Genomic DNA, 57,671 nt, shown 5'->3' on the forward strand with positions numbered 1-57,671 from the left:
GTCGTGGTGCAGCTCGATGATCTCGGGGCTGATCACGGGCGCGAGCGCGGCGTAGTCGTAGGGCAGCTCGGGCAACGTGTAGACGGGCATGGGTGATCCCCTCCGGAACCTTATTGCAAGTTACTTGCAACTACACGCTAGCAACAAGAGCGTTGGAGCAACAGAAAGGCCCCCACGTGTCGTTCGTGGGGGCCTCGCCGGGTGCCGGTGGGCGGACGTCAGCGCCGGGCGCGCGCCCGTTGCCATGCGTAGCCGATCGCCGCCAGGGCCAGGGTCATGCCGCCCGTCGAGTACAGCTGGAGGCGGGTGTCCGGCTCGCGGGCCATGAGGACGAAGATCGCCGCCATGCCGGCCAGGGCGATCCAGGTCAGCCACGGGAAGGCCCACATGCGGACCACGAGCTTCTCGGGGGCCTCGCGCTCGATCCGGCGGCGCAGCAGCAGCTGGGAGACGGCGATGAAGATCCAGACGACCAGGATGACCGCGCCGATCATGTTCAGCAGCCAGGAGAAGACGTCGTTCGGACGCCAGTAGCTGAGCAGCACGCAGAGGAAGCCGAAGAAGCAGGAGGTGAGGACCGCGATCCGCGGGACCCCGCCGGAGAGCCTCGCCAGCGCCTTCGGGCCCTGGCCGCGCGCCACCAGCGAGTAGGCGATGCGCGAGGAGCCGTAGATGTTGGCGTTCATCGCGGACAGCAGCGCCACCAGCACGACCACGTTCATCACCTGGCCCGCGCCGGGGATGCCCAGGTGGTCGAGCGTGGCGACGTACGGGCCCTTCTCCACGACCTCCTCGGAGTCCCACGGGACCAGGGTGACCACGACCGCCATGGAGCCGATGTAGAAGAGGGCGATGCGCCACATCGCCGTGCGGACGGCGGACGCCACGCCCCGCACAGGGTCCTCCGACTCGGCCGCCGCGATGGTGACCGTCTCCAGGCCGCCGTAGGCGAAGACGGAGGCCAGCAGGCCGACGATCAGGCCGTTGCTGCCGTGCGGGAGGAAGTCCGTCAGGTTCGAGGCGCCGGGGGAGTCGGTGCCGGGCAGGACGCCGGCGACGGCCAGCCCGCCCAGGATCAGGAACAGGCTGATCGCGCCGACCTTCAGCGCGGCGAACCAGAACTCGAACTCGCCGAAGTTCTTCACGGCGGCCAGGTTCGTCCCGCAGAACACGACCATGAACAGCGCGACCCAGACCCACTCGGGTGTGCCGGGCAGCCAGCCGGAGACGATGTGCGCGGCGCCGATGCCCTCCAGCCCGACCGCCGTGCACAGCAGGACCCAGAAGGACCAGCCGGCCGCGAAGCCGGCCCAGGGGCCGATCGCCCGCTCGGCGTGGGCGGAGAAGGAGCCCGAGGACGGGTAGGCGGCGGACATCTCGCCGAGCATCCGCATCACCAGCATCACGAGGATGCCGGAGACGGTGTAGGCGACGACGATGGACGGACCGGCGGCGGCGATGCCCGCACCGGAACCGACGAACAGGCCCGCGCCGATCACGCCGCCGAGGGCGATCATCGACAGGTGACGCTGCTTGAGGCCGTGGGAGAGGGAGGCGCCGTCGCGCTGCTGCGGCGGCGCCCCGGTCTTCGTGCTGCTGGGCATAAGCGCGGCTCGTCCAGTGCAATAGAAGGGCAAAATCGCCCACAGTCTGGGCGGCCCGTCCGCTCTCGCGAAGGGGCCGCCCACCATCCGGACACCGGCTGTACGGAGGGTGAAGTTCCGGTTACGCGGCCGCGAGCACCGGTGTGTAGTGCGAGGCGTCCCCCTCGATCGAGTAGCTCTCCTTGCCCTCGATGCCGACCGGGACGTCACCGGCGACGGTCACCCGGTGCAGGCGGCGCGGCTGCCCGTCGTAGTTGTCGACGGCGTAGTGCTGGGTGATGCGGTTGTCGAAGAGGACCAGCTGATTCTCCGACCAGCGCCAGCGCAGCACGTTCTCCGGACGGGTGACGTACGCCTGGAACAGCTCGAGGACCTTGCGGGACTCGCCGGTCGACAGGCCCACGATCCGCTGCGCGAAACCGCCGATGAACAACCCGCGCTCGCCGGTCAGCGGGTGGACGCGGACCACCGGGTGGGCGGTGCGGTACGTGCGGGAGGTGAACTGGGCGCGCTGGGCGGCCCTCTCCTCGTCGATGTCCTCGTCCGGCACCGCGTAGTCGTAGTCGTTGGTGTGCTCGGCCCACAGGGTGTCGGCGAAGCGGCGCAACGGCTCGGGCAGGTCGCGGTAGGCGCCCGCCGCGTCGGCGATCAGGGTCTCGCCGCCGTACGGCGGGATCGTGATCGAGCGCAGGGTGCTGGCCTGCGGCGGGTTGAGGACGAAGGTGACGTCGGTGTGCCAGTGGTTGGCGCGGCCCCGCTCGCTGTCCACGGGCAGCACGTTCGGGGCGCCCTCGACGGCGCCGACCGTCGGGTGGGCGGTGGTCAGGTCGCCGAAGTGGCGGGCGAAGGCCTGCTGGCCCTCGTCGTCCAGGTTCACGTCGTCGAAGACGAGCGCCTTGTGGACGTTCAGGGCCTCGCGGATCGCGGTGACCTGCTTCTCGTCCAGCGGGCGGGAGATGTCGACGCCGGAGACCCGGGCGCCGATGCGTGCGGTGACCTTGGTGATCTCGAGGGACATGGGTGAGCGTCCTTTCACACGAGGGTGGGCGTGAGGTACTGGTTGGCGGGGCGGGGCAGCCCGTAGCGCTCCCGCAGGGTCTGGCGGGGGCCGTACGCGCTGCGGAGCAGGCCGCGGGCGCGCAGGAGCGGTACGACGTGCTCGACGAAGGCGTCCAGGCCGGAGGGCAGCACGGCGGGCATGATGTTGAAGCCGTCGGCGGCGCCCTGCGTGAACCACGCCTCGATCTGGCCGGCGACCTGCTCGGGCGTCCCGGCGAAGGTGAGGTGCCCGCGCCCGCCGCCGAGCCGGCCGATCAGCTGCCGGACGGTGAGCCGCTCGCGCCGGGCCAGCTCGACCACGAGGGTGTAGCGGCTCTTGGCGCCCTCGATGGCGGACTCGGGCGGGAGATCGTCGGGCAGTCGCCGGTCCAGGTCGAGGGTGCCGGGCTCCAGGTGCAGCAGGTTCTCCAGCCGGGCCCGGCCGTGCTCGTGGACGATGTGGTCCTCCAGCACCTGCTCGGCGGCCCGCGCCTCGGCCTGCGTCGACCCGAGGACCGGGACGATGCCGGGCAGCACCTTGATGTGCTCGGGGTCCCGTCCGGCCCGGGCGGTACGGGACTTGAGGTCGGCGTAGAAGGCCTGCGCGTCGGCGAGGGTCTGCTGGGCGGTGAACACCGCCTCCGCGTACCGGGCGGCGAACGCCTTGCCGTCCTCCGACGAACCGGCCTGGACCAGGAGCGGATAGCCCTGCGGGGTGCGGGGCACGTTGAGGGCTCCGGCGACGCTGAAGTACCTCCCCCGGTGCCGGGGCGGGTGGATCTTGCTGTCGTCGCCCCAGACGCCGGCCGCCTTGTCGGCGACGATCGCGTCGTCCTCCCAGCTGTCCCACAGCTTCAGGGCGACGTCGAGGAACTCGGCGGCACGCGCGTACCGCTCGGCGTGCGCGGGCTCGGCGTCCAGCCCGAAGTTGCGGGCGGCCTCGGCACCCGCGGTGGTGACGATGTTCCAGCCAGCCCGGCCGCCGCTGATGATGTCCAGCGAGGCGAACTTGCGGGCCAGGTTGTAGGGGGAGTTGTAGGAGGTGGAGGCGGTGGCGATCAGGCCGATGTGCTCGGTGGCCGTCGCCAGCGCGGTCAGCAGGGTGAGCGGTTCCAGGGCACCGGCCGGCCGCTGGGCGAGGTTGCTCCACAGCTGGGGGCCGTCGGCGAGGAAGAGCGAGTCGAACGTGCCGCGTTCGGCGATCCGCGCCAGGTTGACGTAGTGGGCCAGGTCGACGTGCGCGTACGGGTCGCTCTCCGGCAGCCGCCACGAGGCCTCGTGGTGACCGGTGTTCATCAGGAACGCGTTGAGGTGGAGCCTTCTGTGTGTCACTGGTCCTCCGTGACCCCGAGGGCGGCCAGCAGCCGCTCGCGGTACTCGCCCAGCAGCGACTCCCGGTAGGAGCGCGGGTGGGGATGGTCGATGGTCAGGTCGAGGCCGATCCGGCCCTGGTCCAGGACGAGGACCCGGTCGGCGAGCACGATCGCCTCGTCCACGTCGTGGGTGACCAGCAGCACGGACGGCCGGTGCCGCGTCCACAGCGCGCGCAGCAGGTGGTGCATCTTGATCCGGGTCAGCGCGTCCAGCGCGCCGAACGGCTCGTCGGCCAGCAGCAGTTCGGGCTCGCGGACCAGGGAGCGGGCCAGTGCCGCCCGCTGGGCCTCGCCACCGGACAGCTCGCCCGGCCAGGCCCGCTCGCGGCCGCCCAGGCCGACCTCCGCCAGCGCGGCCCGGCCGCGCTCCTCGGCGTCCTTGCCGTCCAGGCCGAGCAGGACGTTGTCCAGGACCCGGCGCCAGGGCAGCAGCCGGGAGTCCTGGAACACCACCGAGACCCGCTCGGGCGCGGTGAGCCGCCCGCTCCCGGCCACCCCGTGGTCCAGGCCTGCGACCGCGCGCAGCAGGGTGGACTTGCCGGAGCCGCTGTGCCCGAGCAGGGCCGTGAACTGTCCGGCGGGCAGATCGAGGTCGATGCCGTCGAGGACCGTACGGCCCTCGAAGGACCGGGTCAGGCCGCGGAGCCGGACGGCGGGCCGGGTCAGTTGCTCAGTGTGCGGCGCCACGACAGCACCCTCCGTTCGACGAGACGGACCACGCTGTCGGAGACCAGGCCGAAGACGCCGTAGATCAGCAGGCCGACCAGGATGACGTCGGTCTGGCCGTAGTTCTGCGCCTGGAACATCAGGTAGCCGAGGCCGCTGGTGGCGTTGATCTGTTCCAGGACCACCAGGCCCAGCCAGGAGCCGGTGACGCCGAGCCGGAGGCCCACGAAGAATCCGGGCAGCGCGCCGGGGATCACCACCTGGCGGATGAAGGTGAACCTCGACAGGCCCTGCACCTCGGCGAGTTCGACGAAGCGGCTGTCGATGCCGGACAGCGCGGCATGCGTGTTCAGGTAGATCGGGATGTAGACGACGATCGCGATGATGGCGACCTTGAAGGTCTCCCCGATGCCCAGCCAGAGGATGAACAGCGGGATCAGGCCGAGGGTGGGGATCGCCCGGTTGAGCTGCACGGTTCCGTCGATCAGGGCTTCCCCGGTCCGGCTGAGGCCGGAGGCGAGCGCGAGCAGCACCCCGGCGGTCAGGCCGATCGCGAAGCCGTAGCCGGCCCGCTCCAGGGAGGTCAGCACATCGGTGGGCAGGGTGCCGTCGGTCCACAGATGGCCGGCGGTCCGCAGGACCGTCCAGGGCGCCGGAACGGCAGCCGGGTCGAGCGCTCCGGCGGCCGAGGCGGCGGCCCACAGGGCGAACACCGCCAGCGGGCCGGCCAGCCGGGCGGCGGGTAGCCGCCGGCCGGGGGAGAGGCGGCGGCGCCTGCGGACCTGGGGGCGTTCCCCGGCCGCTGTCACCGCCACCGCGGTCGTCGTCGTGGTCACGGTGGTCACTTCCGGTACTCCTCGGGTACGGCCTGGGCGGCGAGGGACTCGAAGCGGTGATCGAAGAGGGAGGACACGTCGAACTTCTTCACGAAGCCGCCATGGGCGAGCAGATCGGCGGTCTCCTGCTCCCACGCGATCGCCTCGTCCCAGCGAGGCGGGAAGTACGGCTTGTTGGCGAGGGCGGTGATGGACTTCGCCTGCTCGAGGGTGAGGTTCTGCGTCTTGACGTAGAACTCCTCGTCCCACACGTCCGGGTGCTCGTACACCCACACCTGTCCCTTGGCCCACTGGGGGATGTAGGCGGCGATCGCGGCGGCCTTCGCCGGGTCGTTCAGCACGGACTGCGGCGCCCACAGCAGGTTGAGCAGGTCGACGACGTCCGTCTTGATGACATGGGCGCCCTTGCTCTCGTACTGCTTCAGGTACGCCGGCACCTGGCTGTTGGCGAGCGGGGCGATGTCCACCTGCCCGGACTGCAGGGCGGTCAGGAACTGGTTGCTGGTCAGCGGGACCAGCTTGACGTCGTCGTAGGCCAGGCCGGCCCGCTTCAGCGCCCGCAGCAGGACGACCCCCTGGGCCTGCCCCTGGGAGAAGGCGAGCCGCTTGCCCCGGAAGTCAGCGACCGTCCGGATGTCGCTGCCGGGCCGGGTGGCGAAGAGGTAGTTGGGCTTACGGGTGATGCCGATCGCGACGATCTTCGCGTCGAAGCCCTGGTAGTGCGCCTGGATCGGCGGGATGCCCGCGTTGTTGGCGAGGTCCAGGGACTGGGAGCGGAAGGCGTTGATCACGTCCGGGCCCGCCCCGATGTTCACCCAATCGGACACCGTGAAGGGCAGCTTGGGCAGTTTCGCCAGCTTGAGCTGCAGCTGCTGCGCGTTCTGGTACGAGGCGATCTTCAGACGCGTACCGGCCGGGACCTTGTCGGCGAGCGGTTTGCCGGCGGCGGCCCTGGTGTCGGCTGAGGCGTCGCCCTTGGCGCAGCCGCTGAGGCCCGCGACGGCGGCGGACGCGCCGGCCAGGGAGGTGAGAAAGGCACGACGGTGCATGGGAGAACTCCCAGGAGAAAAAGAGGGGAAAGGCAGGAAGAATTCCGGTCGGGCGGGCCGGACGAAGGGAAACTCACACAGCGGGAAACACGCGCTTCATGCGCGGCAATATGTCAGCAACAGAGGGTGCGACAGCTGGTGAGTGCGTCCATGACCAGGATGTTCCCGGTCATGGACGACCCCTGTCAACATTCCGAGTTTCTGAATTAAATAGCCTCAGGTGACGCACCCAGCGGATCCCGGAACAACACGTCGAGCACCACGGATCCGCCCGCCAGCGCCAGTACGGAATCCGGGAAACTCGTCGGTAGCACGGCCGCCGCACGGCGGTGTCCGGCCGCTTCCCGCAACGCGTTCAGGCAGTCCTCGAAGTGGAGGACGCCCAGCTCGGTCACCACGACGGTCTCCGGGTTCAGCACGTCCAGCAGCAGCCCGGCCGCCCTCCCGGTCATCCGGGCCCGGTCCACCAGCAGCCGCCGCGCCACCGTGTCCCCGGCCGCCGCGGCGGCCACCAGGTCCCTCGGATCCGCCGAGTCGATCACCCCGGCCGCCCGGGCCCGCCGGCCCAGCGTCCGCTCGCTCAACTCCACCTGGAGGCAGCCGGTACGGCCGCACGCGCACGGCTCGGTGCCGCCCGGCACCGGCAGATGGGCGATCGCCCCGGCCGCCGAACGCGGCCCGTGGTGCACCTCGTCATTGGTCGCGAAGGCCGCGTCGACCACGTTGCCCACGAACAGGTGCAGCACGCTGCGGCTGCCCCGGGCCCGCCCGAACAGCCGCTCCCCGTGCACCAACGCCCGTGCGTGGCCGTCCACATGGACCGGCAGACCCGTGCGGGCGCCGAGCAGCTCCCGCACCGGCACCTCCCGCCAGCCCAGCAACTCGTGCTCCACCACGGTGCCCGTCTCCCGGTCCACCCAGCCGCCGACCGCCACCCCGACCCCCAGCGGGCGACGGCCCGGCACCGCGGCGAACAGTCCCGCGAGCCCCTCGGCGGCCCGCGCCAGCACCCAGCCCGGATCGGTCCGCTCGTGCTTCAGCTCCCGCCGCGCCACCACCCGGCCCCGCAGATCCAGCAGCGCGACCGTGGTGTACGGCACGGCCACATGCACCCCGGCCACCAGGAACCGCGTGTCGTCCAGGTCGACGGGCACGTGCGGGCGGCCCACCCCGTTGGAGCGGCGGGGCGCGGCCGACTCCCGGATCAGGCCCAGGTCGGCGAGCCGGGCACAGTGCTCGGTCACCGACGCCGGGGACAGTCCGGTCAGCCGGGCGATGGTGCTGCGCGCCACCGGCCCGTGCTCCAGCACGGAGCGCAGCACGATGCTGGCACTGGTGCGCCGCCGGTCGCTGTCGGCGGCACGCGGAACGGGGGAGAGCAGGGTGGGGACCGCGGTACGGGGCATGGAGAACCGTCCTCGGGAACGGGGCCGACACGTCTCAAAGACTCGGAAAGGCGAGGCGTGCCGAGGGCCCGCCCCTACCCCGGGCGGCGACAGGTGGCCGTGCCCTGGCGTCGCAGGTCGACATAGCGACGCGACGTGAAGTACCGGGCCTGGGCAACCATGCGCTCGAAGCTAGCAAAGCGCCCCCGCGCTGCCCAGACGGCGACCGACGGGCGAGACGGGCACCCACGGGGCTTTGGCGGGACCCTACAGAGGTCTCCACGAACGCACGGGTATCCCCGACCACCCCACCTCAGTGACCGGTATCACGCCGATCCCGGTGTAACCCGCAGCCTTTGTGTGGAGCCCACCAAGCGCCGGTTCGAGCCTTTGTCGAGCGCTGACGGTGATCGGCGCGAGGGCGCCGGTATAGCGTCACGGTGTTCCCACCTGCCCAGACACCCGCGGAGTCCCCATGAGCACCGCCACCGCCACCGCTCGCCCCGGCGCCGTCCTCGCCGACCTGCTGCCCGCGTCCCGCGTCCGTGACGCCGCCCTCGTGCTCGGCGGTGCCGTGCTCACCGGCCTCGCGGCCCAGCTGTCGGTCCCGGTGCCCGGCTCCCCGGTGCCGGTGACCGGGCAGACCTTCGCCGCGCTGCTCGTCGGCACCTCGCTCGGTGCCCGCCGCGGCTTCCTCTCCCTCGCCCTGTACGCGATCGCCGGTGTGGCCGGCGTGCCGTGGTTCGCGCAGGGCGCCTCGGGAGCCGGGATGGTCTCCTTCGGCTATGTCCTCGGCATGCTGCTCGCTTCCGCGGCCGTGGGCGCCCTGGCCCGCCGCGGCGCCGACCGCTCCCCGCTGCGCATGGCCGGCACGATGATCCTCGGCGAGGCGATCGTCTACGCCATCGGCGTTCCCTACCTGGCCCTGGCCGCCCACCTGTCCGCGTCCCAGGCGATCGCGGCCGGTCTCACCCCGTTCCTGATCGGCGACGCCCTCAAGGCCGCCCTGGCGATGGGTGCGCTGCCCGCCGCCTGGAAGCTCGTCGGCAAGCGCTGAGGCGCGGCGCCTACGCGCCGACGCCGTAGTTCCTGCGGAAGAGGTTCGCCGGGTCGTAACGCTCCTTGAGCCCGGCGAGCCTCTTGCGCGTCTCCGGGTCGTACAGCCCCGCACCCCGGTCGCCCGCCCCGAAGGCGAAGTTGAGGGACCGGCCGAGCGTGTCGTCGGCCAGCAGCGCGAGCGCCGGGTCCAGCACGGCCCGCGCCCGCGCCCGGTCCCCGACGCCGAGCAGCCGCACCAGGAACCGCCCCTCGCGGTGGGGCACCGTGTTCGGCGCCGGCCGGGCCAGCGCCCCGCCCAGGTGATTGACCTGCACGACACACATCGGGTCCGCCTCCGGCCCGGTCCGCCTCAACAGCTCCCCGGCCCGCTCCACGTCCAGCTCCCGCAGCACCGCGCTGTCGCCGTAGTAGGCGTGCGGGAAGTCCGGGTCGCTGTGGATGGTGTGGCTCTCGGCGTACGGCATCACCCGCAGCGAGTCCGACAGCACCGGACCGATCTTCCGCAGCGGGGCGACGAGGTCCGCGCCGTCCGCACCCGTGTGGGCGACCCGGACCGAGAGCACGTACGTGCCGCGCAGACGCGGCGGCAGGGCGGGCAGGTCCGGGTAGGGAACGGCGGCGAAGGACGAGGTCAGCCCGTCCGGCACGGTCCGCGTCCACTCCTCGTACGCCCGTAGCGCCGCCGCCGGGTCCACCGTGCGCCCGTCGAAGGCGAGCGAGCCGCCGTACAGCGTCCGCACGGGTACGAGGTCCATCTCCAGTTCGGTGACAATGCCGAAGTTCTGCCCGGCGCCGAGCAGCGCCCCGTACAGGTCGGGGTCGGAGTCCGGGGTGACGTGCCGGAGTCCGCCGTCGGCGGTGACGACCTCCAGCCGACGCACATGATCGGCCGCGTAGCCGAACTCCCTCGCCAGGATGCCGAGCCCGCCGCCGAGCGTGTACGACACCGCGCCCACGCCCGGCGCCGAACCGTTCAGCGGCGCCAGCCCGTACGGCTCGGCCGCCGCGATCACCTGCCCCCAGCGCACCCCGGCCTGCACCCGCACGGTACGCGCCGCCGGATCGACGGTGATCCCGTCCAGCTGCCTCGTCGTCACCAGCAGCCCGCCCTCGTAGCCGTCCGGCAGTCCGTGCCCGGTGGCCTGCACCCCGACCGGCAGGCCTCCGGCCGCCGCATACCGTACGGCGGCCACCACGTCGTCCACCGAGCGGGCGGGCGCGATCACGGCGGGACGCTGGGCGAACCCGAGCTGGAAACCGGCGAGTTCGTCGTCGTAGCCCGGGTCGCCGGGGTGCAGGAGGGTCAGGTCCGCGCGGGGGTCCGAGGTGGTCATGGAAAGCAGCATGGCCGCATAACCTGACAGCTTCCGTCAGGTTATGCGGCCATGTCCCCGAGGGGTGGGGTCAGCCGACGGACACCTTGTCGGACGGTGCCTCGGCCGCGGGGGCCGGGCGGTTCGCCGCGAGCCGCTCCTTGACCACGGCGATCACCAGCACGATCGCCGCGACCAGCAGCGACAGCAGCACCGTCTCGCGGCCGTCGTGCTCCGTGTCGGTCAGCATGTAGCCGAGGACGAACACGATCAGCGCGGCCGTCGCCCAGGTCAGGTACGGGTACAGCCACATCTTCACGACCAGCTTCTCCGGCGCCTCCGCCTGGATGATCTTCCGCATCCGCAGCTGCGAGAAGCAGATGACCAGCCACACGAACAGGGCCACCGCGCCACTGGAGTTGACCAGGAAGAGGAAGACCGAGTCCGGGAACTTGTAGTTGAAGAAGACGGCGACGAAGCCGAAGACGACGGACGCGACGATCGCCGGCATCGGCACACCACGGGAGGTGGTGCGGGCGAACGCCTTCGGGGCGTCACCGCGCTGGCCGAGCGAGAAGGCCATCCGGGAGGCCGTGTACAGGCCGGAGTTCAGGCACGACAGCACCGAGGTCAGCACGATGACGTTCATGATCTCGCCGGCGTGCGCGATGCCGAGGGAGTTCAGGGCGGCGACGTAGGAGCCGTCCTTGGCGATGGACGGGTCGTTCCACGGCAGCAGCGAGACCACGACGAGGATCGAGCCCAGGTAGAAGACGCCGATCCGCCAGATGATGCTGTTGGTGGACTTGGTGACCGCGCGCTGCGGGTCCTCCGACTCGCCGGCCGCCAGGGTCGCGATCTCGCTTCCCATGAAGGAGAAGACGACCAGCAGCACACCGGTGAGGATCGATCCCGGACCGTGCGGCAGGAACCCGCCGTGCGAGGTCAGGTTGCCGAAGCTCGCCTTGTCGGCGTGCACGCCCGGCAGGACGCCGAAGATGGCCAGCAGGCCGACGACGATGAACGCGCCGATCGCCACCACCTTGATGCCGGCGAACCAGAACTCGAACTCGCCGTAGGAGCCGACGGAGACCAGGTTGGTCGCGGTCAGCACGATCATCACGATGAGTGCCCAGGCCCACTGCGGGACGGCCGGGACCCAGCCTTCGAGGATCTGGGCACCGGCGGTCGCCTCGACGGCGAGCACGACGACCCAGAAGAACCAGTAGAGCCAGCCGATGGAGAACCCGGCCCAGCGGCCCAGCGCGCGGTCGGCGTGCGCCGAGAACGAGCCGGAGGTCGGATTGGCGGCGGACATCTCGCCGAGCATGCGCATCACGAGTACGACGAGCGTGCCGACGAGGGCGTAGGACAGGAGGATGCCGGGTCCCGCGGTGGCGATACCGGCTTTGGAACCGACGAAGAGGCCGGCTCCGATGACGCCGCCGATCGCGATCATCGAAAGGTGGCGGTTTTTCAGTCCTGCTTGGAGGCCCGAACCAGAGGTCATGGACGGATTTCCTTTGCGCCAGGTAGAGCTGCCCGCACGAGCGGTGTACGAGTCGGTCCAGTGAATCCGAGGTGAACGAATTCGGGAACCTCTGAATCCGTATCGTTACTTGAGGTTTTCTTGAGGATCTATGGCCTGGCTCACATATTCCGGGGCGGTCTCCGCGCCGACACCCCGGGCTGCTGCCCCGAAACAGGCGTGTCACACTCGATGCATGCGCGTGTATCTCGGCTCCGACCATGCGGGCTACGAACTCAAGAACCACCTCGTCGAGTGGCTCAAGGCCGCCGGCCACGAGCCCGTGGACTGCGGGCCGCACATCTACGACGCCCAGGACGACTACCCGCCGTTCTGCCTCCGTGCCGCGAGGAAGGCGGCCGCCGACCCGGACGCCCTCGGTGTCGTGATCGGCGGCTCCGGCAACGGCGAGCAGATCGCCGCGAACAAGGTGAAGGGCGTGCGGGCGGCCCTGGCCTGGAGCGAGGAGACGGCGGCGCTCGGGCGTCAGCACAACGACGCCAACGTGGTGGCCGTCGGTGCGCGCATGCACAGCACGCAGGAGGCGACCAAGTTCGTCGAGGTCTTCCTCAACACCCCGTTCTCGGGTGACGAGCGTCACATCCGCCGCATCGACATGCTGTCGGCGTACGAGACGACCGGCGACCTGCCCCCGATCCCGGCCCACCACCCCCAGCAGGACTGAGGCTCCCCCTGGGGGCGGGAAGGAACAGGCAACCGTGCCAGAGGGGCACACGATCCACCGGCTGGCGCATGACTACGCCGCCCGGTTCTCCGGCACGGCTCCCCGGGTCACCAGCCCCCAGGGCAAGTTCTCCGACGCCGCGGACCTGCTGAACGGTGCCGTGCTCACGGCCACCGAGGCCCACGGCAAACACCTCTTCCTGCGGTTCCGGGACGCCGACTGGGTCCACATCCACCTCGGCCTCTTCGGCAAGGTCGGCTTCGGGGACGCCCCCGCGCCCCCGCCGAGCGACACCGTCCGGCTCCGGCTCGCCACCGCCACCTCGTACGCCGACCTGCGCGGCCCCACCACCTGCGCCCTGATCACGGACGCCGAGAAGCGGGCCGTACACGACCGGCTCGGCCCCGACCCGCTCCGCGACGACGCCGACCCGGGCGAGGCGTACCGGAGGATCTCCCGCAGCCGTACGACGATCGCCGCGCTGCTCATGGACCAGAAGACCGTGGCGGGCGTCGGCAACGTCTACCGTGCCGAGGTCCTCTTCCGGCACGGCATCGACCCGTACCGCGCGGGCCGGGACATCACCCCGGCCGAGTGGGACGCCCTCTGGACCGACCTGGTCGAGCTGATGCGCGAGGGGGTCCGGCACAACCGGATCGACACCGTGCGGCCCGAGCACACCCCGGAGGCGATGGGCCGCCCGCCCCGCGTGGACGACCACGGCGGCGAGGTGTACGTCTACCGCCGCGCCGACCGGCCCTGCCACATCTGCGGCGACGAGATCCGCACCGCCGGCCTCGCCGCCCGCAACCTCTTCTGGTGCCCCACCTGCCAGACGCGGTGACCCGGGGCCTGTCCGGCGATTCCCGTCCGCCGCGAACCGCCGGACGGGCCCCCTAGAACCCGTGCGGGATCCACGGCGCCACCGGGGAGCCGAACGCCACCGACGCCTCCGTCAGCGCCCCCGGCCGCAGCTCCCGCACCCGCCCGGCCGCCGCCAGGGACAGCAGGGTCGCACCGCCGAGGTAGGCCGCGCCCAACTCCCTGGCCGACAGCACCAGGTCGGCTGTGTCCGTCGTGCGTTCGCAGGACGCGCCCTTGGCGTCGCCGGTCAGCCGCCAACGCCCCGCGTGCCAGGGGCAGAAGGCGTCCTCGACCTCGAAGACGACGTCCACCGGCGTCAGATACGTACGGGCCGACAGGGCCGCGCCCACGTCCACGAGGCGGATGTACCCGGCGTCCCGGAACTGCGGCCGGCAGCGGCGGATGTCGGAGACCAGGTGCTGCCAGGCCTCGTCGACCGGACGTCCCCGCACCGTCAGGGTCGTCATCAGGTCGATGCCGAACAGGAAGCGCCACAGCGCGCCCTCGGTCGCCGGATCGAGCGCGGCCAGGTCCTGGAGGGTGACCGTGCCGTCGTGCCCGCTCGGCCCCCAGCCGAGCTTGGTGCGGAAGCGTGCGTACCCGGTGACCTCGCCGTCGCGTTCGGCGACCACACACTGCAGGGCCGACGCCCCGTCCCGGTCGCTCGCCGGGTCGAGCAGGCTGGCCCGCTCCCAGCCGGGCTGCCGTGCCAGCATGCCCGGGCGGCGGGGCACCAGGGCCGCGTACACCGCCTCGCACTCCTTCAGGACGTCGGCGGGCGGCGCGTAGCGTACGCGCACCTCGTCGGTGCCCGCGGGCACCGCCAGGGCGACCCGGCCGGTGTCGATCTCGGCGGTGATCTGGGAGGTCGCCGCGCCGTACCCGAAGCGGCCGTAGATCGCGGGTTCGGAGGCGAACAGCGCCGCCAGCGGCTCGCCCGCGGCGTGCGCGTCGTCCAGCAGCCGCCGCATCATCGACGTCAGCACCCCGCGCCGCCGGTGCGTCGCGGCCACGCTGACCATGGTCACACCGGCGGTGGGCACCACCGCCCCGCCCGGCACGGTCATCCGGAAGCTGAAGGCCCCGGACGTGCCGACGATCGTGTCCGCGTCCCAGACGGCCAGGGACCGGTCGAACTCGGTGAGCGATTTGTCCAGGTCGCGCTCTTCGGGCGAGGCCGGCCCACCGCCGAACGCCCGGACCAGGTGGTCCCACCACCGGTCGAACTCCTCCGGGCGCAGCGTCTTCAACTCGGTCGCGTGGTCAGTCCCCATGAGCCATGCCTACCAGGGCATTGCGGGACGAGCCAGTGAATTTCTCCTGGACGGCGGCGCGATGGCCTGGCGTGCCGTTCACTGTGAGGACGCATCGCGAAGCGAGCGACGAAGACGAACGGTGCGGCGGAGCCCCGCACGGGGGACAAGTGGGACCTCCCGTGCCAAGCGGCCGGTGCGATGGATAGGGTCCCGAACTAATGGCAGCAGGACGAGAGCGGCGCGCGAAGGCCGAGACGTTCACGGCCCGGTGGAAGAAGCAGTGGCACCGGGCCCGCGTCGGCCTGCGCAGAAGCGCCGTGGACTACTTCCGCGGCGACGGCTCGGACTGGATCGCGTTCGCCGGACTGCTGCTCGTCATACCCGTCCTCGCGGCCATGACCCTCGTCGACTCGGTGTGGTGCTCCCCGGCCACCCTGGTGCTGCCGATCGTCGCGGGCGGCCTGCTGCTGCGCCCGGCGAGCCTGCTCGGCCTGTACGCGGCGGCGGCCACCGCGCTGATCGTGGAGTCGGTGCGGCTCGGCCCCTACACCGAGGGACCGTCGCGGGTCACTCCGGGCGTGGTCCTCGTGGTCGCCGCGTGCGGCTTCTTCGGGCTGCTGACCGCGCAGTTCCGCAGCCGGGTCGGGGTGCCCTGGCGGCGCGGCGGCACCATGCTCTTCGACCTGCGCGAGCGGATCCGGGTGCAGAGCAAGCTGCCGAAGCTGCCGCAGGGCTGGCACCACGAGATGGCGCTGCGCCCGGCGGGCGGGCAGTCCTTCTCCGGCGACTTCGTCGTCGCGGCCCGTACGAACGGCGGCCGCACGCTGGAGGTCGTGCTGACGGACGTGTCCGGCAAGGGCATGGACGCGGGCTCGCGCGCCCTGCTGCTGTCCGGTGCCTTCGGCGGTCTCCTCGGCTCGCTTCCCCCGCACGCCTTCCTTCCGGCCGCCAACGGCTACCTCCTGCGCCAGGACTGGGACGAGGGCTTCGCCACCTCCATCCACCTGGTCCTGGACCTGGACTCCGGGGACTACGAGCTGTACTCCGCGGGCCATCCGCCGGGGCTGCAGCTGAGCGCGGGCAGCGGCCGCTGGGAGGAGAAGGCCGCCGAGGGCCCGCTGCTGGGTGTGTACGACGGCGCCCAGTTCGACTCCGTGAAGGGCTCCCTGCGACCCGGCGACGTGCTGATGCTGTTCACGGACGGACTGGTGGAGACCTCCGAGCGCGACATCGTGGAGGGCATCGACCGCCTCACCGGCGAGGCCGACCGCTATGTCGCCGGCGGCTTCCACGGTGCCGCCTGGCACCTCATCGAGGCGGTCGCGAAGGACGTCAACGACGACCGCGCCCTCCTGCTCATCTGCCGCCAGGCGTCGGCGAACGGCCACTGAGCCGGGGCGGAGCACCGCTTCGGGCAGGGCCGCCCGGAGCGGGGGCGGCGGGGGACACTGGAGGGGTGACCGAGACGCAACTCACCCCGGCCGAGGTCGAGGCCGTCGCGCGCGCCGCCCACGAGGGGCAGACCGACAAGGCGGGACGGCCGTACGCCGAACACCTCGCGGCCGTCGCCGAGGGCGTCCGCGCCCGCGGCGGTGACCCGGAGCAGATCGCGGCGGCCTGGCTGCACGACGCGATCGAGGACGACGCGCTCACCCGGCAGTGGCTGGCCGCGGCCGCCCTGACCCCGCGCACCAAGGCCATCGTGGACGCCCTCACCAAACGGCCGGGGGAGGAAGCGGAGGAGTACGCCCGCCGGATCCTCGCCACCCCGGGCGCGCTGCTGGTGAAGGAGTCCGACCTGGCGCACAACGCCGACCCGGGCCGGCTGGCCGTCCTGCCGCGGGCGACCCGGAGACGACTGACCGAGAAGTACGCCCGGATGCGCGCACTTCTCGGCCTGCGCTCGACCGGCTAGACGCCGACCTTCTCGCGCTCGCGGTCCTTGCGTTGCCGCTCCCGGGCCAGTTCGGCCGCGTCCTGCTTGAACGCCCACTCCATCTCCGGCTCCATCGCGAAGCGGAAGAGGCGCTGCACCGGCTTGGTGCACAGCAGCGTGACGGCGGCGGCCGCGAGGACGGTGACGGCGACCGAACCGGCGGCCCCGTACCGCAGGGCGAGGTCGAACCCGCCCGCGTAGAGGGTGCTCTTGACCACGAAGCCGTGGAGCAGATAGCCGTACAGCGTGCCCGCGCCGAGTGCGGTGAACCACGTCCTGCGGCCCGGCACCCAGGCGAGGAAGCAGGCGGTCAGCACCAGCGCGCAGCCGAACATGGCCAGCGTCATCAGCGGCCCGGTCCACCAGGGCGCACCGAGATCCTGCGCGGAACTCTGCCGGTAGAACCAGCCGCCGTCCACGCGCGGTACGGTCCACCAGCCGATGACCAGCGCCGCGGCGAACACCGGTACGGACAGGATCCGCACCCGGCGCCGGCGTATCAGCGCGAAGTGCTCGGGCTTCAGCAGCAGTCCGAGGACGAAGCAGGGCAGGAACTGCAGGACGCGGCCCAGGTCCAGATTGTCGTCGAGGCCCCGGGTGACCGATCCGGCCATGGCGATCCCGAGCGCGAGCGGCAGCGGCCAGCGCACCACCTTCCACAGGGGCGTGGTCAGCCGCCAGATGAACAGCGCGCACAGGAACCACGTCAGGTAGTAGGGGGAGACGAGGCTGATCGGATCGTCGGCCTGGCCCGCGTAGCGCCTGAACAGCGAATAGGCGATCTGGAACAGCAGGTACGGGACCGCGATGCCGGTGATCAGCCGCTTCAGCCGGTCCGGGCGCATGTCGAAACTGCGCGAGAAGTAGCCGGAGATGATGATGAACGCCGGCATGTGGAAGGTGTACACGACGTTGTACAGGCCTTCAAGGACCCGGTTGTCGGTCTTGATCGCCGACCAGGAGTGCCCCAGGGCCACCAGCACGATCGCCAGGTACTTGGCGTTGTCGAAGAACGCGTCGCGCTGTCTGCCCGGTCTCTCGGCGGGTGACTGCCTCTCCTGCGCACGCGTCGGGGTACGCGGACCGGGCACTCCCCGCGCCGGCGGCTGTGCCGGGGGGAGCGGCCTGCGGTGGTGGCCGGGGGACGGGACGGCGTCGAACATCTCAGGCACCCTAGCGTCGGCTGTGGGATTCCGTAAAACCCGCGCTGTTATTCCTGCTTATCACGTCCGGGTACCCCGTAATTCGCCGTACTTGCCACCCTGTTCGGCGTGCTGATGGGCACGCAGCTGTCGTCCGTTCACCCCGGATGTACCGATTAATCCAGACTAATTCGGGCATACGGCGGCTCTGTGCTATGTACTTCGAATCGCCGGCCCAGGTGATGCGTGGATATGGAAACGAAGTCCCCTGAATTCGTGGGGATTTCGTGACCGGGTGTCCTGTCGTATTCCTGTGCGAGCTGTCGCGCGCACGGGCACTTGCCCGACGTTGTGTCACGGGGCGCATAGGGGAGCCGGGTTGGTGGCACGATGGTTCTGGCGGGGGTGCGCGGGCCGTACCCCCGGGCCGGCGGAGCGGACCGACCGAGGGTGTGATCAGTTGTGGCCATTTCACTGTCCGTGGTTCTGCTGTTGGCGATCATCCTGGTGGTGTTGATCCGAGGGGGGAACATCAAGGCCGGCCCCGCGATCGTCGCGATCCTCTTCGGGTTCTTCCTCGCCTCGACCGGCATGGCCCCGTCCATCAACCGGTTCCTGAACTCGATAGCGGAGTCCATCAACTCGATCAGATTCTGACCGGCGGGGGACCGGCAGAGTCTGGACAACTGGAACAACGGGGGATGCGAGGGCATGGCGCTGCGCGACTCCGACCCGGCGGAGGTCGGCGGCTACCGGATCGAGGACCGCCTCGGCAGCGGCGGCATGGGCGTGGTCTACCTCGCCCGCTCCGCGTCCGGCCGGCGCCTCGCCGTGAAGGTCGTCCACGGCCAGTACGCCGACGACGACGAGTTCCGCATCCGGTTCCGCCGCGAGGTGGCCGCCGCCCGCCAGGTCAGCGGCGCCTTCACGGCACCCGTGGTGGACGCGGACGCCGATGCGCCGCGACCCTGGATGGCCACGCTCTACATCCCCGCCGAGGACCTCGGCACCCACGTCCGCCGCCACGGCCCGCTCCCGCCCGACCGGCTGCGCGGACTCGCCGCCGGCCTCGCCGAGGCCCTGCGCGACATCCACCGCGCCGGAGTGGTCCACCGGGACCTGAAACCGGCCAACGTCATGCTCGCCGACGACGGCCCCCGGGTCATCGACTTCGGTGTCTCCCGCGCCGCAGAGTCCGCCGCCATGGACGCCCTCACCCAGACCGGCCGCGTGATGGGCACCCCGCCCTTCATGTCTCCCGAGCAGTTCGCCGCCCCGCACGAGGTGGGCCCGGCCACCGACATCTTCTCCCTCGGCGCCGTCCTCGTGTACGCCGCCACCCGGCGCGGCCCCTTCGACAGCGCGAGCCCCTGGGAGACGGCCACCCGCGTCGTCGAGGGACACGCCGATCTCGACGGCGTCCCGGACGAGCTGCTCCCCTTCGTCCGTCTCTGCCTGGAGAGGCACCCCAAGTCCCGGCCCACCCCCGACGAGCTGCTGCGCCTCCTGCGCGACGGCCGGCTGCCCGACCGGGACCCGGCACCCGAGGCGGACGCGGCCGGACCGGAGACCCGGCCCGAGCCGCCGCGCCGGCGCCGGCGCCGGTGGTGGCCGGCCGTCGTGGCCGCCACCGCCGTACTGGCCGGCGCGGCCGCCACCACCACCGTCCTCGCCCGCGACGGCGGCAGTGCCCCGCACGCCCCGCACGCCCTGCCGGCCGGCTGGCACACCTGGCACCGGCAGGCCGCGGACCCCACGGCCGAGGACCCGAACGCCATGGGGCCGAACGGCCCCTTCCACAGCTGCGTCACCTCGCGGCAGGCGCTGGTGTGCGCCGGCGACGGCATCATGGCCACCCGGTTCGACCTCGCCGACGGCCGCAACGCCTGGACCCGGCCCATGGACCCCACGCCCGCCCAGACCACGAGCAGCGGCGGAGGCACGATCATCGGCACCCGCCCCGGCGGCGTGTACGTCTTCGGCGCCGACGACCGTGACCTCAGGACCGGCGAGCGGGAACCGGAGACCCGGACCCGCTACACCGTGCAGTCCCTGGACACGGCCACCGGCAAGGCGGTCTGGACGACGGTCGTCGCCGACAACGTCGACGGCGTCGGACCGGACTCCAGCGGCGCGGTCGCCACCCCGGCGGGCGTCATCACCGCCTACGGCGACGCGTCCGACTCCTACGCCCTCCTCGACGCCGCGCACGGCAGGCTCCGCTGGCACCACCGGCTGCCCTACGGCATGAGCGACGACGGCGACTGCCTGCTGAGCGGCGCCGCAGGACAGGCCTACCTGGTCTGCCACACCCCCGACGCCACGGGCGACACCCACCACACCACCGTCGCCCAGCTCGACCCCGCCACCGGCCAGGCCCGCTGGACCCGGACGATCAAGGGCGGGGTGTACCTCTTCGGCCAGGCACGGGGCCGCCTGGTACTGGGCGCCGACCCGTTCCTGGAGAGACCGAGCGGCCTGGCCCTCATCGACCTCTCCTCGCACGTCGTGACGACCGTACGGCTGAACGCCCCGAAGGCCGCCACCGGCGCCTACCTGGTCCGCGGCACCCTCTACCTCACCCTCGGCAGCGGCAGCGTCCGCGCGGTCGATCCGGACACCGGTCGGCAGCTGTGGCAGAGCAACTCCACCGTCGAACAGCCCGGCCCGCCCGCCGTCTCCGCCACCCGCCTCTACCTGGCCTCGCCCACCGGCCGGCTGGCCGCCCTGGACCTGCGCACCGGCCGGGTCACGGGCACGCTCCCCGGCCGCGACGACAGCGACACCACCGGCTCCTCCGACAGCCCCGCACCCCCCGTCCTGTCCGGCGACGCCCTCTACGTCCCCTACGGCATGCGCTCGGTCTACAGCGTGGACGTCAGGAACCTGTGAACGGCCCCGGGAACGGCCGAAGGCCCAGGGGTGGAGAACATCCACTCCCTGGGCCTTCGGCATCCAGAGCGGGCGACGGGAATCGAACCCGCGTAGCTAGTTTGGAAGACTAGGGCTCTACCATTGAGCTACGCCCGCAGCAGTGCGCCGCAGGTCCGTGACCGCGGCACTGGAGGCATCGTAGCGGGTCGCCCGCCGCCGAGGCCAACGTGTTGCCCGACGCGCGGACCGCGCGGATGCCCCAGCCGACGGCTCCCGTCAATGCGGCCGACGTATCCGGCCGGGGCATGTACCCTACGTGTCGCACCAGACGGGGTGTGGCGCAGCTTGGTAGCGCGTCCGCTTTGGGAGCGGAAGGCCGTGGGTTCAAATCCCGCCACCCCGACCACCGGCTCGTCACGTCGTGATGATCGCCTTTTGGGGCGCTGACCGGCTGCGGTTACTATGCAAGCTGCGCGCCCGTGTGTCCCGGCCCACTCGGCCTACGAACTCCTCCGGGCGGCGAAATCCGCCGGACCAGTCTGGCTCCGGCAGAAACCAAGAAGTCAGCCACAAGGAGACCGAACCGTGAAGAGCGCCGTGGAGACCCTGAACCCGACCCGGGTTCGGCTCACTGTCGAGGTGCCCTTCGAGGAGCTCAAGGACAGCCTCGACGCGGCGTACAAGAAGATCAACCAGCAGGTCACGGTGAAGGGCTTCCGCAAGGGCAAGATCCCGGCCCGGGTCATCGACCAGCGGTTCGGCCGCGGTGCGGTGCTGGAGGAGGCCGTCAACGACGCGCTGCCGAAGTTCTACACCGAGGCGGTCAACGAGGCCGAGCTGAACCCGCTGGGCCAGCCCGAGGTCGACATCACCGAGCTGAAGGACGGCGAGACGCTGAACTTCACCGCCGAGGTCGACGTCCGCCCCGCCCTGGAGATCCCGGACTACTCCGGTATCGAGGTCGAGGTCGACGCCGTCGAGGTCACCGACGAGGACGTCGAGAAGTCGGTCGAGCAGTTGCGCGAGCGCTTCGCCTCCACCTCCCCGGTCGAGCGCGCCGCCGAGGACGGCGACGTCGTCACCATCGACCTGCAGGCCAAGGTCGACGGCGAGGTCCTCGAGGACGGCGTCGCCAACGGCGTCTCGTACACCATCGGCTCCGGTGAGCTGCTGGACGGTATCGACGACGCCGTCAAGGGCCTGTCCGCCGGTGAGGAGGCCACCTTCACCTCCGAGCTGAAGGGCGGCTCCGCCGCGGGCAAGGAGGCCGAGGTCACCGTCAAGGTCACCCAGGTCGCCGCCCGTGAACTGCCCGAGCTGGACGACGATTTCGCGCAGCTCGCCTCCGAGTTCGACACGCTGGACGAGCTGAAGGCCGACAGCCGCAAGCGCCTGGCCAACATGAAGCAGTTCGACCAGGCCACCCAGGCCCAGGAGCGCGTCCTGGAGAAGCTCCTCGAGCTGGTCGAGGTCCCGGTCCCCGAGAAGCTGCTCGAGGACGAGATCAACACCCGCAAGCACAACCTGGAGCACCACCAGCTCGGCCAGATGGGCCTCACCCTCGACAAGTACCTGGAGATCCAGGGCAAGACCGCCGAGGAGTTCGAGACCGAGACCCGCGAGGCCGCGGTCAAGGGCATCAAGACCCAGTTCGTCCTCGACGAGCTGGTCAAGAAGGAGCAGCTGAACGTCAACCAGGAGGAGCTGACCGAGCACCTCATGCGGCGCGCGGCCTCCTCCGGCATGTCCCCCGACCAGTTCGCCCAGGCCGTCGTCGAGGGCGGCCAGGTGCCGCTCCTGGTCGGCGAGGTCGCCCGCGGCAAGGCCCTGGCCGTCGTGGTCGAGGCCGCCACGGTGAAGGACACCAACGGCGAGATCATCGACCTGGACGACGAGGAGGAGGAGACCGAGGCCGAGGCCCCGGCCTCCGAGGCCTCCGAGTCCGCCGAGGCCTCCGAGGAGAAGACCGAGGGCTGAACGGGCTGAGCAGCCCTGCGGCGCCTCTGCAGCACGCACCACGGGCCCTGGGGAGTTTCCCCGGGGCCCGTCGCCGTACCGGGGCGGACAGCCGGCCCTGAGGGGCGCGGGGGACCGCGCGACCAGCCGCGGTGGACCCGCGGCCCGAAGACGAGCCGCACCACCCCCCGGGAACCGCACCGGCCCCCGGGCGGAGCCTCTACGCCCCCGGCGAACACTCCCATCTCCGGGATTCCCCGAGGGGACCTGAGCGTTAGGGTCCATGAATACGGGGGCAGGGGAGTCTCCTGACACCCCCCGCCAAGCCTCCGGCAGGACGACGTGAGACGGCCCGGCGCCGTCGTAAGACGAGCAGGTGGATACGTGACGAATCTGATGCCCTCAGCCGCCGGCGAGCCTTCCATCGGTGGTGGCCTCGGCGACCAGGTCTACAACCGGCTGCTCGGCGAGCGGATCATCTTCCTCGGCCAGCAGGTTGACGACGACATCGCCAACAAGATCACCGCACAGCTGCTGCTCCTTGCCGCCGACCCGGACAAGGACATCTACCTCTACATCAACAGCCCCGGCGGCTCGGTGACGGCCGGCATGGCGATCTACGACACCATGCAGTACATCCCGAACGACGTGGTCACGATCGCCATGGGTATGGCCGCCTCGATGGGCCAGTTCCTGCTCACCGGCGGTACGGCCGGCAAGCGCTTCGCGCTGCCCCACGCCGACATCATGATGCACCAGGGCTCCGCGGGCCTCGGGGGCACGGTCTCGGACATCAAGATCCAGGCCGAGTACCTGCTGCGCACCAAGAAGCGCATGTCCGAGCTGACCGCGCTGCACTCCGGCCAGTCGGTCGAGACGATCGTCCGCGACGGCGACCGCGACCGCTGGTTCACCCCGGAAGAGGCCAAGGAGTACGGTCTCATTGACGAGATCATCACGCACGCCTCGGGTGTTCCGGGAGGCGGCGGCACCGGTGCCTGACCGGCCCGGCCACGCCACGCACCGCCGAGACCCCAGCCCCCAGAACGCCACCAGGACGGTGAACACCCCATGAGCAACTTCCCCGGCGCCGCCAGCGGCATGTACGAAGGGCCCCAGCCCGAGAGCCGCTACGTCATCCCGCGCTTCGTCGAGCGCACCTCCCAGGGCATCCGCGAGTACGACCCCTACGCGAAGCTCTTCGAGGAGCGCGTGATCTTCCTGGGCGTCCAGATCGACGACGCCTCCGCCAACGACGTCATGGCGCAGCTGCTGTGCCTGGAGTCGATGGACCCGGACCGGGACATCTCGATCTACATCAACAGCCCCGGTGGCGACATGACCGCCCTGACGGCGATCTACGACACCATGCAGTTCGTGAAGCCCGACATCCAGACGGTGTGCATGGGCCAGGCGGCCTCCGCGGCGGCCATCCTGCTCGCCGCCGGTACCCCGGGCAAGCGCATGGCGCTGCCGAACTCCCGGGTGCTGATCCACCAGCCGGCCGGCTCCACGGGCCGCGGTCAGCTCTCGGACCTCGAGATCATCGCCAACGAGTTCACCCGAATGCGTGAGCAGCTGGAGAACATGCTGGCGAAGCACTCGAACCAGCCGATCGAGAAGATCCGCGAGGACATCGAGCGCGACAAGATCCTCACGGCCGAGGAGGCGCTGCAGTACGGCCTCGTCGACCAGATCATCTCCACCCGCAAGCTGAACAACTCCGCGGTCCGCTGACCCGGAGGGCATACTTTCTGCCCCTCTTGGCACGGTGCACGTCAAAGTGAACCCTGCCAAGGGGGGCCCGAACACCGGGCCCGGCAAGGTACCGTCGGACATAAGGCAGCACCAGGAGTCGCTGGACCTCAGTGTCCAGGCGTCTCCCAGGCGAAGGGGAAGCACACCGTGGCACGCATCGGTGACGGCGGCGATCTGCTCAAGTGCTCGTTCTGTGGCAAGAGCCAGAAGCAGGTCAAGAAGCTCATCGCAGGGCCCGGTGTGTACATCTGCGACGAGTGCATCGATCTCTGCAACGAGATCATCGAGGAAGAACTCGCGGAGACCAGCGAGGTCCGCTGGGAGGAGTTGCCCAAGCCCCGCGAGATCTACGAGTTCCTCGAGGGCTACGTGGTCGGCCAGGAAGCGGCCAAGAAGGCGCTCTCCGTCGCGGTGTACAACCACTACAAGCGGGTCCAGGCGGGCGAGAACGGCGGCGCGAGCGGCCGTGACGACGCCATCGAGCTGGCGAAGTCCAACATCCTCCTGCTGGGCCCCACGGGCTCCGGCAAGACCCTCCTCGCGCAGACCCTGGCGCGCATGCTGAACGTCCCGTTCGCGATCGCCGACGCGACGGCGCTGACCGAGGCGGGCTACGTCGGCGAGGACGTCGAGAACATCCTGCTGAAGCTCATCCAGGCCGCGGACTACGACGTCAAGAAGGCCGAGACGGGCATCATCTACATCGACGAGATCGACAAGGTGGCCCGTAAGAGCGAGAACCCGTCGATCACCCGGGACGTCAGCGGCGAGGGCGTGCAGCAGGCCCTGCTGAAGATCCTCGAGGGCACCACGGCCTCGGTCCCGCCCCAGGGCGGCCGCAAGCACCCCCACCAGGAGTTCATCCAGATCGACACGACGAACGTCCTGTTCATCGTGGGCGGTGCCTTCGCGGGCCTCGAGAAGATCATCGAGGCGCGGGCCGGCGCCAAGGGCATCGGCTTCGGCGCGACGATCCTCTCCAAGCGCGAGCTGGAGGCCAAGGACGTCTTCGAGGACATCATGCCGGAGGACCTGGTCAAGTTCGGCATGATCCCCGAGTTCATCGGCCGCCTCCCCGTGATCACGAGCGTCCACAACCTGGACCGGGAAGCCCTCCTCAAGATCCTGGTGGAGCCCCGCAACGCGCTCGTGAAGCAGTACCAGCGCCTCTTCGAACTCGACGGCGTGGAGCTGGACTTCGAGCGCGAGGCCCTGGAGGCCATCGCCGACCAGGCCATCCTCCGCCAGACCGGCGCCCGCGGCCTGCGCGCCATCATGGAGGAGGTGCTGCAGGGCGTGATGTACGAGGTCCCGTCCCGCAAGGACGTCGCCCGCGTCGTCATCACCGCCGACGTGGTGCTCTCCAACGTCAACCCGACCCTCATCCCGCGGGACGCCCGCGGCCGCGGCTCGGGCGAGCAGAAGACCGCCTGACCCCAGGCACGAGAAAGGGCCCCGGTCGACCGACCGGGGCCCTTTCGGCGTAGCCGCCGTCCGCGTCAGGCCTTGACGCGGACCTCCTTGCGGAACTTGGCGGCGAGTTCCGCGTCGGTCGCCGGGTCGCTGCTCCTGCCCGCTGCGAGGTTGGCGATGTCCATCGGCATGACGAGACCGAGGGTGCTGTGGTCGCCCCAGATGCAGATGGTCATCGTCACGTCCTTCGGCCCGCCGCTGCTCGCGCCGGTCGGGGCCTGGGCCTGCTGGCACTTGAGGACCGCGCCGTCGAGCCCGGCCGGCGTGTACGCCTTCGGCTCGCCCTTCAGGCTGACGTCCTTGCTGTCACTGTCCTTCTGGGCCTCGGTCTTCATGTAGGCGAACATCGCGTCGACGGTCTTCTCGGGGTCGTCGATGGTGCCGTAGACGCCCCCGAACTGGATCATCTTCTGGCTCAGCGGGTTGTCCTCGTCCCCGGACGTGTACTGCGCGCTGACGTCCGTCGGATCGTGCACGCCCCACTTCTCGGCGTCCTTCAGATCCTTGTCCGTCATCGTGTCGCTGTCGCCGTCCTTCTTCTTGTACTCCGTCAGCACCGTCGCCGGCGTCGTCAGCTTGTGCGGGCCGTCGTCGGCCACGTCGCTGCCGCCGCCCCCACCGCCGATCACGAAGTACGCACCCACCGCCACGGCCGCCACCACGGCCACCGCGCCGATGATCAGGCCCGTCTTCTTCTTCCCCCCGCTCGGCTCCGGCGCCTGCGGCATGCCGTAGGGCGGCTGCTGGCCGTACGGGTTCGGCTGCTGCGGCACGCCCTGCTGCGGGTAGCCGTACCCCGGCTGCGCCGGAGGGGCCTGCTGGGGGTAGCCGTAGCCGGGCTGCGGAGCCTGCGGCTGCTGGCCGTAGGGGCCCGGCTGGCCGTACGGCCCAGGCTGCCCCGGCTGGCCGTACGGACCCGGCTGCTGGGGCTGCTGGCCGTACGGGCCCGGCTGGTCGTTGCTCATTCCTCGGTTCCCCTCCAGATGCTTATGTGTTCCTGACATCCTGACCCAGGCCCGGGAACCGCACCGCACCGGGGGCCGCACCGTTACAGAACAAAGGCGTTTCGGGACCACCCCGTGACACCTCTAAACTGACCCCCGTGACCGAGAACGCTCAGCAGCAGCCACCCGCGCCCGACACCGAACTGCCGACCCAGTACGCGCCGGCCGATGTAGAGGGGCCGCTGTACGAGCGCTGGGTAGAGCGGGGCTACTTCGAGGCGGACGCGAAGAGCGAGAAGCCGCCGTACACGATCGTCATCCCGCCGCCGAACGTCACGGGAAGCCTGCACCTCGGGCACGCCTTCGAGCACACCCTCATCGACGCCCTGACCCGCCGCAAGCGGATGCAGGGCCACGAGACGCTGTGGCAGCCGGGCATGGACCACGCCGGCATCGCCACGCAGAACGTGGTCGAGCGCGAGCTGGGCAAGGAGGGCAAGTCCCGGCACGACCTGGGCCGCGAGGCCTTCGTCGAGCGGGTCTGGCAGTGGAAGGCCGAGTCCGGCGGGCAGATCTCCGGGCAGATGCGGCGCCTCGGTGACGGCGTCGCCTGGTCGCGCGAGCGCTTCACCATGGACGAGGGCCTGTCCCAGGCCGTCCAGACCATCTTCAAGAAGCTCTACGACGACGAGCTGATCTACCGCGCCGAGCGCATCATCAACTGGTGCCCGCGCTGTCTGACCGCGATCTCGGACATCGAGGTCGAGTACCAGGACGACGACGGCGAGCTGGTCTCGATGCGCTACGGCGACGGGGACGACTCGATCGTCGTCGCCACCACCCGCGCCGAGACGATGCTCGGCGACACGGCCGTGGCCGTCCACCCGGACGACGAGCGGTACAAGCACCTCGTCGGCAAGCTCATCAGGCTGCCGCTGACCGACCGCTCCATCCCGGTCGTCGCGGACACGCACGTCGACCCCGAGTTCGGCACCGGCGCCGTCAAGGTCACCCCGGCGCACGACCCGAACGACTTCGAGATCGGCCAGCGCCACGACCTGCCGGCCATCACGATCATGGACGAGCACGCCGTCATCACCGCCCACGGCCCCTTCCAGGGCCAGGACCGCCTCGAGGCCCGCTCCGCCATCGTCGCCGCGCTGCGCGCCGAGGGCCGGATCGTCGCGGAGAAGCGGCCGTACGTCCACTCCGTCGGCCACTGCTCGCGCTGCAAGACCACCATCGAGCCGCGCCTGTCCATGCAGTGGTGGGTCAAGGTCGGCCCGTTGGCCAAGGCCGCAGGCGACGCCGTCCGCGAGGGCAAGGTCAAGATCCACCCGCAGGAGATGGAGAAGCGGTACTTCGACTGGGTCGACAACCTCCACGACTGGTGCATCTCGCGGCAGTTGTGGTGGGGCCACCGCATCCCGGTCTGGTACGGCCCGAACGGCGAGGTCGTCTGCGTCGGCCCGGACGAGCAGCCCCCCACGGGCGAGGGCTGGCACCAGGACACCGACGTCCTCGACACCTGGTTCTCCTCCGGCCTGTGGCCGTTCTCCACCCTCGGCTGGCCCGAACAGACCGAGTCGCTCGCGAAGTTCTACCCGAACTCCGTGCTGGTCACCGGCTACGACATCCTCTTCTTCTGGGTCGCCCGGATGATGATGTTCGGCCTGTACGCGATGGACGGCACCCCGCCGTTCCACACCATCGCCCTGCACGGCATGGTCCGCGACCAGTTCGGCAAGAAGATGTCGAAGTCCTTCGGCAACGCGGTCAACCCGCTGGACTGGATGGACAAGTACGGCTCCGACGCCCTGCGCTTCACCCTCGCCCGCGGCGCGAACCCGGGTGTCGACGTCCCGATCGGCGAGGACTGGGTCCAGGGCTCGCGCAACTTCGCCAACAAGATCTGGAACGCGACCCGCTTCGCGCTGATGAACGGCGCGACGGTCGAGGGCCCGCTGCCCGAGCCGTCGGCGATGTCCGCGACGGACCGCTGGATCCTCTCCCGCCTCAACTCGGTGGTCGCCGAGGTCGACGCCCACTACGAGGACTTCCAGTTCGCGAAGCTCTCCGACGCCCTGTTCCACTTCGCGTGGGACGAGGTCTTCGACTGGTACGTCGAGCTGTCCAAGACGACGTTCCAGGCGGGCGGCGAGCCGGCCGAGGTCTCCAAGCGGGTCCTGGGCGAGGTCCTGGACGTCACGCTGAAGCTGCTGCACCCGGTGGTCCCGTTCGTCACGGAGACCCTGTGGACCACCCTCACCGGCGGCGAGTCGCTCGTCATCGCCGACTGGCCCGAGGACGGTGGCTTCCGTGACGTGGCCGCCGAGCGGGAGATCGAGACCCTGCAGTCCGTCATCACCGAGGTCCGCCGCTTCCGCGCCGACCAGGGCCTGCAGCCGGGTCAGCGGGTCCCCGCCCGCCTGACCCTGGACGGTACGGCGCTGGCCCCGCACGAGGCGGCCATCCGCCAGCTGCTGCGCCTGCAGCCGGAGGGCGAGTCCTTCACGGCCACGGCCACCCTGCCGGTCGCCGGTGCCGAGGTCGCCCTCGACCTCTCCGGCACGATCGACGTGGCCGCGGAGCGCAAGCGCCTCGCCAAGGACCTCGCGGCCGCGGAGAAGGAGAAGGCCCAGGCCACGGCCAAGCTCGGCAACGAGGCGTTCCTGGCGAAGGCCCCGGAGAACGTGGTGGACAAGATCCGCACACGCCTGGCCAAGGCGGACGAGGACATCGCCCGTATCACCGCCCAGCTGGAGAAGCTGCCGGAAGCGTGAGAACCGGCGCTGGAGGCCCCCGGAGCCGCGAGCTTCCGGGGGCCTTCGCGCGCCGGTCACGGGCGCTGCTCGCTGGGAGGTGCCTCCCCCGGAGGGGTCCCGCACCACTGCCCGCGACTACGGCGCGGTACGGCGGGCGGAACCGCAACTTCCTGGGGGCGCGGGGAACCGCGCGATCAGCTCTTGTCGGCCCGCAGCCGGCCGACAAGACAAGCCACCCCATACCGGCGCCGCGAAGCCCCCGCCCGCTCCGTAGACTGGCCCCGTGAGCGAAGCGCCCGGCACCAGTGACACCCCCGACCCCCTCGACGCCTTCGAGGAACTCGTCGCGGAGGAGACCGACCGCGACCCCGACCTCGCCGTGATCGAGGCCGGCAGCCGCACCCTGCGTACCCAGGGCGGCCCGCCGCAGGCCGACGTACCGGCCCGCCCGGAGGACCCGGAGGTCGACCAGGCCCTGCGCGAGGTGGAGGCGGAGCTGGCCACCCGCTGGGGCGAGACCAAGCTGGAGCCCTCGGTCAGCAGGATCGCCGCGCTGATGGACGTGCTCGGCGAACCGCAGCGCTCGTACCCGTCCATCCACATCACGGGCACGAACGGCAAGACCTCCACCGCCCGCATGATCGAGGCCCTGCTCGGCGCCTTCGAGCTGCGCACCGGCCGCTACACCAGCCCCCATGTGCAGTCGATCACCGAGCGGATCAGCCTGGACGGCGCCCCGATCTCCGCCGAGCGGTTCATCGAGACGTACCAGGACATCAAGCCGTACGTCGAGATGGTGGACGGACAGCAGGAGTACCGGCTGTCGTTCTTCGAGGTGCTCACCGGCATGGCGTACGCGGCGTTCGCGGACGCGCCGGTGGACGTCGCCGTCGTCGAGGTCGGCATGGGCGGCTCCTGGGACGCCACCAACGTGATCGACGGCGATGTCGCCGTGGTCACCCCGATCGACCTGGACCACACCGACCGCCTCGGCGGGACGCACGCGGAGATCGCCACCGAGAAGAGCGGCATCATCAAGCAGGACGCGACCGTCATCCTGGCCCAGCAGCCGGTGGACGCGGCGCAGGTGCTGCTGAAGAAGGCCGTCGAGGTGGACGCGACCGTGGCCCGCGAGGGCCTGGAGTTCGGGGTCGTCGCCCGGCAGGTCGCCGTCGGCGGGCAGTTGCTCACCCTGCGCGGCCTCGGCGGCGAGTACGCGGAGGTGTACCTCCCGCTGCACGGCGCCCACCAGGCGCACAACGCGGCCGTCGCCCTCGCCGCCGTCGAGGCGTTCTTCGGCGTCGGCGCGCAGCGTGCGGACCCGCTGGACATCGACACCGTCCGCAAGGCCTTCGCGGCCGTCTCCTCGCCGGGCCGCCTGGAGGTCGTCCGGCGCTCCCCGACGATCGTGCTGGACGCCGCGCACAACCCGGCGGGCGCCGTGGCCACCGCGGAGGCGGTGCGGGAGGCGTTCGACTTCACCCGGCTGATCGGTGTCGTCGGCGCGAGCGGCGACAAGAACGTGCGCGGGCTGCTGGAGGCCTTCGAACCGATCTTCGCCGAGGTCGTCGTCACCCAGAACTCCAGCCACCGCGCCATGGACGCGGACGAGCTGGCCGCGATCGCCGTGGAGGTGTTCGGCGAGGAGCGGGTACAGGTCGAACCGCGACTGCCCGACGCCCTGGAGGCCGCGATCACGCTGGCCGAGGAGGAGGGCGAGTTCGCGGGCGGTGGCGTGCTGGTCACCGGTTCCGTCATCACGGTCGGCGAGGCCCGGCTGCTGCTCGGAAAGGGCTGAGGTTTCTGTGCGTACGCTCTGTTCCTCGACGCTCATCGGTGAGGTCTTCATCATCGGCTTCGCGGCGCTCGTCGCCATGAAGGACCCGGACCTGTCCACGTCGACGGTGTGGCTGGTCAGCGGTATCGCCATGGTGCTGTGCGTGCTGCTGTGCGGCATGGTGACCCGGCCCGGCGGGGTCGCCCTGGGCTGGGCCCTGCAGATCGCGCTGATCGCCTCCGGCGTCTTCGTCCCGACCATGTACTTCCTGGGCGCGATCTTCGGGGCGCTGTGGTGGGCGTCGGTGCACTTCGGGAGAAAGGTGGACGAGGCGAAGGCCCGCTTCGCCGCCCAGGCGGAGAACTCCTCGTCCACACCTGACGCTGCGTAACGGGCGCCCCGACACGCCCTGTAACCTCGTCCCACCGCACCCGTCAGTCGCGTAAGGAGTCCTCCCGTGAGCCAGCGCACCCTCGTCCTCCTCAAGCCCGACGCCGTCCGTCGCGGCCTGACCGGCGAGATCATCAGCCGCATCGAGCGCAAGGCCGGCTGGCAGATCACCGCGCTGGAGCTGCGCACCCTGGACCAGGACACGCTGGAGCAGCACTACGGCGAGCACAAGGGCAAGCCGTTCTACGAGCCGCTGGTGGAGTTCATGTCCTCCGGCCCGGTCGTCGCCCTGATCGTCGAGGGCGAGCGGGTCATCGAAGGCGTGCGGCAGCTGGCCGGCCCGACCGACCCGATCGCCGCCGCTCCCGGTTCGATCCGCGGCGACTTCGGTGTGATCGTCCGCGAGAACCTGATCCACGCCTCCGACTCCGAGGAGTCCGCCGAGCGCGAGGTGAAGATCTTCTTCCCGGGCCGCGCGTAACGCCACACCCTCAGCCGAAGCGGAACGTCCGGGGGCCCGCTCCCGGACATCCGTGACCCCGGCACGCGTGCACGAGTACCGGCGATTGAGGGAACGAGCGCCCCCGAACGCCCGTCTCCACAAGCGGGGCGGCCCGCCATCTGGTGACAATGGCGGAGACCCTCGCGCAGTGTTCGTGCAGGCGCGTTTACGATGGAAGCCTTCACGTCACAGCACCCGCCTCGCCGACCTGACATGCCCTCAAAAGCGCAGGAAGGCCAGATGAATCCGGATGGGGAACTCAATGTCGTTCATCGGCCGTGACATGGCTGTCGACCTCGGGACCGCCAACACGCTGGTGTACGTCAGGGGTCGCGGGATCGTACTCAACGAGCCGTCCGTCGTCGCGATCAACACCAACACGGGTGGGATTCTCGCGGTCGGTGCCGAAGCGAAGAAGATGATCGGCCGGACGCCGGGCAACATCGTCGCGGTGCGGCCGCTGAAGGACGGCGTGATCGCCGACTTCGAGATCACCGAGCGGATGCTCCGCTACTTCATCCTGAAGATCCACAAGCGGCGGTATCTCGCCCGGCCGCGGGTCGTCGTCTGCGTGCCCTCGGGCATCACGGGCGTCGAGCGCCGCGCGGTCATCGAGGCGTCCTCCCAGGCCGGTGCCCGCCAGGTGCACATCATCGAGGAGCCCATGGCGGCGGCCATCGGCTCCGGCCTGCCGGTCCACGAGGCCACCGGCAACATGGTGGTCGACATCGGCGGCGGCACCACGGAGGTCGCGGTCATCTCGCTCGGCGGCATCGTCACCGCCCAGTCCATCCGCGTCGCCGGCGACGAACTGGACAACGCGATCATCCAGTACATCAAGAAGGAGTACAGCCTCCTGCTGGGTGAGCGCACGGCCGAGCAGATCAAGATCACGATCGGTTCGGCGTACGACCTCGACACCGACGAGCACACCGAAGTCCGTGGCCGGGACCTGGTCTCCGGACTGCCCAAGACCGTCGTCATCTCGGCCGCCGAGGTCCGCAAGGCGATCGAGGAGCCGGTCAACGCGATCGTGGACGCGGTCAAGACGACCCTCGACAAGTGCCCGCCGGAGCTGTCCGGCGACATCATGGACCGAGGAATCGTTCTGACCGGCGGCGGAGCCCTGCTGCGCGGGCTCGACGAGCGGCTGCGGCGGGAGACCGGCATGCCGATCCACATCGCCGAGGACCCGCTGGACAGCGTCGCGCTCGGCTCCGGGAAGTGCGTCGAGGAGTTCGAGGCGCTGCAGCAGGTCCTGGACGCCCAGCCACGCAGATGACGTGACTCTTCGATTCCGCCGTACGAGACGTTCTCCTCTCGTGCGGCGGATCGTTGATATCGAGGCATAAGCTCCCCGAACGGGCCCCTTGGGTTTGCGCAGCAGCGTTCGCGTCGTCCAGGGGTCCGACGAATTCCAACTCGAGGAAGGGCACGGCCGCCGCACGTGAGGGACACGAAAGAGAGCCGGCTGCTCCTGGTCCTGCTGATCGCCATCGCGTTCGCGCTGATCACGGTGGACATCCGTGGAGGCCGCAACTCCCCGGTGGACGGCGCCCGGCAGGCCGCGGCCGCGGCGTTCGGCCCGGTCGAGAACGGACTGTCCTCGGCGGTCGACCCGGTCGGCAACGCCGTCTCCGCGATCCGGGACTCCGGCAGCCGGCACGACCGGCTGGCGGCGCTGGAGAAGGAGAACGCGGCTCTCAAGGCGAAGCTCGGCAGCGACGACCGCAACCGCAGCCGCCTGAAGCAGCTCGACAAGATGCTCAAGGTCGCCGGCGAGGGCCAGTACGGCATCAAGGGCGCCCAGGTCATCGCCATCGGGGCGGCGCAGGGCTTCTCCTGGACCATCACCATCGACGCCGGCGCCGACGACGGCATCAAGCGGGACATGACCGTGCTCAACGGCGACGGGCTGGTCGGCCGCGTCACCACCGTCGGCCCCGGCACCTCCACCGTGCTGCTCGCCAACGACCCCGACTTCACCGTCGGCACCCGTATGGAGGGCAGCGACGAACTCGGCTTCGCCTCCGGGCAGGGCGACCGCCCGCTGCGCGTGGAACTGCTCAACGGCAAGGCGGAGGTCAAGAAGGGCGACCGGCTCATCACCTTCGGCTCGCAGGCCGACAAGCCGTTCGTGCCGGGCGTCCCGGTCGGCGTCGTCTCCCGCGTCGACCCCTCCGGCGGCGGCCTCACCCGCACCCTCTACGTCACCCCGTACGTCGGCTTCACCAAGCTGGACATCGTCGGCGTGGTCGTCGAGGCCCCGAAGAAGGACCCGCGGGACACCGTGCTCCCGGCCAAGCCCAAGCCGATCCCGACGCCGACGGTGACCGTCACGGTGACCCCGTCGGCGGACGCACCCGCCGACGGCCAGCAGCAAGAGCAGTAGGAGCTGACTTCCCCCATGCGTCTCAACCGGATCCTGCTCTCCAGCGCGCTGGTCGTCGTGGCCCTGGTGATCCAGGTGAGCGTCCTCGCCCGCCTGCACCTGCCGGGCGCCGTCCCCGACCTGCTGCTGCTCACCGTCCTCGGCCTCGCCATGGTGTACGGCCATGTCGGCGGCGCCCTCGTGGGTTTCGGCGCCGGCCTGCTGGCCGACCTGGCCCCGCCCGCCGACCACGCCGCCGGCCGCTACGCGCTCGTGCTCTGCGTCATCGGCTACTTCGCCGGGCTCATCAAGCCGGAGAACGGCCGGCTGAAGTCCGCGACCGGCCCGATGACCGTCGTGGTCGCCGCCGCCATCGGCTCCACCCTGCTGTACGCCGGTGTGGGCGCCCTGGTCGGCGACACCGCCGCCCGCCACGTCGGCCTGACCGGGCTGCTGATCTCGGCCGCCCTGTACGACCTGCTGCTCGCCCCGTTCGTGGTCCCCGGCATCATGTGGCTGGCCCGCCGTGCCGACAACGACCCGCTCACCGACGCCAGTCCCGCCGCCAAGGCCGGCGACATCTCCTCCGGCTGGCTCTCCTCCGGCACCGGCCTGCGCATCGGCAGCCAGCGCGGCGGCCTCGGCGCCCTGAAGGCCAAGGCCCGCACCCGCTCCGCCCGGGTCGGCCGCATCAAGGGGGTCAAGCGGCTGTGAGTGCCGGGGAGTTCACCCGAACGGGGCAGCTTTCGCGGAACGCCCGGTCGCAGGCTGGTCGTTCATCATGCGTACACGCGCAGCCGGTTCGTACACACGCGCTGCGCGCCCAGACGTCCGTGCACTGAGAGGGGGAGACAGCCGCAGTGACCAACATCCCCGAGACCGGTCGGACCCCACGGGTCCAGATCCGGCTCGTCGTGATCCAGATCCTCGTCCTGTCCCTTCTCGGCACGCTCGGCGGCCGGTTGTGGTACCTCCAGATCCGGGAGGGCGCCGAGTACCAGAAGGAGGCGTCCGGCAACCACGTCCAGCAGGTCGTCGACCCCGCCGTGCGCGGCGACATCCTGGACGCCCGGGGCGTGCCCCTCGCCGACAACGAGACCCGCCTGGTCGTCTCCGCCTCCCGCACCGACCTGCTCAAGCAGCAGGACGGCGGCAAGGCCGTCCTCGCCAAGCTGGCCGGCGTCCTCGGCATGAAGCCCGAGGAGGTCGAGCAGAAGGTCCGGCTGTGCGACGCCAAGACCCCCCAGCCCTGCTGGAACGGCTCGCCCTACCAGCCGATCCCGATCACCGACGAGGCCACGCCCAAGCAGGCCCTGCAGATCCGCGAACGCTCCGAGGACTTCCCCGGCATCACCGCCGAACCCGAGGCCGTGCGCCGCTACCCCGGCCCCGGCAAGTCCAACAGCGCGCAGGTGCTCGGCTACCTCTCGCCGGTCACCGACTTCGAGATCCAGAAGGCCAAGAACACCGACTCGCCCTACCTGCGCTCCGACATGGTCGGCCGGTCCGGCCTGGAGCGCCAGTACGACAAGGTGCTGCGCGGCAAGGCCGGCGTGACCCGCTACGAGGTGGACAACCTCGGCCGGGTCATCGGCAAGGCCAAGTCGGACGCCGCCGAGCCCGGTTCCAACCTGGTCACCAGCATCGACTCCCGGGTGCAGCGGGTCGCCGAGTACGAGCTGGACAAGGCGATGAAGATCGCCCGCCAGCAGTTCGACAAGATCACCGGCGAGAACTACAAGGCCGACTCCGGTGCGGTCGTGGTGATGGAGGCCAAGACCGGCCGGATCGTCGCCATGGCCTCCGCACCGACGTACGACCCGAACGTGTGGGTCGGCGGCATCTCCGCCAAGGACTACAAGGCCCTCACCGGCAAGAACTCCGACTACCCGCTGCTCAACAGGGCCATACAGGGTCAGGCGGCGCCCGGCTCGACCTTCAAGGTGGTCTCCACGGCCGCCGCGGTCCAGGCCGGCTACCCGTGGGACGGCGGCTATCCGTGCACCAGTTCGTACTCGGTCGGCGGCCAGGTCTTCAAGAACTTCGAGGGCGAGAGCTTCGGCCCGATCTCGCTCGGCCGGGCGCTGGAGGTCTCCTGCGACACCGTCTTCTACGGACTCGCCGACAAGGAGTGGAAGCGGGACGGCGGCATCAACCCCAAGAAGGGCCAGCCCAAGGACTGGTTCTTCAAGACCGCCCACCAGTTCGGCCTCGGCAAGGAGACCGGCATCGACCTGCCCAACGAGGTCACCGGCCGCGTCCCCGACCGCCAGTGGAAGGAGGCGTACTGGAAGGCCAACAAGGACGCCTGGTGCAAGTCCGGGAAGAAGAACGGCTCCTACGTCGAGAAGATCGCGTACGAGAACTGCCTCGAGGGCAACAAGATGCGCGAGGGTGACGAGATCAACTACTCCATCGGCCAGGGCGACACCCTCGTCACGCCGATCCAGGAGGCCGTGATCTACGGCGCCGTGGCCAACGGCGGCACGATGTACCAGCCGACCATCGGCAAGGCGATCATCAGCGCGGACGGCAAGACCGTCACGCCGATCAAGCCGAAGAAGAGCGGGAAGCTGCCGGTCAGCCAGGCCACCCTGAAGGGCATGGACGACGCCTTCGCGGGCGTCATCACGCGCGGTACGGCCGCCTGGAAGTTCGGGGGCTGGCCGCAGGACAAGATCACGCTGCACGGCAAGACCGGTACGGCCGAGGTCTACGGGAAACAGACCACCTCCTGGCTGGCCACCTACTCCAAGGACTACACGGTGATCATGACGATCGCCCAGGCCGGTACGGGTTCCGGCGCCTCAGGTGAGGCCGTGCGCAACATCTACAGCGCGCTCTACGGCGTCAAGGGCGACGGCTCCATCGACCAGAAGAAGGCGCTGCTGCCGGAGCCGCAGAAGGGCCTGCCGAAGGTCCGCACGGACGGCACCATCGTCAACCCCAAGGTCACCGGCGATCCGGCGAAGGACGTCGAGGCCGCCCAGAAGGACAACACCACCAACGGCGACGACCAGCAGCCGCCCGCCACCACCGCCCCACCCACCACGGGCAACCGTGACACCCGTAGGCGGCCCCGCAGGAGGGGAAGCCGGAGGATGCCCTCATGACCGGCGCGAACACCTTCTCCGTCTCCGGGTACGGCCCCGAGCGGGCCGGCTGGACCAGGATCTTCGCCCGCGACTCGATGACCCGTCGGCTGGACTGGCCGATACTGCTCGCGGCCACCGCCCTGTCCCTGCTGGGCTCGCTGCTGGTGTACTCGGCCACCCGCAACCGCACCGAGATCAACCAGGGCGACCCGTACTTCTTCCTGGTCCGGCACCTGATGAACCTCGGCATCGGGATCGCCCTCATGATCGGCACGATCTGGCTCGGCCACCGCGCCCTGCGCAACGCCGTGCCGATCCTCTACGGCCTGTCTGTGCTCCTCGCCCTGGTGGTCCTCACCCCGCTCGGCGCGACGATCAACGGCCAGCGCAACTGGCTCGTCATCGGCGGCTTCTCGCTCCAGCCCGCCGAGTTCCTCAAGGTGACGATCATCCTGGGCATGGCGATGATGCTGGCCGCGCGGGTGGACGCGGGCGACAAGCCGTACCCGGACCACCGGACCGTGTTCCAGTCCCTGTGCCTGGCCGCCGTACCGGTCCTGATCCTGCTGCTCATGCCCGACCTCGGCTCGGTGCTGGCCATGGTGGCGATCGTCCTGGGCGTACTGCTCGCCTCCGGCGCCTCCAACCGCTGGGTCTTCGGCCTGCTCACCGCCGGCGTCATCGGCTGCGTCGCCATCTGGCAGCTGCACATCCTGGACGAGTACCAGATCAACCGCTTCGCCGCCTTCGCCAACCCCGACCTCGACCCGGCCGGCGTCGGCTACAACACCAACCAGGCCCGCATCGCCATCGGCTCCGGCGGGCTGACCGGAGCCGGGCTCTTCCACGGCTCGCAGACCACCGGCCAGTTCGTGCCCGAGCAGCAGACGGACTTCGTCTTCACGGTCGCGGGGGAGGAGCTGGGCTTCGTCGGCGCGGGCCTGATCATCTTGCTGCTCGGCGTGGTCCTCTGGCGTGCCTGCCGGATAGCGCGTGACTCCACCGAGCTGTACGGGACGATCGTCGCCGCCGGGATCGTCGCCTGGTTCGCCTTCCAGTCCTTCGAGAACATCGGTATGACCCTCGGCATCATGCCGGTCACCGGCCTCCCCCTGCCGTTCGTGTCGTACGGAGGTTCATCGATGTTCGCGGTGTGGATGGCGGTCGGGCTCCTGCAGTCGATCAAGGTGCAGCGGCCCATGTCGGCGTAGTGGTGCAAGCGGCGGCGCCCACTGCCCCGACGGCCCGCCTCCCACTAGATTCGATGCATGGCGGATGCGAAACGCGAGATCGAGCGCAAATACGAATCCGACGACAGCGGGCTGCCCGACCTCACCGGCGTCGGCGGGGTGGCGGCCGTCCTCGACAAGGGCCTGGTCGAACTCGACGCCACCTACTACGACACCGCCGACGAGCGCCTGTCCGCCGCCGCCCTCACCCTGCGCCGCCGCACCGGAGGCGCCGACGCGGGCTGGCACCTGAAGTTCCCGGTCGCCCCCGGAGTCCGCGACGAGATCCAGGCCCCCCTCTCCGACACCGTCCCCGAGGAGATCGCGGCCCTCGTCCGCTCCCGCGTCCGGTACGACGCACTGGTCCCGCTGGTGCGGCTGCGCTCCACCCGCGACGTCCGCCACCTGGTCGACGCCGGCGGCGCCCTGCTCGCGGAGGCGAGCGTCGACGCCGTGACCGCCGAGCGGCTCACCGGCAAGGGCGGGACCGCCCAGTGGACGGAGATCGAGGTGGAACTCGCCGACGGCGGCGACCCCGCCTTCCTCGACCAGGTGGAGAAACGGCTGCGCCGAGCGGGCGTACGCCCCTCCGGGACACCGTCCAAACTCGCCCGCGCCCTGGAGCAGACCGCCGCACGCCGCACCCGACGGGGGAAGAAGACCGGGCCCGCACAGCCGGTGACCGCCGGCGACCATGTCCTCGCCCACCTCCGAGCCCAGCGGGACGCGCTGGTCGAACTCGACCCCGCCGTCCGCCGCGAGGTGCCCGACTCCGTGCACCGCATGCGAGTCGCCACCCGGCGCGCCCGCAGCACCCTGCGCACCTTCCGCACCGTCCTGGACCGCACCGCCACCGACCCCGTCGGCGCCGAGCTGCGGTGGCTCGCGGCCGAGCTGGGGCTCGACCGCGACCAGGAGGTGCTGGCCGAACGCCTGACGACCGCGCTCGACGCGCTCCCGCCGGACCTGGTCACCGGCCCCGTCCCCGAACGCCTCGCGGCCTGGGCGGACGCCCGCCGCCGCAGCGCCCGCGGCCACCTGACCGGCGTCCTGGACTCCCGCCGCTACCTGACCCTGCTGGACACCTTGGACAGACTCCTCGCCGACCCGCCCTTGCTGAAGGCGGCCGGCAAGAAGCCGGCGAAGGTCCTCCACAAGGCCGTACACAAGGACCTGGCCACCCTGTCGGGCCTGGTGGAGCAGGCACTGCACCTGCCGCCCGGCGAGGAACGCGACGTCGCCCTGCACGAGGCCCGCAAGAAGGCCAAACGCACCCGCTACGCGGCCGAGGCCGCCGTCCCGGCCCTCGGCGCCCCCGCCCGCTCCCTGACCGGATCCATGAAAGCCCTGACCACCCTCCTCGGCGACCACCAGGACAGCGTCATGGCCCGCCACACCCTGCGCGAGCTGTCCGCGATGGCCCACGCGGCGGGGGAGAGCGCGTTCACCTACGGGCTCCTCTACGGCAGGGAGGAGGCCCGTGCGGCAGCGGCGGAAACGGACCTGCCCGGCCTGTGGAAGAAGATCGGCTCCGGGGCGTCCGGCTGAGCGTACGGGGCAGCCCGCCGATCGGGTTAGGCTTGATGGTCACCCCTGTCAGCTCATGAAGGTTCGCGAGATGCCTGTCGAGTCGGTTTTCCCGCAGCTCGAAGCTCTGCTCCCCCACGTGCAGAAGCCGATCCAGTACGTCGGCGGAGAGCTCAACTCCACCGTCAAGGACTGGGACGAGTGCGACGTCCGCTGGGCGCTCATGTACCCGGACGCGTACGAGGTGGGCCTGCCCAACCAGGGCGTCATGATCCTCTACGAGGTCCTCAACGAGCAGGAGGGCGTCCTCGCCGAGCGCACCTACAGCGTCTGGCCGGACCTGGAGGCGCTGATGCGTGAGCACGGCGTCCCCCAGTTCACGGTCGACAGCCACCGCCCGGTGAAGGCCTTCGACGTGTTCGGCCTCAGCTTCTCCACCGAGCTGGGCTACACGAACATGCTCACCGCCCTGGACCTGGCCGGAATCCCCCTGGAGTCCAAGGACCGCACCATCGACGACCCGATCGTCCTGGCCGGCGGCCACGCGGCCTTCAACCCCGAGCCGATCGCCGACTTCATCGACGCGGCGGTCATCGGCGACGGCGAGCAGGCCGTGCTCGACATGACCCGGATCATCCGCGAGTGGAAGGCCGAGGGCCGCCCCGGCGGCCGCGAGGAGGTCCTCCTCCGCCTGGCGAAGACGGGCGGGGTGTACATCCCGGCGTTCTACGACGTCGAGTACCTCGCGGACGGCCGCATCGCCCGCGTGGTCCCCAACCGCTCCGGCGTCCCGTGGCGCGTGTCCAAGCACACGGTGATGGACCTGGACGAGTGGCCGTACCCCAAGCAGCCCCTGGTCCCGCTCGCGGAGACGGTCCACGAGCGCATGTCCGTCGAGATCTTCCGCGGCTGCACCCGCGGCTGCCGCTTCTGCCAGGCCGGCATGATCACGCGCCCGGTGCGCGAACGCTCGATCACCGGCATCGGCGAGATGGTCGACAAGGGCCTGAAGGCCACCGGATTCGAGGAGGTCGGCCTACTCTCCCTGTCCTCCGCGGACCACTCGGAGATCGGCGACATCGCCAAGGGCCTGGCGGACCGCTACGAGGACGACAAGATCGGCCTCTCCCTCCCGTCCACCCGCGTCGACGCGTTCAACGTGGACCTGGCGAACGAGCTGACCCGCAACGGCCGCCGCTCCGGTCTGACCTTCGCGCCCGAGGGCGGCTCGGAGCGCATGCGCAAGGTCATCAACAAGATGGTCTCGGAAGAGGACCTGATCAGGACCGTCGCCACCGCCTACGGCAACGGCTGGCGCCAGGTGAAGCTGTACTTCATGTGCGGCCTGCCGACGGAGACGGACGACGACGTCCTCCAGATCGCCGACATGGCGACCCACGTCATCCAGAAGGGCCGCGAGGTCTCCGGCTCCAACGACATCCGCTGCACGGTGTCGATCGGCGGCTTCGTGCCGAAGCCCCACACCCCGTTCCAGTGGGCGCCGCAGCTCTCGGCGGAGGAGACGGACGCCCGTCTCGAAAAGCTCCGCGACAAGATCCGCGGCGACAAGAAGTACGGCCGCTCCATCGGCTTCCGCTACCACGACGGCAAGCCCGGCATCATCGAGGGCCTGCTCTCACGCGGTGACCGCCGCGTCGGCGCCGTGATCCGCGCGGTCTACGACGGCGGCGGCCGCTTCGACGGCTGGCGCGAGCACTTCTCCTACGACCGCTGGATGGCCTGCGCCGACAAGGCCCTCGCCCCCTTCGGCGTCGACGTCGACTGGTACACGACCCGCGAGCGCACCTACGAGGAGGTCCTGCCCTGGGACCACCTCGACTCCGGCCTGGACAAGGACTGGCTCTGGGAGGACTGGCAGGACGCCCTCGACGAGACGGAGGTCGAGGACTGCCGCTGGACCCCATGCTTCGACTGCGGCGTCTGCCCGCAGATGGACACGGCCATACAAATCGGCCCGACCGGCAAGAAGCTGCTGCCCCTGACGGTCAAGAACGCGGGTCCGACGCCGGCTTCGAGTGGTCACGCTCACTGACGTGAGCGAGGCACTCGATCGGGTGATTGGTGTCTTGGCGGGGCTGGGCGAAGAGGAGGTGGCTGCCCTACTGGCTACGCTAGCTGTGCCGCCTGCTCGCTCTTCGCTGCCGATGACCTCGTACCGAACGCCACTGCCAGACTCTGAAAGTGGTTCGCGGATCGCCTCCGAGGTGGAGTGGGTCTGAGTTCGCCCTCTACTACTCATCGCCATGCTGCAAGCCGGGCCCCTTCCCTGGACTGGGAAGGGGCCCGTTGGTGTTGACGTGCTCGCGTCGCTGGCAGGGGTTCCGGGCGGCCACCGGCTCGCGGCCTCCGAGGTCATCGTCGGTCCCAACGGACTGTGGATGGTCGCGACCGTTGCTGCCACTAAGACCAGCGTCGCAGCCATTCGCACTTCTTGATCTTGATCGTGCGGCACAATGATGAGAGGGCTGAAGGAGGGCGGCGTAGGGTGGGGGAGACGTATCCGTACGAGGAGCTTGACGGTCGGCGATTTCAGCGATTGGCCCAGTCACTCATCACGGCTGAGAGGCCACGGACACAATGCCTTCCAATCGCTGGTCCCGACGGTGGACGCGATGCTGCAGGGCTTGATTTTGACCTAGATGGCAAGTTGAGCGATGCCGTCATCTACCAGGTTAAGTATCGCGAACAGAACCCTGTTGGAATACCGTCTAATAACGATCTCTATGACTGGGTCATCAAGCATCTTGGTGCGGAAAATAAAAAACTCTCAAAATTGAAAGACAGGGGTGCGCGTGAATTCGTATTTATCACTAACGTGCCCGCTAGTGGACATTTAGGCACAGGCCTTCGAGACAGAGTACAGCAATGGGTTGCCGAAAATGTCACCTTGCCTACATTTATCTGGTGGCGTGAAGACATTGATGCCAGGCTAGATCGAAACCCGGCACTCGTATTCCGGTTCATGCTCTTTCGTGGTCCTGACTCTGTACAGGCCTACTTGGCAGGGGTACTGGACAAGTCAACTACTTCTTCAAAGCCCGATTCCTCAGCCATAGAGTACTCAACTCGCAACCCGGCTATTTCCACACTGCTCCTCTATCTCGCACGCCAATATGAGGAGGAGTCCACACTTCGCTTCAAACAAGCTCATCTAGATGCGCCGCTCATTGACTCATTCGTGGATGTACCCTTCGAACTGAACAGGCGAACGCTCCGCGAGCATCCCGAGATGCAGTTCAGGTACCGGCAGCTGTCGGACGAATTTCTGAAGAGACGAGGGCCGGAAGTAGAGCCTGCGGGGGAGGTTGGTTACCTTCCGCGCATGTCGGATTCCTTCGATGGCATGCCGGGGGCGGCAAGTAAAGACACGCCGGGGGCCGCAAGCGTGCTGCTGTTCGACCAGGAAGTCCTTAGTCTGCACAGCGTGGTGATCGAGGCTGGCCCCGGACAAGGCAAATCCACTCTCGTTCAGTTCCTCGGACAAATCCACAGGGCGAAGATTCTAGGCAAAACAGAGGACTTGGCCCGCTTGCCTTCTCACCTCTCGCAAGCCGCTCTGCGGATTCCAGTCCGCATCGAATTGCGGCATTTAGGGGAGTGGTTGCAGGGCTCTTCTCCGTGGTCTCGGGCGCAGAAAGTCTCCCATGATGGCGGTGCACCTTCCTTGCACGGTTACATCGCAAGCCACGTGCGACATGTTACCGGCGGGATGCGGTTCACCAACGAAGACTTGATAGCCATCGTCTCCAGTACCCCCACGCTGCTGCTACTCGATGGGTTGGATGAAGTGGCGGATATTTCGCTACGCGAACTCGTCGTTACAACCGTGCACTCGTTCGTCCGAGACATGAAGTCCTTGGGCGCGCAATTGCAGGTCGTCGCCACGAGCCGTCCTTCGTCGCTAGCAAGAGCCCCTATTTTCGCACGGAATGATTTCCTGTATTGTCAGCTCACGGACCTCTCGACTGAACTCGCTGAAAAATATACGAACTCCTGGGTGAAGCGGCGAGCGCTCCCAGACGATCAGGCATCGGAATTGCGGCGCGTTTTGGCTGGCTGTTTGACTCAACCTCATATTTCTGAGCTTGCGCGGACGCCGATGCAGTTGGCTATTCTGCTATGGCTCGTGCACACGCGCGGATGGAACCTTCCTGACAAGCGGACGGCTTTGTATGAAGAGTACGTCCGAACTGTGTTCGATCGAGAGGCAGATAAAAGCCCGAAGGTTCGACAATACCGCGATCTCCTACTTGAGATTCATGGCCATCTCGGCTGGCTTCTTCATGCGCGTAGTGAGGGCGGCCCACGAGGCGCCGGCGCAGGCGACATAGCCACTACCGATTTGAAACGCACCATCTGGGAGTACCTAGAGAGAAAACAGGAACCGGGCGACGATGTGCCCAGCGAAACCGTATCAGATGTTTTCGACGGCATCCGTAGAGTCTTCATCCTTGTGGACCGAATTCAGGGCAAGCATGAGTTCCAAGTTCAACCTCTACGTGAGTTTTTTGCCGCGCGACACTTGTACAAGACTGCCCCCTATCATTCGAATGCTGTTGAGGTAACTGGTTCTCGTCCTGAACGGCTTGAGGCACTCCTCAGAAGTCCATACTGGTTGAACGTAGCTCGGTTCTTCTGCGGATCGTACGATGTGGGAGAGCTTGCGGATCTAGTACAGAGGATCGAGGAACTGAAAGAGGATGAAAAATATCGCTACTCGTTGCATGTGCGCCTACTAATTGTTTACCTACTCAGAGATTATGTGACGGCAGCATCACCTAAAGCGACGCGAAAACTGGCGAGGCTGTTGACTGACCCTTTGAGTATGCGCCAGCTCCTCGCCGATCACCATCTGGAGCAAAGTCAGGGCGAGGCGCCCGGAGAGTTGATTCCACGTGACTCCGGCCTTCCAGCCCTGCTGGATGCGGCACAGTCTCGTTACGTCTCGCCGCTACCTGATCAAGTGGTGTATGAGCTGGCTCGCCTCATTCGCCAAATCCCGAAGGAAGAAAGGTGGAATTGGTGGCTAGGTGGAGCACCTAAAGAAAGTAAGGGCCGTGACGAGTGGCTGCGACGCGGTGTCATCGCATCCTGCTTCGACGGGGCTCCGGCAGAGCAGCTCCTGTCGATCTTTTCAGAAGATGCCAGCACGTTGAGCTGGGTCCGCTGCGTAGAGGCCAGCCGACTTGACGTCGCGCTGGCGGGTTCCCGTATGCCTCATTTCGTTGACGCTTTGATGCGTGGATACGGGCCTCTCGGAAGGTCGCAGGAGTCGTCTCACCAGTTCCTCGATTATGTCACTCGCGGCCTCCTGCTTACAGCGCCGACGAATCCGCTTGCAGCCGAGTTGTTCGATGAAGTGCCGAGAGTCTGGCCGGAATTTCAGGGCAGTTCGACCGCGATGGAGGAACTCGGTAAACTGGCCGAGCTTGAATCTTCGATTAAGCACCTACCTAAAACTCCGGCGGGTCTTGCGCGAAGGGCAGACGTTATAGGGGAAGCTTACGGCGAGCCCTGGGTTGCATGGCGTATCGCTATGTTCGTTGCGCCCATCATCGGGGCCTCTTCCGTAGGCATCGGTGGGGAATCACTATCCAGCCAAGCGGCTATTATGTGGAAGCATAGAAAGGCTCTCAAGTATTGGACTGACCATCTTGATGCGTTGGATCATCAGGGACGCAGGATGGGATTCATGGCCGGGTTGTTGGCGTGGGCTCCCGCTGACGTTATAACCGGCGTTCTGGGGATAAAACCGGAGCTCTGCCGCAGTATTGCAAGTTGGGAATTCTCTAGGGTGAGGAGCTTTGTTCAGGCAGTCGCAACTCAGGAGGCTCCGAACAACATACACAACAGAGTTCGAATGTCATCGAAAGACGTGCCTTCGCTAGCTGCCGTCCATTTGAGTTGCTTGTTGTCTATCTTGGATGTGCGGATAAGGAAGAATGCCAAATGGGATCTTGATGCGCGTATCAACCTAGATTCGGTGTGCGAGGCTCATCGCGATTTCACGGCAGGATACGCTGTCTCGCGCGCCATGAAGCGCCTTTCCAGGACGGCCGGGCGGGATCAGAGTCATCGTGCGATTCAAAAGCATTTTCCGCAAGCCAGGGGTGAAACCGTGGAAATCCGGGATCTATCACCTAGTGGTTTCGCTGCGTTGCAGACTCGCATGACAATAGGCGAGGCTGAGTCGATCCTGCAAAATCCAGAGCTGTACCCGATCGATCTGCTCACCTTGGCTGGTTTCAGGTTGGAAGGCTCAGGCAAGGTCGGCGCTATCACGATGCTGAAGGTTGCCCGCGATCGACGCTGGTTTGACCAGGACCTCTGACATCTCGGGTGTGGCCTTCTGAGGCTGTTGAAGTCAGCAATGTTGCATAACCCTGGGTCGGGCCTGTTGTTGGTTCCTGGGTTGACGCCGCGGGTACGGTCAGAAGCGTGTCCGGTGCGCGGCGGGTTGGTCACCCATAGACGTGTGCCGGTTGATCGCGCGCGACTAGGGGAGCTGGTACGAGCATGGCGGTTGACGCTGCTCGATCGGAAGAGGGGTTCACGTCGGCGAGGGCTGCGCGGGTGATGAGTGCCGCGTGCCGGGCTGCGGGCCTTGATGGCAGAGGCGCGGAGCTGATTCGTCTCGGAGAGAACGCTCTGTTCCGACTGACCACGGCGCCGGTGATCGTCCGCGTAGCTCGGGGAGAGCCCTGGTTGTCGAAGGCGCGTGTCGAGGTGGCTGTGTCGAGGTGGCTGATCGGAGAGGGATTCCCGGCGGCCAGACTCGTTGACGGCCTGGAGCAACCGTTCCTGATCGAGGGCCACCCGGTGACTTTCTGGCGCCTCATCGTGGAGGGCGACCGCAAGGCCACCTACGGCGAACTGGGCAGCATCCTGAGGGACCTGCACTCTATGAAGATGCCCGCGGGCCTTGAGCTGCCTGCGTTCGATCCTTTCGACAAGCAGGAGCTGCGGATCAGTAAGGCGCCAATCCCGGATGATGACCGGGTCTTCCTCCGTAAGCGGTGGCAGGAGCTGCGTGGCCAGTTCGAGGAGCTGAGGTTCGAGACTCCGAAGGGGCCGGTGCACGGGGATGCTCACGTGCAGAACCTCATGGTGAACGATCGGGATGAAGTGATTCTGATCGACTTCGAGGCCTTCTGCTTCGACCACCCCGAGTGGGATCTGATGGTCACGGCGGTTGAGCATCACAGCCTTGGGTGGCAGACCGATGAGCAGTACGCGGACTTCGTGGGGGCGTACGGGCGGGATCTGTACGACTGGCCCGGCTATGACACGCTCCGGCGGCTTCAAGAGTTCGGCATGACGACGTGGCTCATGCAGAACGTTCAGGAGAGTGAGGAGACGGCGGCCGAGTACCGCCGGCGCATCGCTGGCCTGCGCAACGACGCTGCGCCGCGCGACTGGCGTCCCTGGTAGCTGTTACTCGTCGTCCAGGCGGGCGAGTGCTTCGCTTACCTGCTCGTTGAAGGCGACGACGGCGGGGTGTGCGGCGTCTGCGCTGACCTCGGCCTGGAAGTCGGTGACGTAGCGCTGGAAGCGGGAGGACTGGAGGGAGTCGCCGCCGTCCACGGCAAGGCTCGCGGTGGTGACGGCGGCTTCCAGTTCCCCGTTCAGTAGCTGGCTCTGGGCGAGCACCATGCGGCAGAAGCCCAAGGTGCGGGCGTACTGCGGGTCGGTGCTGTCCACGGCTCGCTCTGCGTGCTCGACGGCTTCCCGCCGCATCTTCAGGTCACGGAAGCAGTGGCAGAACTCGCCCAAGAGTTCGGCGTCATCGAAGTAGCTGAGCCATGCCGGGTCGTCGGCGCTGTCGGCACGCGCGAAGTGTCGTTCTGCTTGGTTCATCGCCTCTGCCGCTCCGGTCCGGTCGCCGGCGTTGGAGAGGGCGCGGGCCTCCATCGCCCAGTAGTTCGCCATGGCTCGGGGAGTGGCGCGGCCCTTGGCTCCCTCGACGGCTGCGCGGGCAAGTTGGATGGCTTGGGTGTGGTTGCCCAAGTAATTGGCCTGGTGGCTCAGGTTGCCCAGGATGCGCGACCCGAACATGCGGTCATCGATGACCTGGGACAGCCGCAGTGTGGACGTGAGATAGCGGTGGGCAAGCCGGTGGTTTCCGACGTCGTAAGCGGTCCATGCGAGCAACTGGGAGACCTCGGCGGCGGCACCGAACAGTGCCGTGCCCACCTTTTCGCTGTAGCTCGCGTTCAGCAGGGGAAGGACCTCATGGCGGAAATAGTGGCGTAAGGCCTTGTGGCCGTGGCCGCCGCCGTACTTGAAGTCGAGCTGCATGAACATCGAGGCGGCATCCCTGATCGCGCGTACGTCGCGCATGCCGACCCGTTGGTGTGCGGGCCTGTCCGCCTGGACGCCGTCGGGGCGGGCGATCATCCATGACAGGACGGCAGAGCTGAGGTCGGCGTCCGCAATGATCACTTGGTCGGCAGCGGGCTCGTCGCTACGCTCCTGGGCAAGGCTGTCCAGCATGGACAGGGCTTCGGGGACGGTGCTCGGGTAGCCGATCGGCTCCGGGGTGGTCGGCCCGGTGTGGTTGAAGAAGCCAAGATCGCCCGGCGTGACGCGACGGCCCAGCTTGGCGCTCAGGACGTCGGCCATGATCGCTGCCGTCTCCGGTTTGATGCCGGCGCCGTCTCGCCAACGCTGCACGGCGACGTGCGTCGTCCCGAGACTGATCCCCCGCTGGGCGGCAGCGTCCTTCATCCGCTTGGCCAGCCCTTTGTTGGAGACCCTCGCCTCGTCCATGACCGCGATCAACTGGGCGTTCGTTTCTCGGCTCATGCTCCCCTGCCAACCCGAGAATTACGGCGAGTGTTCATCGTGTCACAGCAGTCTCGCCCCTGGGGGGTTCATTGGTGAACCCCCTTCGCGTTTGCCGGTGTTCACGTGAACCCCCTGGTGAACGCTCCCGGTCGGAGCGCTGGCGCCGTGTACTGACGTTGCACGAAGCAATCGGTGCTACGAGAGCTGGGAAGGGACGCGATGGACGCGGCGAAGACCAAGCATCTGAGCGGGGAGCTGGACGCCTACGCTCACTGGTTCGTAGCGCCGGATCCGGCTGCGGGCGGGCATTTTCTGGCGGTCACCCTGTTCGCCGAGTTCGACGACACGGCGCGGCTCGCGCGCGAGGTGACGGCGGTGTTCCTGCGGGGTGCTGGTGCGGGTGAACTCGTGGACGACGCTCAGTTGGTCGTCTCGGAGCTGGTGGCGAACGTCGTGAACCACACCGTTCCTGATCGTCACCTCGCTCAGCCCGGTAGCTGCCGGCGCATTGACATGACCTTCAAGAAGTACCCGAAGTGGGTCTTCCTCGGGGTCGCCGACGAAGACTCGACGCCGCCACTGCTCCCGGTGGGTGACGCGTTCCCTGCCGCTCTGGTCGGCGAGTTGTCCGAAGCGGTGCTACCGGACAGTGGCCGCGGGCTGCTCATCGCTCAGCGGCTCGCCACGTCAGTCTGGTGGTCGCCGGAGGAACGGGGCGGCAAGACGGTGTGGTGCCGTTTCGACCTCGACCGGTCGGGCGTCTGCTCGGCCTGACAGACGCCGGGTCGTCACCCCTGTTCATCTCCTTCGCGATCGGGAGTGGGGTGGCGGCACGGTCACGGCTGGAGCCTGACCACTCCGGCCAAGGGGCGCGGTCTCTCGGACGGCCCGGGGGCTCCCCTCCCGAGCGAGAGGCCGCGCTTCACATCCCCTATAGGCCGGGCCACCCCGTCAGCCCTGGAAAGCGAAGGGTGGCCCGGCTGGGAACACGGCGGTTCCCGGTGCCTGATGGTACCGGGGCCGCCGTGCTGCGTTTTGGCCCTGGTCCAAGGAAGTTGATGATCCGTTACCTAGATCAGGGCAGAGGTGGGCAAGGTGACCGGCTTTGGTGAGGACTGGCTGAACGATGGTCTCGACGTGCCGGGCGCGGACTCCGGGCTCTGGGTGGCCGGGGTGGACTACATCGCCGGCTGGCGTGAGGCACGTGAGGCTGCCGACCGGCTGAATCGCGCACTTCTGGGCGTGGGCCTGGAGCTGTCTGCGGTGCGGGCCGTCGCGTCGACCAGTGAGGACGGGCGCGGGGTGGTGCGGCTGACCGGTTGGCCGGACGTCGTGGATCGGCTCGCTGATCTCTTGGAGGCGCGCGCGAATGGCGCCGGTGGTGCGGTATGAGGCGCGTTCTCGCTGGTGAGTGCTGCACATGGGCACGTCGCCGGCCGGAGAGACTTTGGGCTGGAGCTGCCATGGGGCGAGTGAACAGGGGGCCTTACGCTGGTCCGGCGAATCGGGCAGGCACTGGTCCTGCCCGCGTTTGTGCCCGATTGGCCCCCTGTTCTTCGAGGCTCACTCCATGGTGGCTGCCTAAAGTCTCGGAGGCCGGCGACCCCCAGCCCACCACGCCTCGGCCGCCGACGGCAGGTCGGCGCCTCGACTCCTTGAGTGTGGTGCGGGCGGGGGCGTCGGCCGACCGGACGGGACCGGCGTCCACGCCGCACGCCCGGCCGGGGCGGCCGGGCGCCCCGGCGCGCCGCAGGCGCGCCCTTGAGGAAGTGAAGGCGGTTTCGACCGATTGCAGTCGGAGCTCAGGCTGGGGTGCGCCGTGCGGGCTGATTGTCGGCGGTGATCCGGTAGGCGAGTTCGGCACGGTCCGCGCCGAAGCGCAGCTCTTCGAGGATCAGCGGGCGGTCGTCGGTGCCGTACGCGACGCGGGTTACGTGCAGGATCGGGGTCGCGTCCGAGAGCTGCAGTGTGGTCCGCTCATCTGGCAGTGGCATGCGGGCGCGTACGGTCTCGGTCCAGGTGAGCTTGTGGTCGGCCTGCGTGAGCACCCAGTAGAGGGCGGCCGACGGCTTGCACGGCTCCTGACCGAGCAGCGGAACAGCCTCGGCGACCTCGAATGGAATCAGGGTGCGGTGCATGGCGCGCGTCCCGCTGCCAGGGTCGGTGAGCAGACGGTCACAGCCGAACAAGGCTTCTTCGGTGTCGAGTTGCAGGACCCGACCCGTGTCCTTCGTCGTGCGGGTGCGGTAGGTGCTCGGCTGCTCGGCCTCCTGCCAGATGTCGCCGTTGGGCATCACGAACTTGCCCGCCGCCGTGCGGCTAATGCGCCGATCGAGGGTGAGGACGGGCTGTCCGCTGGAGCGGACGAAGCTGCCCTTGCCGTGCCGGACATCGATGAGCCCTTCCGCGCGCAGGGCGGCAATGGCGTTGCGGACGGTGGGTCGGGAGACGCCATAGCGGGCCATCAGCTGGGCCTCGGACGGCAACACGGACTCGGGCGCGAACTCGCCGGACAGGATCGCCTCACGGATCGCGGCGGCCACCTGCTGGTAAAGGGCTCCGGGGCGCTGGATCTCCGACATTCGGTCATCTCCGGGTGAAGTCGTAGGCACGTCGCACGCGCGACATCACTCGTCAGCATAAGTAGTTGCGCTCTCGCCGTACAGAGCTCCATAGTCGTAACTCGTAAGGACAAGTGACGTCAGGATCTCTGGCGTCCCAACTGGCCAAGGAGGCCAACACAATGCAGTCCATTCCCGTGGACACGACGCGACTGGGCGTACTGCGATGCGCCATTGCGCCGGAAGCAAAGCTCAGCAATCCCGAGACACAGGAGGTGAAGAGGGACCGGGACGGCAACCCGGTGTGGACCGTGGCCGTCACCGTGCGACAGGACGGACGCCGGATCTCCGTCATCGAGATCGCTGTGAGCGGTCAGCCCAAGGGCATCGAGGAAGGGCAGATCGTCAAGGTCACCGGTCTGACCGCGTTCGTGTGGTCGATGGGGGACCGGCACGGCGTCAGCTTCCGCGCAGACGCGATCACCCCCGTGACGGGCCCGGCGCATGCCAAGGGTGGTGACGCCTGATGGGAGCGATGCTGCTCGCCCTCGGCCTGGCAGTGCTGGCGTGGGTGCTCGTCGTCGGTGACCTGGTCCGCCGGCACCGCCCCGTCTGGCACTGGTACCTGATCGGCTACCCGGCCACCGCCTGCCGGGTGGCGTTCACCTGGCGCAAGGTCGCTCAGCTCAACGACCTCGCTGTCTCCAAGCGCCCGCCGCGCGGGTTGCTCGGCGACCTGGTCGTGAAGGGTGATCCGCTGCGGCCGGTGGCTCCGCGGATCTCTTTTCCGCGGGCGAGCCGCATGGGGATGACGGTGCTGGTGCGGCTGCACGCGGGCCAGACTCCGGCGACCTTCCTGAAGGCGGCCGACGCGTTCGTGCACGCCTGGAAGGTCCACGCGGTCCGGGTCACCTCGCCGGAACGAGGGCTCGTCCTGCTGACGGCGACAGCCACGGATCCGCTTCAGCGGCCCGGCTTAGCCACGGCTCCCACCAAGTTGCTGTCCGCACTCATCGGGGTCCTGGAGAGCGGCGGCGCCTGGGTGATGAACCTGCGCCTCGTCCCGCACTGGCTCATCGCCGGCGCCACCCGGTCCGGCAAGTCCACACTGCTGGCCCGGCTGATCACCCAGCTCGCCCCGCAGCCGGTCGCTCTGGTCGGCATCGACTGCAAAGGCGGCATGGAACTGGGCCTGTTCGCCGACCGGCTCAGCGCGCTGGCCACCTGCCGACGAGAGGCGGTCGCTGTGCTCTCGGCCCTGTTGATCGACATGCAGGACCGGATGAGCGCCTGCCGCTCGGCCGGGGTGCGCTCGATATGGGAGCTGCCGGACAAGGTACGCCCGTTACCGGTCGTCGTGATCGTGGACGAGATCGCCGAACTGTACCTCTCCGACGGCACCCGCGAGAGCAAGGCGGAAGCCGAACAGTGCTCCACACTGCTGCTCCGCCTCGCGCAGCTCGGCGCCGCGCTCGGCCTGCACCTGGTGGTCGCCGGACAGCGCGTCGGCTCCGACCTCGGCCCCGGCGTCACTGCCCTGCGTGCCCAGCTCGGCGGACGCATCTGCCACCGCGTCAACGACCCCGGCACCGCTGAGATGACCCTCGGCGACCTGAACAAGGACGCCGTGGCGGTCGCCCAGACCATCACGGCAGAAGAACGCGGCGTCGCCGTCTGCACCGGCCCCGACGGCGGCTGGAGTCGCGCCCGCTCCCACCTCACCCCCACCGAAGAAGCGGTGTCCACGGCCCGGAAGTACGCCGCCACCACCCCGCAACTGCCCTGCCTCGATCGCCCCCTCGAGGTACTGGAAGGAGACGACAAGTGATCAGCGAAGGTACGGCGTTCACGTTCGCGGTGATCTTCGGGATCATCACCGTCCTCCTCGTCCGCTCCCGCGACGTGCGCGCCTGGGAAGCGGTCTGCGTCGGTCTCTTCGGCCTCTACCTCGGCCAGACCCCGGTGGTCTTCACCGTCCACGGCCTCCTGACCTGGCTCATCAGCGGCTTCGCCCACCACTGACCGGAAGGACAGACGACCATGCCCATGCCTCGCGTGAGGTGCCCGCACTGCAAGGGCGACGGAGCCCGCAAGACCTGGACCGGACGCACGCGCCGCTGCCGCGTCTGCCGGGGCACCGGGACCATCCGCTGACCACCAACCCGCCCCCGACACGGAGGTGATCCCCATGACCCACACCGCACCACCAGCCCACACCCCTGCCGCTTCGGCGGCCCACCCCGGAAGGTCACCACCATCACCCCGGACCACACTCCGGCTGACCGGCGCGTCGCCCTCGACCGCGCGGCGCGCCTGCGTCAGCTCCCCGAAGCAGACCGCGACGCCATCCGCCTCGCACAAGATCCCAACTTCTACCGCCTGCTGGAGCAGATCACCGCCACCGGCGGCTGCGCCCACCCCGTCCACCTCTCCGGCTCCACCACCACCGTGGACGGCGCCACCGGCGAGATCATCCACCACTACGACACCCGCAACGAACCCGGCGAACGCCTCTTCGTCCGCTGCCGCAACCGCCGCGCAACCATCTGCCCGGCCTGCTCCCGCCTCCACGCCGGGGACACCTACCACCTCGTCCGCGCCGGCCTCCTCGGTGGCAAGAACGTCCCCGACTCGGTCCGCCACCGCCCCCGGCTCTTCGTCACGCTCACCGCTCCGTCATTTGGCCCGGTCCACAGGGCTGGGGAAAACTGCCGTCCTCGCCGCGACGGCGGAACCTGCGAACATGGCCGCCCCCTCGGCTGTGGCGCCGTCCACGCGCCGGACGCACCGATCCTCGGCCAACCGCTCTGCCCCGACTGCTACGACTACACCGCCCACGTCCTGTGGCACGCACACGCCTCCAAGCTCTGGGACCGCTTCGTCATCGACGTCCGGCGACGCCTCGCCTCCTCCGTCGGCCTCGTGCAGTCCCACTTCGCCCGGCACGCCCGGCTCTCCTTCGCCCGCGTAGCCGAATACCAGAAACGCGCTGCCGTCCACGTACACGCGGTCATCCGCCTCGACGGTCCGACCGGCCCCGGAGACGAACCCCCTGCATGGGGCACGGCTGAACTGCTTACGGACGCCGTACGGGCGTCGGCCCGACGGGTACGGGTCGGAACGCCCTACAGCTCGGCCGTGAGTGAGCTGACTTTGCGCTGGGGCGCTCAGATCGATGCCCGGCCCCTGCGTACCGACAGTGAGGGCCCGGACGATGACGCGGTGGCCGCGTACATCGCCAAGTACGTCACCAAGGGCGCGAGCGACACAGACGCCGGCACGGACTACCCGCTCTCGACCTGGGGCGACATCGAGGCGGCGGCCGTGAGTGAACACGTCCGTACCCTCATGCGGACCTGCTGGCGCTTGGGCGGCCTCCGCGAGTATGCGCCCCTCCGGCTCCGCGCCTGGACCCACACCCTCGGCTACCGGGGCCACATCCTCACCAAGTCCCGCGCCTACTCCACCACCTACGCAGCACTCCGCGCCGAACGCGCCCGCTACCAGGGCCACACCGATCTACCCGACGCGATCACGGAACGGCGCTGGCGCTACGTCGGCTCCGGCCACACCCCTGGCGCAGCACTCATCGCCGCTGGCATCGCAGAGGACCTTGCTGAGTCCCGGCGGTTGGCTCTGGCCACGGCGCAAGAGGGGGAGTGGTGCTGATAACTGCTCTGCCTGAACATGACCCGCAACAGCATGGGCGTGCGCCGCTTCTCCAGCGCTCCGACGACAGCCGGGTGCCCCTGATACAGAGCGAAATCGTGATCGTCGACGATGATGGAACGGAAGAGCCGTTCGACCCGGCGTCATGGTTCTCGTGACGCGGAGCCGCCCGCCCGGTTGCATGTGGGCGGCTCTGCTCGTGTGGCTGCCGAAGCCGTCAGAATGCCTCGGCGAAGTCATCCTCTTTCATGATCAGCCGGTCTCGTACGTCTTTGGGGATCATGAGCTTCATGTGGATGTGAGGGGCGCGAACCCCCTTCACCTTGCTCCGCTTGATCACGCACTTGACGCCGACCCTGAGTAGATCGGCGGTCATAGCCTCTATGCCGCCTTCTTCCCAGTGCTGCCGGAAGGTCTTGCCGTTGTGCACGGCTACCCATCGGTCCTTCGTGGATTCCGGGTCGATGGCCTCAAGCTGCTTGATGAGGTCATCCAGCGTTCTCTCAGCCTTCTCTTTAGTGAAGCGGGTCTTCGTGAATCGGCCTCCGGGCTCCAAGCCAGTCATGTAGTAGCTGATGGACTGCTCCAGCCGCTGCAGCTCCTTGCGAGCCTCGGCGCCCTGTCGGTACTCGCGTGTCATGACAGGCTCGTCACCCAGGACCCTCAGGACGTCGTCCACAAGCTTGCCGTAGATCTCGTCGGGGTTAGGGGCGCCGTGTCCTCCGGCTTTGCACTTACCGCACCGCAAGTACGCGTACGACCGTCCATTGACCCGGTTCTTCTGCACAGTCATGTTCGAGCGGCAGTCATGGCAGATCAGTACGCCGAGGAACTTTGTCGCACCGCCGGGACGCCGTGTGGGCTGGTCCTTCGCCCTGTGGTCCAGGGCCTTCTGAAGGCTGTCGTACTCATCCTCGGTGAAGATCGGTTCGGCCACACGGATGGGCTGAGCATCGCTACCGAGGACGATCTTCGAGCGGCGTACGCCTCCGTTCTTGTCCTCTTCTACCCGGTAGCCCATGAGGGCAGGGTTCCTGAGGCGCCGGAGCAGCGTTGAGGCCGTAAGCCCTGGCCCGCAGAGGCCGGCTCGTACGAGAACCTTGGCCATGCGACGCGCTGACGCCGGCTTGGCCCGCATGGCAGCTTTCCGGCACCAGTGCAGTGCCCGGTATGCATCCGGGTTGATGGCGAGTACGACCCGGCCGTCCTGGTCCTCCGCCGTCTCGTATCCATACGCAGGCTTGCCTACAAGCCACTCACTCTGAGTCTTCGTGTAGTCCCAGAGGCTGGCTACGCGTGTGCTCGTGTTGGCGGCCTCGATCTCGGCGATACCACCGATGATCGTCACCATGATCTTCCCGGCCGTGGTGGTCAGGTCGATCGAGTCGTTCTTGGAGACGAGGTTTTTGCCGTACTTCAGGCACCAGTCGATCATGGTGCTGAGGTCGCTGAGCCGCCGGACGAAGCGGTCCAGCTTCCAGAAGAGGATCTCGTCGAACTCTGGTGCTCGGTTGTTGAGCCAGTCCCCGAGTTCCTTGCGCTTCCACGGCGGGACCTTCGTGGCTGACACATTGAGATCGCTCGCCACGCCGACGACTCGGCTGCCGCGGTCCAGGGCCAACTTCCGGAGGTCGAGTTCCTGACGGACGGGTGACGTCGTGTCGTCGGTGAGCACGGACAGCCGTACAGACAACAGGGCCCGTGGTGCGTCGTCGGGTAAGCGTGCCCCCGCCCTCTTCAGCTCCTCCAAGAGCGCTAAGTCCGCCTCCGTCCACTCAGTCTCAACTGCGTACTGGGCGCGGTCAGTTGCCGCGCGTGTCCTCGTTCGCTTCCCCATGACCAGCACGGTAGCGGTTTTGGGTCCGTTGGTGAATGGCCGCAGATGGACACCCACATCCAGATCGGCCCGACCGGCAAGAAGTTGCTGCCCCTGACGGTGAAGAACGCGGGTCCGGCGCCCGCCGCGAGTGGTCACGCGCACTGATGGGAGCGAGGCACAGGGCCGGGTGTTCCAGGCGCTGACGGGGAAAACCGAGGAAAACAGAGGAGGAGGTCGGCCGCCGTCCTGAAGCGATCGGCGCTGCTCTGAAGGTATGTCGTCGCCCGGCCGGAGCGGTGGGCGCAGACCGTCGGATGTCGGCAGGGCGGTCGGGAAGAGGGATCCTGCCCCTGCTCCCGACCGCCCTGATGTGGATGGACTTCAGATGTGCGGTTGTGCGGATTTGCAACTGACGGGCA

Annotated in this window: 47 protein-coding genes and 2 tRNA genes (1 of these 49 only partly in view); 32 read left to right on the top strand and 17 right to left on the bottom strand. The window is 68.9% G+C overall.

Features of this window, described 5'->3' with window-relative positions; translation table 11 throughout:
- The 8 genes from ACGFRF_RS21080 to ACGFRF_RS21115 form a co-directional block, all read right to left on the bottom strand.
- Nucleotides 1–90: the beginning of a superoxide dismutase gene (locus ACGFRF_RS21080; protein ID WP_393742036.1), read on the bottom strand. Its footprint begins 558 nt before the window's first position; 90 of the gene's 648 nt are visible here — the first part of the coding sequence; it begins with the start codon at nucleotides 88–90; the stop codon falls past the left edge of the window.
- A 128-nt stretch (nucleotides 91–218) separates the two neighbouring features.
- Nucleotides 219–1,604 carry an amino acid permease gene (locus ACGFRF_RS21085; protein WP_393742038.1) on the bottom strand — a complete coding sequence of 462 codons (1,386 nt, stop codon included), beginning with the start codon at nucleotides 1,602–1,604 and terminating at the stop codon, nucleotides 219–221.
- Between the two features lie 121 nt (nucleotides 1,605–1,725).
- A complete protein-coding gene (locus ACGFRF_RS21090; RefSeq protein WP_393742040.1) occupies nucleotides 1,726–2,622 on the bottom strand; it encodes a TauD/TfdA dioxygenase family protein in 897 nt (298 codons plus the stop codon).
- Between the two features lie 14 nt (nucleotides 2,623–2,636).
- A complete protein-coding gene (locus ACGFRF_RS21095; protein ID WP_393742042.1) occupies nucleotides 2,637–3,974 on the bottom strand; it encodes an LLM class flavin-dependent oxidoreductase in 1,338 nt (445 codons plus the stop codon).
- On the bottom strand, nucleotides 3,971–4,702 hold the full coding sequence (locus tag ACGFRF_RS21100; protein ID WP_393742044.1) for an ABC transporter ATP-binding protein: 732 nt from the start codon (nucleotides 4,700–4,702) through the stop codon (nucleotides 3,971–3,973). Before ACGFRF_RS21100 ends, ACGFRF_RS21095 begins: the two co-directional genes overlap by 4 nt.
- Nucleotides 4,678–5,526, bottom strand: coding sequence for an ABC transporter permease (locus ACGFRF_RS21105; RefSeq protein ID WP_393742046.1), 849 nt, complete (start codon nucleotides 5,524–5,526; stop codon nucleotides 4,678–4,680). Before ACGFRF_RS21105 ends, ACGFRF_RS21100 begins: the two co-directional genes overlap by 25 nt.
- Nucleotides 5,523–6,566, bottom strand: coding sequence for an ABC transporter substrate-binding protein (locus tag ACGFRF_RS21110; protein ID WP_393742048.1), 1,044 nt, complete (start codon nucleotides 6,564–6,566; stop codon nucleotides 5,523–5,525). The genes ACGFRF_RS21105 and ACGFRF_RS21110 overlap by 4 nt, the downstream gene beginning before the upstream one ends.
- 206 nt (nucleotides 6,567–6,772) lie before the next feature.
- Nucleotides 6,773–7,972, bottom strand: coding sequence for an ROK family protein (locus ACGFRF_RS21115; protein ID WP_393742050.1), 1,200 nt, complete (start codon nucleotides 7,970–7,972; stop codon nucleotides 6,773–6,775).
- 454 nt (nucleotides 7,973–8,426) lie between these two features.
- Between ACGFRF_RS21115 and ACGFRF_RS21120 the strand changes: the two genes are divergently transcribed.
- Nucleotides 8,427–9,008, top strand: a complete 582-nt coding sequence (locus ACGFRF_RS21120) for a biotin transporter BioY (RefSeq protein ID WP_393742052.1) — start codon at nucleotides 8,427–8,429, stop codon at nucleotides 9,006–9,008.
- Between the two features lie 10 nt (nucleotides 9,009–9,018).
- On the opposite strand, the gene ACGFRF_RS21125 is transcribed toward ACGFRF_RS21120, so the two are convergent.
- Together ACGFRF_RS21125 and ACGFRF_RS21130 are read right to left on the bottom strand one after the other, a co-directional pair.
- Nucleotides 9,019–10,344, bottom strand: coding sequence for an FAD-binding oxidoreductase (locus tag ACGFRF_RS21125; protein ID WP_393742054.1), 1,326 nt, complete (start codon nucleotides 10,342–10,344; stop codon nucleotides 9,019–9,021).
- A 70-nt stretch (nucleotides 10,345–10,414) separates the two neighbouring features.
- Nucleotides 10,415–11,833 (bottom strand): amino acid permease, encoded by a 1,419-nt coding sequence (locus ACGFRF_RS21130; RefSeq protein ID WP_393742056.1) that lies wholly within the window; start codon nucleotides 11,831–11,833, stop codon nucleotides 10,415–10,417.
- A gap of 214 nt (nucleotides 11,834–12,047) precedes the next feature.
- On the opposite strand from ACGFRF_RS21130, the gene ACGFRF_RS21135 reads away from it, so the two are divergent.
- Together ACGFRF_RS21135 and ACGFRF_RS21140 are read left to right on the top strand one after the other, a co-directional pair.
- Nucleotides 12,048–12,536 (top strand): ribose-5-phosphate isomerase, encoded by a 489-nt coding sequence (locus tag ACGFRF_RS21135; protein ID WP_393742058.1) that lies wholly within the window; start codon nucleotides 12,048–12,050, stop codon nucleotides 12,534–12,536.
- 34 nt (nucleotides 12,537–12,570) lie between these two features.
- Complete coding sequence (locus ACGFRF_RS21140) at nucleotides 12,571–13,380, top strand: Fpg/Nei family DNA glycosylase (RefSeq protein WP_393742059.1); 810 nt, start codon at nucleotides 12,571–12,573, stop codon at nucleotides 13,378–13,380.
- A gap of 52 nt (nucleotides 13,381–13,432) precedes the next feature.
- Here the strand turns inward: ACGFRF_RS21140 and ACGFRF_RS21145 are convergent, their stop codons facing one another.
- Complete coding sequence (locus ACGFRF_RS21145; protein ID WP_393742061.1) at nucleotides 13,433–14,674, bottom strand: GNAT family N-acetyltransferase; 1,242 nt, start codon at nucleotides 14,672–14,674, stop codon at nucleotides 13,433–13,435.
- Nucleotides 14,675–14,874: 200 nt separating this feature from the next.
- On the opposite strand from ACGFRF_RS21145, the gene ACGFRF_RS21150 reads away from it, so the two are divergent.
- Both ACGFRF_RS21150 and ACGFRF_RS21155 read left to right on the top strand, forming a co-directional pair.
- Nucleotides 14,875–16,047 (top strand): PP2C family protein-serine/threonine phosphatase, encoded by a 1,173-nt coding sequence (locus ACGFRF_RS21150; RefSeq protein WP_393742063.1) that lies wholly within the window; start codon nucleotides 14,875–14,877, stop codon nucleotides 16,045–16,047.
- 65 nt (nucleotides 16,048–16,112) lie between these two features.
- Nucleotides 16,113–16,571: an HD domain-containing protein gene (locus ACGFRF_RS21155; RefSeq protein WP_393742065.1), complete on the top strand. Its 459-nt coding sequence runs from the start codon at nucleotides 16,113–16,115 to the stop codon at nucleotides 16,569–16,571.
- Here ACGFRF_RS21155 and ACGFRF_RS21160 read toward each other — a convergent pair.
- Nucleotides 16,568–17,755: an acyltransferase family protein gene (locus ACGFRF_RS21160; RefSeq protein ID WP_393742067.1), complete on the bottom strand. Its 1,188-nt coding sequence runs from the start codon at nucleotides 17,753–17,755 to the stop codon at nucleotides 16,568–16,570. The genes ACGFRF_RS21155 and ACGFRF_RS21160 overlap by 4 nt on opposite strands.
- A gap of 441 nt (nucleotides 17,756–18,196) precedes the next feature.
- Here ACGFRF_RS21160 and ACGFRF_RS21165 point away from each other — a divergent pair, with 441 nt between their 5' ends.
- A complete protein-coding gene (locus tag ACGFRF_RS21165; RefSeq protein WP_030648672.1) occupies nucleotides 18,197–18,391 on the top strand; it encodes a hypothetical protein in 195 nt (64 codons plus the stop codon).
- A 54-nt stretch (nucleotides 18,392–18,445) separates the two neighbouring features.
- Nucleotides 18,446–20,626 carry a PQQ-binding-like beta-propeller repeat protein gene (locus tag ACGFRF_RS21170; RefSeq protein ID WP_393742069.1) on the top strand — a complete coding sequence of 727 codons (2,181 nt, stop codon included), beginning with the start codon at nucleotides 18,446–18,448 and terminating at the stop codon, nucleotides 20,624–20,626.
- Nucleotides 20,627–20,693: 67 nt separating this feature from the next.
- On the opposite strand, the gene ACGFRF_RS21175 is transcribed toward ACGFRF_RS21170, so the two are convergent.
- A tRNA-Gly gene (locus ACGFRF_RS21175) sits at nucleotides 20,694–20,764 on the bottom strand.
- A 173-nt stretch (nucleotides 20,765–20,937) separates the two neighbouring features.
- On the opposite strand from ACGFRF_RS21175, the gene ACGFRF_RS21180 reads away from it, so the two are divergent.
- From ACGFRF_RS21180 to clpX, 5 genes are all read left to right on the top strand, one after another.
- Nucleotides 20,938–21,014, top strand: a tRNA-Pro gene (locus tag ACGFRF_RS21180).
- Between the two features lie 179 nt (nucleotides 21,015–21,193).
- The gene (gene tig, locus ACGFRF_RS21185; protein ID WP_393742071.1) at nucleotides 21,194–22,585 is read left to right on the top strand and encodes a trigger factor; all 1,392 of its coding nucleotides are present in this window, start codon (nucleotides 21,194–21,196) and stop codon (nucleotides 22,583–22,585) included.
- Nucleotides 22,586–22,960: 375 nt separating this feature from the next.
- Nucleotides 22,961–23,566 (top strand): ATP-dependent Clp protease proteolytic subunit, encoded by a 606-nt coding sequence (locus tag ACGFRF_RS21190; protein ID WP_393742140.1) that lies wholly within the window; start codon nucleotides 22,961–22,963, stop codon nucleotides 23,564–23,566.
- A 69-nt stretch (nucleotides 23,567–23,635) separates the two neighbouring features.
- On the top strand, nucleotides 23,636–24,301 hold the full coding sequence (locus ACGFRF_RS21195; protein ID WP_393742073.1) for an ATP-dependent Clp protease proteolytic subunit: 666 nt from the start codon (nucleotides 23,636–23,638) through the stop codon (nucleotides 24,299–24,301).
- A gap of 168 nt (nucleotides 24,302–24,469) precedes the next feature.
- Nucleotides 24,470–25,756 carry an ATP-dependent Clp protease ATP-binding subunit ClpX gene (gene clpX / locus ACGFRF_RS21200; protein WP_393742075.1) on the top strand — a complete coding sequence of 429 codons (1,287 nt, stop codon included), beginning with the start codon at nucleotides 24,470–24,472 and terminating at the stop codon, nucleotides 25,754–25,756.
- 65 nt (nucleotides 25,757–25,821) lie between these two features.
- Here clpX and ACGFRF_RS21205 read toward each other — a convergent pair whose 3' ends face one another.
- The gene (locus ACGFRF_RS21205) at nucleotides 25,822–26,760 is read right to left on the bottom strand and encodes a hypothetical protein (RefSeq protein ID WP_393742077.1); all 939 of its coding nucleotides are present in this window, start codon (nucleotides 26,758–26,760) and stop codon (nucleotides 25,822–25,824) included.
- 137 nt (nucleotides 26,761–26,897) lie between these two features.
- Between ACGFRF_RS21205 and ACGFRF_RS21210 the strand changes: the two genes are divergently transcribed.
- From ACGFRF_RS21210 to ACGFRF_RS21270, 13 genes are all read left to right on the top strand, one after another.
- Complete coding sequence (locus ACGFRF_RS21210) at nucleotides 26,898–29,522, top strand: valine--tRNA ligase (protein ID WP_393742079.1); 2,625 nt, start codon at nucleotides 26,898–26,900, stop codon at nucleotides 29,520–29,522.
- 265 nt (nucleotides 29,523–29,787) lie between these two features.
- On the top strand, nucleotides 29,788–31,302 hold the full coding sequence (locus tag ACGFRF_RS21215) for a bifunctional folylpolyglutamate synthase/dihydrofolate synthase (RefSeq protein ID WP_393742081.1): 1,515 nt from the start codon (nucleotides 29,788–29,790) through the stop codon (nucleotides 31,300–31,302).
- Between the two features lie 7 nt (nucleotides 31,303–31,309).
- Nucleotides 31,310–31,672 (top strand): DUF4233 domain-containing protein, encoded by a 363-nt coding sequence (locus ACGFRF_RS21220; RefSeq protein WP_393742083.1) that lies wholly within the window; start codon nucleotides 31,310–31,312, stop codon nucleotides 31,670–31,672.
- Nucleotides 31,673–31,738: 66 nt separating this feature from the next.
- Entirely contained in the window at nucleotides 31,739–32,152 is a 414-nt protein-coding gene (ndk, locus tag ACGFRF_RS21225; RefSeq protein WP_356816305.1) for a nucleoside-diphosphate kinase, read from the top strand.
- Nucleotides 32,153–32,435: 283 nt separating this feature from the next.
- Entirely contained in the window at nucleotides 32,436–33,455 is a 1,020-nt protein-coding gene (locus tag ACGFRF_RS21230) for a rod shape-determining protein (RefSeq protein WP_014672705.1), read from the top strand.
- A 165-nt stretch (nucleotides 33,456–33,620) separates the two neighbouring features.
- Nucleotides 33,621–34,565 carry a rod shape-determining protein MreC gene (gene mreC / locus ACGFRF_RS21235; RefSeq protein WP_393742086.1) on the top strand — a complete coding sequence of 315 codons (945 nt, stop codon included), beginning with the start codon at nucleotides 33,621–33,623 and terminating at the stop codon, nucleotides 34,563–34,565.
- A gap of 15 nt (nucleotides 34,566–34,580) precedes the next feature.
- Nucleotides 34,581–35,258, top strand: coding sequence for a rod shape-determining protein MreD (mreD, locus tag ACGFRF_RS21240; RefSeq protein WP_393742088.1), 678 nt, complete (start codon nucleotides 34,581–34,583; stop codon nucleotides 35,256–35,258).
- Nucleotides 35,259–35,404: 146 nt separating this feature from the next.
- On the top strand, nucleotides 35,405–37,657 hold the full coding sequence (gene mrdA / locus ACGFRF_RS21245) for a penicillin-binding protein 2 (protein ID WP_393742090.1): 2,253 nt from the start codon (nucleotides 35,405–35,407) through the stop codon (nucleotides 37,655–37,657).
- Nucleotides 37,654–38,850, top strand: coding sequence for a rod shape-determining protein RodA (rodA, locus tag ACGFRF_RS21250; protein WP_393742092.1), 1,197 nt, complete (start codon nucleotides 37,654–37,656; stop codon nucleotides 38,848–38,850). The genes mrdA and rodA overlap by 4 nt, the downstream gene beginning before the upstream one ends.
- Nucleotides 38,851–38,907: 57 nt before the next feature.
- The gene (locus tag ACGFRF_RS21255) at nucleotides 38,908–40,416 is read left to right on the top strand and encodes a CHAD domain-containing protein (protein WP_393742094.1); all 1,509 of its coding nucleotides are present in this window, start codon (nucleotides 38,908–38,910) and stop codon (nucleotides 40,414–40,416) included.
- Nucleotides 40,417–40,486: 70 nt separating this feature from the next.
- A complete protein-coding gene (locus tag ACGFRF_RS21260) occupies nucleotides 40,487–42,448 on the top strand; it encodes a TIGR03960 family B12-binding radical SAM protein (RefSeq protein WP_393742096.1) in 1,962 nt (653 codons plus the stop codon).
- Between the two features lie 453 nt (nucleotides 42,449–42,901).
- The gene (locus ACGFRF_RS21265) at nucleotides 42,902–46,747 is read left to right on the top strand and encodes an NACHT domain-containing protein (protein ID WP_393742098.1); all 3,846 of its coding nucleotides are present in this window, start codon (nucleotides 42,902–42,904) and stop codon (nucleotides 46,745–46,747) included.
- Between the two features lie 185 nt (nucleotides 46,748–46,932).
- Entirely contained in the window at nucleotides 46,933–47,847 is a 915-nt protein-coding gene (locus ACGFRF_RS21270) for a phosphotransferase enzyme family protein (protein WP_393742100.1), read from the top strand.
- 3 nt (nucleotides 47,848–47,850) lie between these two features.
- Here the strand turns inward: ACGFRF_RS21270 and ACGFRF_RS21275 are convergent, their stop codons facing one another.
- Nucleotides 47,851–49,221: a sporulation protein gene (locus tag ACGFRF_RS21275; RefSeq protein ID WP_393742102.1), complete on the bottom strand. Its 1,371-nt coding sequence runs from the start codon at nucleotides 49,219–49,221 to the stop codon at nucleotides 47,851–47,853.
- Nucleotides 49,222–49,422: 201 nt separating this feature from the next.
- On the opposite strand from ACGFRF_RS21275, the gene ACGFRF_RS21280 reads away from it, so the two are divergent.
- On the top strand, nucleotides 49,423–49,977 hold the full coding sequence (locus ACGFRF_RS21280; protein ID WP_393742104.1) for an ATP-binding protein: 555 nt from the start codon (nucleotides 49,423–49,425) through the stop codon (nucleotides 49,975–49,977).
- Between the two features lie 321 nt (nucleotides 49,978–50,298).
- Nucleotides 50,299–50,595 carry a hypothetical protein gene (locus ACGFRF_RS21285; protein WP_393742142.1) on the top strand — a complete coding sequence of 99 codons (297 nt, stop codon included), beginning with the start codon at nucleotides 50,299–50,301 and terminating at the stop codon, nucleotides 50,593–50,595.
- A 410-nt stretch (nucleotides 50,596–51,005) separates the two neighbouring features.
- Here the strand turns inward: ACGFRF_RS21285 and ACGFRF_RS21290 are convergent, their stop codons facing one another.
- Nucleotides 51,006–51,785, bottom strand: coding sequence for a GntR family transcriptional regulator (locus tag ACGFRF_RS21290; RefSeq protein ID WP_393742106.1), 780 nt, complete (start codon nucleotides 51,783–51,785; stop codon nucleotides 51,006–51,008).
- Between the two features lie 161 nt (nucleotides 51,786–51,946).
- On the opposite strand from ACGFRF_RS21290, the gene ACGFRF_RS21295 reads away from it, so the two are divergent.
- From ACGFRF_RS21295 to ACGFRF_RS21315, 5 genes are all read left to right on the top strand, one after another.
- Nucleotides 51,947–52,291 (top strand): hypothetical protein, encoded by a 345-nt coding sequence (locus ACGFRF_RS21295; RefSeq protein ID WP_356153865.1) that lies wholly within the window; start codon nucleotides 51,947–51,949, stop codon nucleotides 52,289–52,291.
- On the top strand, nucleotides 52,291–53,592 hold the full coding sequence (locus ACGFRF_RS21300; RefSeq protein WP_393742108.1) for an FtsK/SpoIIIE domain-containing protein: 1,302 nt from the start codon (nucleotides 52,291–52,293) through the stop codon (nucleotides 53,590–53,592). The genes ACGFRF_RS21295 and ACGFRF_RS21300 overlap by 1 nt, the downstream gene beginning before the upstream one ends.
- Complete coding sequence (locus ACGFRF_RS21305) at nucleotides 53,589–53,786, top strand: hypothetical protein (RefSeq protein WP_355068701.1); 198 nt, start codon at nucleotides 53,589–53,591, stop codon at nucleotides 53,784–53,786. Before ACGFRF_RS21300 ends, ACGFRF_RS21305 begins: the two co-directional genes overlap by 4 nt.
- Nucleotides 53,787–54,077: 291 nt before the next feature.
- The gene (locus ACGFRF_RS21310; RefSeq protein ID WP_393742144.1) at nucleotides 54,078–55,433 is read left to right on the top strand and encodes a replication initiator; all 1,356 of its coding nucleotides are present in this window, start codon (nucleotides 54,078–54,080) and stop codon (nucleotides 55,431–55,433) included.
- A complete protein-coding gene (locus ACGFRF_RS21315; protein ID WP_393742110.1) occupies nucleotides 55,424–55,591 on the top strand; it encodes a hypothetical protein in 168 nt (55 codons plus the stop codon). The genes ACGFRF_RS21310 and ACGFRF_RS21315 overlap by 10 nt, the downstream gene beginning before the upstream one ends.
- A gap of 59 nt (nucleotides 55,592–55,650) precedes the next feature.
- Here ACGFRF_RS21315 and ACGFRF_RS21320 read toward each other — a convergent pair whose 3' ends face one another.
- Nucleotides 55,651–57,270, bottom strand: a complete 1,620-nt coding sequence (locus ACGFRF_RS21320; RefSeq protein ID WP_393742112.1) for a recombinase family protein — start codon at nucleotides 57,268–57,270, stop codon at nucleotides 55,651–55,653.
- Nucleotides 57,271–57,671: the final 401 nt, after the last annotated feature.

Origin of the sequence: Streptomyces sp. NPDC048521 (assembly GCF_043199855.1) — a bacterium.
In the GTDB taxonomy this organism is placed as follows: domain Bacteria; phylum Actinomycetota; class Actinomycetes; order Streptomycetales; family Streptomycetaceae; genus Streptomyces.

Excerpts from the sequence above, each read along its gene's own strand:
- ACGFRF_RS21085 (WP_393742038.1), bottom strand. The coding sequence starts at position 1,604 with ATGCCCAGCAGCACGAAGACCGGGGCGCCGCCGCAGCAGCGCGACGGC.
- ACGFRF_RS21090 (WP_393742040.1), bottom strand. The coding sequence starts at position 2,622 with ATGTCCCTCGAGATCACCAAGGTCACCGCACGCATCGGCGCCCGGGTC.
- ACGFRF_RS21110 (WP_393742048.1), bottom strand. The coding sequence starts at position 6,566 with ATGCACCGTCGTGCCTTTCTCACCTCCCTGGCCGGCGCGTCCGCCGCC.
- ACGFRF_RS21115 (WP_393742050.1), bottom strand. The coding sequence starts at position 7,972 with ATGCCCCGTACCGCGGTCCCCACCCTGCTCTCCCCCGTTCCGCGTGCC.
- ACGFRF_RS21120 (WP_393742052.1), top strand. The coding sequence starts at position 8,427 with ATGAGCACCGCCACCGCCACCGCTCGCCCCGGCGCCGTCCTCGCCGAC.
- ACGFRF_RS21125 (WP_393742054.1), bottom strand. The coding sequence starts at position 10,344 with ATGACCACCTCGGACCCCCGCGCGGACCTGACCCTCCTGCACCCCGGC.
- ACGFRF_RS21130 (WP_393742056.1), bottom strand. The coding sequence starts at position 11,833 with ATGACCTCTGGTTCGGGCCTCCAAGCAGGACTGAAAAACCGCCACCTT.
- ACGFRF_RS21135 (WP_393742058.1), top strand. The coding sequence starts at position 12,048 with ATGCGCGTGTATCTCGGCTCCGACCATGCGGGCTACGAACTCAAGAAC.
- ACGFRF_RS21145 (WP_393742061.1), bottom strand. The coding sequence starts at position 14,674 with ATGGGGACTGACCACGCGACCGAGTTGAAGACGCTGCGCCCGGAGGAG.
- ACGFRF_RS21150 (WP_393742063.1), top strand. The coding sequence starts at position 14,875 with ATGGCAGCAGGACGAGAGCGGCGCGCGAAGGCCGAGACGTTCACGGCC.
- ACGFRF_RS21160 (WP_393742067.1), bottom strand. The coding sequence starts at position 17,755 with ATGTTCGACGCCGTCCCGTCCCCCGGCCACCACCGCAGGCCGCTCCCC.
- ACGFRF_RS21170 (WP_393742069.1), top strand. The coding sequence starts at position 18,446 with ATGGCGCTGCGCGACTCCGACCCGGCGGAGGTCGGCGGCTACCGGATC.
- ACGFRF_RS21190 (WP_393742140.1), top strand. The coding sequence starts at position 22,961 with ATGCCCTCAGCCGCCGGCGAGCCTTCCATCGGTGGTGGCCTCGGCGAC.
- ACGFRF_RS21195 (WP_393742073.1), top strand. The coding sequence starts at position 23,636 with ATGAGCAACTTCCCCGGCGCCGCCAGCGGCATGTACGAAGGGCCCCAG.
- ACGFRF_RS21205 (WP_393742077.1), bottom strand. The coding sequence starts at position 26,760 with ATGAGCAACGACCAGCCGGGCCCGTACGGCCAGCAGCCCCAGCAGCCG.
- ACGFRF_RS21230 (WP_014672705.1), top strand. The coding sequence starts at position 32,436 with ATGTCGTTCATCGGCCGTGACATGGCTGTCGACCTCGGGACCGCCAAC.
- mreD (WP_393742088.1), top strand. The coding sequence starts at position 34,581 with ATGCGTCTCAACCGGATCCTGCTCTCCAGCGCGCTGGTCGTCGTGGCC.
- rodA (WP_393742092.1), top strand. The coding sequence starts at position 37,654 with ATGACCGGCGCGAACACCTTCTCCGTCTCCGGGTACGGCCCCGAGCGG.
- ACGFRF_RS21255 (WP_393742094.1), top strand. The coding sequence starts at position 38,908 with ATGGCGGATGCGAAACGCGAGATCGAGCGCAAATACGAATCCGACGAC.
- ACGFRF_RS21260 (WP_393742096.1), top strand. The coding sequence starts at position 40,487 with ATGCCTGTCGAGTCGGTTTTCCCGCAGCTCGAAGCTCTGCTCCCCCAC.
- ACGFRF_RS21270 (WP_393742100.1), top strand. The coding sequence starts at position 46,933 with ATGGCGGTTGACGCTGCTCGATCGGAAGAGGGGTTCACGTCGGCGAGG.
- ACGFRF_RS21275 (WP_393742102.1), bottom strand. The coding sequence starts at position 49,221 with ATGAGCCGAGAAACGAACGCCCAGTTGATCGCGGTCATGGACGAGGCG.
- ACGFRF_RS21280 (WP_393742104.1), top strand. The coding sequence starts at position 49,423 with ATGGACGCGGCGAAGACCAAGCATCTGAGCGGGGAGCTGGACGCCTAC.
- ACGFRF_RS21290 (WP_393742106.1), bottom strand. The coding sequence starts at position 51,785 with ATGTCGGAGATCCAGCGCCCCGGAGCCCTTTACCAGCAGGTGGCCGCC.
- ACGFRF_RS21295 (WP_356153865.1), top strand. The coding sequence starts at position 51,947 with ATGCAGTCCATTCCCGTGGACACGACGCGACTGGGCGTACTGCGATGC.
- ACGFRF_RS21300 (WP_393742108.1), top strand. The coding sequence starts at position 52,291 with ATGGGAGCGATGCTGCTCGCCCTCGGCCTGGCAGTGCTGGCGTGGGTG.
- ACGFRF_RS21320 (WP_393742112.1), bottom strand. The coding sequence starts at position 57,270 with ATGGGGAAGCGAACGAGGACACGCGCGGCAACTGACCGCGCCCAGTAC.